Origin of the sequence: Stieleria neptunia (genome assembly GCF_007754155.1) — a bacterium.
Taxonomy (GTDB): Bacteria; Planctomycetota; Planctomycetia; order Pirellulales; family Pirellulaceae; genus Stieleria; species Stieleria neptunia.
This window is the reverse complement of sequence record NZ_CP037423.1, coordinates 4,728,476-4,786,146: the sequence shown is the minus strand read 5'-3', so window position 1 is coordinate 4,786,146 and position 57,671 is coordinate 4,728,476. Positions and strand designations below refer to the sequence as shown.

At 58.1% G+C, this 57,671-nt stretch carries 37 protein-coding genes and 1 pseudogene (2 of these 38 running past the window's edge); 21 read left to right on the top strand and 17 right to left on the bottom strand.

Annotated elements, in window-relative coordinates:
- Together Enr13x_RS16610 and Enr13x_RS16605 are read left to right on the top strand one after the other, a co-directional pair.
- Positions 1 to 273, top strand: partial view of a pectate lyase gene (locus Enr13x_RS16610; RefSeq protein WP_145387893.1) — the 3' end only. The gene continues 1,167 nt to the left of window position 1, outside the view; 273 of the gene's 1,440 nt are visible here — the last part of the coding sequence; its start codon lies off the left edge, out of view; its stop codon occupies positions 271 to 273.
- Between the two features lie 356 nt (positions 274 to 629).
- A complete protein-coding gene (locus tag Enr13x_RS16605; protein ID WP_197456079.1) occupies positions 630 to 1,970 on the top strand; it encodes a PQQ-binding-like beta-propeller repeat protein in 1,341 nt (446 codons plus the stop codon).
- Between the two features lie 102 nt (positions 1,971 to 2,072).
- Here the strand turns inward: Enr13x_RS16605 and Enr13x_RS16600 are convergent, their stop codons facing one another.
- Entirely contained in the window at positions 2,073 to 3,647 is a 1,575-nt protein-coding gene (locus Enr13x_RS16600; protein ID WP_145387889.1) for a BBP7 family outer membrane beta-barrel protein, read from the bottom strand.
- 545 nt (positions 3,648 to 4,192) lie between these two features.
- Between Enr13x_RS16600 and Enr13x_RS16595 the strand changes: the two genes are divergently transcribed.
- Both Enr13x_RS16595 and Enr13x_RS16590 read left to right on the top strand, forming a co-directional pair.
- Positions 4,193 to 6,406, top strand: coding sequence for a hypothetical protein (locus Enr13x_RS16595; protein WP_145387887.1), 2,214 nt, complete (start codon positions 4,193 to 4,195; stop codon positions 6,404 to 6,406).
- Between the two features lie 614 nt (positions 6,407 to 7,020).
- The gene (locus Enr13x_RS16590) at positions 7,021 to 7,269 is read left to right on the top strand and encodes a hypothetical protein (protein ID WP_231744336.1); all 249 of its coding nucleotides are present in this window, start codon (positions 7,021 to 7,023) and stop codon (positions 7,267 to 7,269) included.
- A gap of 318 nt (positions 7,270 to 7,587) precedes the next feature.
- On the opposite strand, the gene Enr13x_RS16585 is transcribed toward Enr13x_RS16590, so the two are convergent.
- The gene (locus tag Enr13x_RS16585) at positions 7,588 to 7,842 is read right to left on the bottom strand and encodes a hypothetical protein (protein ID WP_145387885.1); all 255 of its coding nucleotides are present in this window, start codon (positions 7,840 to 7,842) and stop codon (positions 7,588 to 7,590) included.
- 240 nt (positions 7,843 to 8,082) lie between these two features.
- Here Enr13x_RS16585 and aroH point away from each other — a divergent pair, with 240 nt between their 5' ends.
- Complete coding sequence (gene aroH / locus Enr13x_RS16580; protein WP_145208548.1) at positions 8,083 to 8,511, top strand: chorismate mutase; 429 nt, start codon at positions 8,083 to 8,085, stop codon at positions 8,509 to 8,511.
- 23 nt (positions 8,512 to 8,534) lie between these two features.
- Complete coding sequence (locus Enr13x_RS16575) at positions 8,535 to 9,542, top strand: hypothetical protein (RefSeq protein WP_145387883.1); 1,008 nt, start codon at positions 8,535 to 8,537, stop codon at positions 9,540 to 9,542.
- 150 nt (positions 9,543 to 9,692) lie between these two features.
- Here Enr13x_RS16575 and Enr13x_RS16570 read toward each other — a convergent pair whose 3' ends face one another.
- Positions 9,693 to 10,475 carry a hypothetical protein gene (locus tag Enr13x_RS16570; protein ID WP_197456078.1) on the bottom strand — a complete coding sequence of 261 codons (783 nt, stop codon included), beginning with the start codon at positions 10,473 to 10,475 and terminating at the stop codon, positions 9,693 to 9,695.
- Between the two features lie 325 nt (positions 10,476 to 10,800).
- Here Enr13x_RS16570 and ndk point away from each other — a divergent pair, with 325 nt between their 5' ends.
- Positions 10,801 to 11,259 carry a nucleoside-diphosphate kinase gene (gene ndk / locus Enr13x_RS16565; protein WP_145392405.1) on the top strand — a complete coding sequence of 153 codons (459 nt, stop codon included), beginning with the start codon at positions 10,801 to 10,803 and terminating at the stop codon, positions 11,257 to 11,259.
- 208 nt (positions 11,260 to 11,467) lie between these two features.
- Here ndk and lexA read toward each other — a convergent pair whose 3' ends face one another.
- The gene (gene lexA, locus Enr13x_RS16560; protein ID WP_095736484.1) at positions 11,468 to 12,070 is read right to left on the bottom strand and encodes a transcriptional repressor LexA; all 603 of its coding nucleotides are present in this window, start codon (positions 12,068 to 12,070) and stop codon (positions 11,468 to 11,470) included.
- A gap of 899 nt (positions 12,071 to 12,969) precedes the next feature.
- On the opposite strand from lexA, the gene Enr13x_RS16555 reads away from it, so the two are divergent.
- Entirely contained in the window at positions 12,970 to 14,649 is a 1,680-nt protein-coding gene (locus Enr13x_RS16555; RefSeq protein WP_197456077.1) for a DnaA ATPase domain-containing protein, read from the top strand.
- A 295-nt stretch (positions 14,650 to 14,944) separates the two neighbouring features.
- A complete protein-coding gene (gene dnaB / locus Enr13x_RS16550; RefSeq protein ID WP_145387879.1) occupies positions 14,945 to 16,390 on the top strand; it encodes a replicative DNA helicase in 1,446 nt (481 codons plus the stop codon).
- A 272-nt stretch (positions 16,391 to 16,662) separates the two neighbouring features.
- Here dnaB and Enr13x_RS16545 read toward each other — a convergent pair whose 3' ends face one another.
- Positions 16,663 to 18,591, bottom strand: coding sequence for a DUF3352 domain-containing protein (locus Enr13x_RS16545; protein ID WP_145387877.1), 1,929 nt, complete (start codon positions 18,589 to 18,591; stop codon positions 16,663 to 16,665).
- 300 nt (positions 18,592 to 18,891) lie between these two features.
- Here Enr13x_RS16545 and Enr13x_RS16540 point away from each other — a divergent pair, with 300 nt between their 5' ends.
- Positions 18,892 to 19,518 carry a BON domain-containing protein gene (locus Enr13x_RS16540; protein ID WP_145387875.1) on the top strand — a complete coding sequence of 209 codons (627 nt, stop codon included), beginning with the start codon at positions 18,892 to 18,894 and terminating at the stop codon, positions 19,516 to 19,518.
- Between the two features lie 342 nt (positions 19,519 to 19,860).
- Here the strand turns inward: Enr13x_RS16540 and arsB are convergent, their stop codons facing one another.
- The 4 genes from arsB to Enr13x_RS16520 all read right to left on the bottom strand — a co-directional run bounded on the left by arsB (position 19,861) and on the right by Enr13x_RS16520 (position 24,687).
- Entirely contained in the window at positions 19,861 to 21,048 is a 1,188-nt protein-coding gene (gene arsB, locus Enr13x_RS16535; RefSeq protein WP_145387873.1) for an ACR3 family arsenite efflux transporter, read from the bottom strand.
- A gap of 372 nt (positions 21,049 to 21,420) precedes the next feature.
- Positions 21,421 to 21,879, bottom strand: coding sequence for a hypothetical protein (locus Enr13x_RS16530; protein WP_145387871.1), 459 nt, complete (start codon positions 21,877 to 21,879; stop codon positions 21,421 to 21,423).
- Between the two features lie 8 nt (positions 21,880 to 21,887).
- Complete coding sequence (locus Enr13x_RS16525) at positions 21,888 to 23,198, bottom strand: ABC transporter permease (RefSeq protein WP_145387869.1); 1,311 nt, start codon at positions 23,196 to 23,198, stop codon at positions 21,888 to 21,890.
- Between the two features lie 16 nt (positions 23,199 to 23,214).
- Positions 23,215 to 24,687, bottom strand: a complete 1,473-nt coding sequence (locus tag Enr13x_RS16520; RefSeq protein ID WP_197456076.1) for an efflux RND transporter periplasmic adaptor subunit — start codon at positions 24,685 to 24,687, stop codon at positions 23,215 to 23,217.
- Between the two features lie 232 nt (positions 24,688 to 24,919).
- Between Enr13x_RS16520 and Enr13x_RS16515 the strand changes: the two genes are divergently transcribed.
- The gene (locus Enr13x_RS16515; RefSeq protein WP_197456075.1) at positions 24,920 to 27,361 is read left to right on the top strand and encodes a CehA/McbA family metallohydrolase; all 2,442 of its coding nucleotides are present in this window, start codon (positions 24,920 to 24,922) and stop codon (positions 27,359 to 27,361) included.
- A 326-nt stretch (positions 27,362 to 27,687) separates the two neighbouring features.
- On the opposite strand, the gene Enr13x_RS16510 is transcribed toward Enr13x_RS16515, so the two are convergent.
- Positions 27,688 to 29,175: a leucine-rich repeat domain-containing protein gene (locus Enr13x_RS16510; protein ID WP_145387865.1), complete on the bottom strand. Its 1,488-nt coding sequence runs from the start codon at positions 29,173 to 29,175 to the stop codon at positions 27,688 to 27,690.
- A gap of 167 nt (positions 29,176 to 29,342) precedes the next feature.
- Between Enr13x_RS16510 and Enr13x_RS16505 the strand changes: the two genes are divergently transcribed.
- From Enr13x_RS16505 to Enr13x_RS16495, 3 genes are all read left to right on the top strand, one after another.
- Positions 29,343 to 30,011 carry a hypothetical protein gene (locus Enr13x_RS16505; RefSeq protein ID WP_145387863.1) on the top strand — a complete coding sequence of 223 codons (669 nt, stop codon included), beginning with the start codon at positions 29,343 to 29,345 and terminating at the stop codon, positions 30,009 to 30,011.
- Between the two features lie 97 nt (positions 30,012 to 30,108).
- Entirely contained in the window at positions 30,109 to 31,455 is a 1,347-nt protein-coding gene (locus Enr13x_RS16500) for an ADP-ribosylglycohydrolase family protein (protein WP_145387861.1), read from the top strand.
- Positions 31,456 to 31,560: 105 nt separating this feature from the next.
- On the top strand, positions 31,561 to 32,529 hold the full coding sequence (locus tag Enr13x_RS16495; RefSeq protein WP_197456074.1) for a phosphotransferase: 969 nt from the start codon (positions 31,561 to 31,563) through the stop codon (positions 32,527 to 32,529).
- Here Enr13x_RS16495 and Enr13x_RS16490 read toward each other — a convergent pair.
- On the bottom strand, positions 32,526 to 35,792 hold the full coding sequence (locus Enr13x_RS16490; protein WP_231744335.1) for an efflux RND transporter permease subunit: 3,267 nt from the start codon (positions 35,790 to 35,792) through the stop codon (positions 32,526 to 32,528). The genes Enr13x_RS16495 and Enr13x_RS16490 overlap by 4 nt on opposite strands.
- The gene (locus Enr13x_RS16485) at positions 35,789 to 37,312 is read right to left on the bottom strand and encodes an efflux RND transporter periplasmic adaptor subunit (RefSeq protein WP_197456073.1); all 1,524 of its coding nucleotides are present in this window, start codon (positions 37,310 to 37,312) and stop codon (positions 35,789 to 35,791) included. The genes Enr13x_RS16490 and Enr13x_RS16485 overlap by 4 nt, the downstream gene beginning before the upstream one ends.
- Positions 37,313 to 37,818: 506 nt before the next feature.
- On the opposite strand from Enr13x_RS16485, the gene Enr13x_RS16480 reads away from it, so the two are divergent.
- Together Enr13x_RS16480 and Enr13x_RS16475 are read left to right on the top strand one after the other, a co-directional pair.
- Positions 37,819 to 38,949 carry a c-type cytochrome gene (locus tag Enr13x_RS16480; RefSeq protein WP_197456072.1) on the top strand — a complete coding sequence of 377 codons (1,131 nt, stop codon included), beginning with the start codon at positions 37,819 to 37,821 and terminating at the stop codon, positions 38,947 to 38,949.
- Positions 38,946 to 41,318, top strand: coding sequence for a PVC-type heme-binding CxxCH protein (locus tag Enr13x_RS16475; protein WP_145387853.1), 2,373 nt, complete (start codon positions 38,946 to 38,948; stop codon positions 41,316 to 41,318). The genes Enr13x_RS16480 and Enr13x_RS16475 overlap by 4 nt, the downstream gene beginning before the upstream one ends.
- 260 nt (positions 41,319 to 41,578) lie before the next feature.
- On the opposite strand, the gene Enr13x_RS16470 is transcribed toward Enr13x_RS16475, so the two are convergent.
- The 4 genes and pseudogenes from Enr13x_RS16470 to Enr13x_RS16455 all read right to left on the bottom strand — a co-directional run bounded on the left by Enr13x_RS16470 (position 41,579) and on the right by Enr13x_RS16455 (position 45,298).
- Positions 41,579 to 42,466, bottom strand: coding sequence for an SPFH domain-containing protein (locus tag Enr13x_RS16470; RefSeq protein ID WP_145387851.1), 888 nt, complete (start codon positions 42,464 to 42,466; stop codon positions 41,579 to 41,581).
- A 64-nt stretch (positions 42,467 to 42,530) separates the two neighbouring features.
- Entirely contained in the window at positions 42,531 to 43,553 is a 1,023-nt protein-coding gene (locus Enr13x_RS16465; RefSeq protein WP_145387849.1) for an SPFH domain-containing protein, read from the bottom strand.
- 362 nt (positions 43,554 to 43,915) lie between these two features.
- Positions 43,916 to 44,131: pseudogene (locus Enr13x_RS16460) on the bottom strand (hypothetical protein); the annotation flags it as partial.
- A 273-nt stretch (positions 44,132 to 44,404) separates the two neighbouring features.
- Positions 44,405 to 45,298, bottom strand: a complete 894-nt coding sequence (locus Enr13x_RS16455) for an Rpn family recombination-promoting nuclease/putative transposase (protein ID WP_145387845.1) — start codon at positions 45,296 to 45,298, stop codon at positions 44,405 to 44,407.
- A 790-nt stretch (positions 45,299 to 46,088) separates the two neighbouring features.
- On the opposite strand from Enr13x_RS16455, the gene Enr13x_RS16450 reads away from it, so the two are divergent.
- Together Enr13x_RS16450 and Enr13x_RS16445 are read left to right on the top strand one after the other, a co-directional pair.
- A complete protein-coding gene (locus Enr13x_RS16450) occupies positions 46,089 to 50,750 on the top strand; it encodes a CARDB domain-containing protein (protein ID WP_145387843.1) in 4,662 nt (1,553 codons plus the stop codon).
- A 54-nt stretch (positions 50,751 to 50,804) separates the two neighbouring features.
- Positions 50,805 to 51,548 (top strand): serine/threonine-protein kinase, encoded by a 744-nt coding sequence (locus Enr13x_RS16445; RefSeq protein WP_145387841.1) that lies wholly within the window; start codon positions 50,805 to 50,807, stop codon positions 51,546 to 51,548.
- A 14-nt stretch (positions 51,549 to 51,562) separates the two neighbouring features.
- Here Enr13x_RS16445 and Enr13x_RS16440 read toward each other — a convergent pair whose 3' ends face one another.
- On the bottom strand, positions 51,563 to 52,483 hold the full coding sequence (locus tag Enr13x_RS16440; protein ID WP_231743739.1) for an ISAzo13 family transposase: 921 nt from the start codon (positions 52,481 to 52,483) through the stop codon (positions 51,563 to 51,565).
- A 394-nt stretch (positions 52,484 to 52,877) separates the two neighbouring features.
- Here Enr13x_RS16440 and Enr13x_RS16430 point away from each other — a divergent pair, with 394 nt between their 5' ends.
- The 3 genes from Enr13x_RS16430 to Enr13x_RS16415 all read left to right on the top strand — a co-directional run.
- Positions 52,878 to 55,976 carry a hypothetical protein gene (locus Enr13x_RS16430; protein ID WP_145387839.1) on the top strand — a complete coding sequence of 1,033 codons (3,099 nt, stop codon included), beginning with the start codon at positions 52,878 to 52,880 and terminating at the stop codon, positions 55,974 to 55,976.
- 343 nt (positions 55,977 to 56,319) lie between these two features.
- Complete coding sequence (locus Enr13x_RS16420) at positions 56,320 to 57,240, top strand: ISAzo13 family transposase (RefSeq protein WP_231743739.1); 921 nt, start codon at positions 56,320 to 56,322, stop codon at positions 57,238 to 57,240.
- A gap of 71 nt (positions 57,241 to 57,311) precedes the next feature.
- Positions 57,312 to 57,671: the 5' portion of a WD40 repeat domain-containing protein gene (locus Enr13x_RS16415; protein WP_145387837.1), read on the top strand. The gene runs 630 nt beyond the window's last position; only the first 360 of its 990 coding nucleotides appear in the window; it begins with the start codon at positions 57,312 to 57,314; the stop codon falls past the right edge of the window.

Below are 57,671 nucleotides of genomic sequence, written 5' to 3'. Positions count from 1 at the left end.
TTCCAACTACAAAGCAAGGTCCCACAGTTGCGCAAACAATACGAACGGATCGCCCGACTGACGCCGAAACAGCTCGCCGAATCTGCGCAGAAGCGTCGCCAGCCCAAGGCATCGGTGGTGCAAGCGATCATCGATCGTCAAGACGAACGCGGCGCGTGGCTGAGCGACGAGCCGATGCGTTACAACCGAGTCGCCGGACCGACGATCAAAATGGACGTCGCGGTCGAACACTTGACGACGTTGGCGGATTATCTGGCCGCCGCGGACCGCTGACCTCCTTTCCGCCCGACAATCCCCAAAATTGGGACAGGGGATAACAATTGTGGAACGGCAGCTCTTGGCATCCCATTTAGTTTCTCTCCCCCTGGGAGAGACGGCGTTTGCGCAGCAAGCAAACGCCAGAGAGGGCACACGCTGCAAAAGTCTTGGCGTCTTGCCCGACGATCGAATCCGTCCCTTATACAATGGACGGCCCCTAAAGCACTCGCGAGGGAAGCGGTCATGAAACATTCACAATGAAACACGGCAAGATCGCCTCGGCCGGACGGTATAGATCCGTAAGAATGGCTGACCAGACCCTTTCCGAACGGCAAATCAGCCCGCTGACTTCCTCAATGAGAAACCCATTCATGGCAAAACACGTTTTTTTGATCGCCTGCTTGTGTGTCACCGGACCGATGTTGACCGCTCCCCACCGCGTCGCCGGCGAGGACTGGCCGGGCTGGCTCGGTTCCTCCCGCGACGGCGTTTATCGCGAGCCAGGCGTCATCGATCAAATCCCCGCTGCGGGGTTGCCGATCAAATGGAGAACCCCGATCGCCGGAGGGTACGCCGGCCCCGCCGTCGCCGACGGCAAGGTGTTTGTGTTTGATTACCAACGCAGCGGCGGCGAAGTGGTGAACGATCCCGGCCAACGCGCCACGCTGACCGGCAAAGAGCGGCTGTCGGTGTTGGACGCGAAAACCGGCAAAACCATTTGGGAATACGCGTATGACCGTCCCTACGAAATCAGCTACCCCGCCGGCCCCCGTGCGACCCCGACGGTTGACCAGGACAAGGTCTACTTGCTGGGCGCCGAAGGCGATCTGACCTGTCTGGCGGTCGCCGACGGCTCGCTGATTTGGACGCGCAATTTGCCTGACGACTTCGGAGCGGAAGTGCCCATCTGGGGCTTCGCGTCGCATCCGTTGGTCGACGGCGATTTGCTGTACACGATGGTCGGCGGCAAGGGGCAAGGCGTGGTCGCGTTTGACAAATCAACCGGAGAGGTGCGTTGGAAATCGTTGGACGCCAAAGCCGGTTATTGTGCGACCCGCATCATCGAAGCCGGCGGGACACGTCAGTTGATCGTGTATCACCCCGAAGCCGTGGAGGGCTTGGATCCGGCCAGCGGAAAATCACTGTGGGACATGCCGATCACGCCCGCCTATGAGATGTCGATTGCCCAACCGATGATCGAAGGTGACTTGATGTACGCCAGCGGGATTCACGCCGAAGCGGTGCTGTTTCGACTGGGCACCGAATCGCCCACCGCCGAAGAACTCTGGCGCGGTGGCCCCAAGAACGCCGTCCATTGCAGCAACGCGCCGCCGATGATTGTCGATGGCGTGATCTATGGAACCGATTGCGTCAAAGGTAATCTGATCGCCGTCGATGCAACCAACGGCGATCGACTTTGGGAAACGTTCCAGCCCACCGTGCCCGGCGAAAAACGATTTGCCCGACACGGCACCGCGTTTCTGACACGCTTGGGACAATCCGATCGCTACTTGTTGATGAGCGAAACCGGTGATTTGATCGTCGCCGAGTTGACCGCGTCAGGCTACACCGAGCATGGCCGGATGCACGTGTTGGAACCGACCAATGAATCGTTTGGTCGCGCGGTGCTCTGGAGCCATCCGGCCTACGCCGACCAAACCGCGTTCATCCGCAACGACAAAGAAATCGTCGCCGTCGATCTGAGCCGCTAGCGCTTCGTCAACGTTTCATCGTGAGGGTGCTTACGCCACAAAAAAACCCCGCTCGGTATTCGAGCGGGGTTTTTGTCGCGACAGGTCGATCGCTTTCGCGTGCTACCACATGTATTCCGCACCGACGGTGAAACCTTGCAGTGTCAGACGGTCGAAGCTGAGGTTGCCCGACGTCAGCCCCGTCGTCGTTTGATTGACCTGAAAGTCCATGCTGCTGAAGGCAATGTCGTCGACCGCCAGGACGTAGTAGGAACCGCGGAGGGTCAGCGAGTGCGAGAGTCGATAAACTCCCTTCAGTTCCAGGTCCGTCAGGATCGTGCCGCGTTGATCGCCGTCGAATACGTTTTGGGTTGCCAGGGAGTTGGCCGAGACCTGAATCGCTCGGTTGACATCGTTTTGCACCCAAGCCCCTTTCGCCCCTAGACCGAGCGAAATTCCCGGAGCCACGTTCCACCAGAAATCGAATCCGGTTTGCGGCCCGAACAATCGGTTTTCGGTGTCGGAGTCGGCATTGAAGAATCGATTCTGAACCACCGTCGTGGCGCCGACGGTCGTACGGGTTTGTCCTTGCGTCGAGTAGTTGAGCCCGTCGTCGTACCGCATGAACCGCAGACCGACGAGCCAAGAGCTTTGGAATCGGCAGTACGGGAACATCGTTCGTCGGCGATAGTTGAATTCGGCCGAGTGGAATCGGCTGCGGGCTTCGATCGATTGGGTGGTCGAACGGTCGGTGTCGTCAAAACCACCGGCGCCAGGGATGGTGCCGAAATCGCTGAGGAAGGAGTACAGATTGCCTTCCAGGTTGGCGGCGATCACATCAGCCTGGGCCGATGCACCCTCCTTCCATTCATTCCCACCCATGTAAGTCAATTCGACGTTGCCGCCCACGCCCCAGATGAAGGCGACCGACGCTCGAACACCGGCTTCAAGTTCATCCAAGCCGTCGTCGTTGAGACTCAAAACGGGCGTCCCGGTCGGACCACTGCCACGCTGGGTGATGACCGAGGAACTGGTGCCCTTGATTTGCCGATCCAAGAACAACGCTTCCAGGCTGACATCGTACCAACGTTGGTTGCAGATGCCCGCCTCTTCGTAGGGACGTAACAAGCTGACGGCCGATGCCAGGCACGATCCCGCATAACCGAAGGGCAACTCTTTACACGCCGTGCATCCGGCGCCGCGACAGAACAGGCAGCCCGTGCCGCCGCTGCGGAGTTTGCCCAGGATGCCGCCGTTGCCGAGCATGCCGTTGCACGAGCAACCGCCGCCGCCGCCACAGGTTCCACAGACCATCCGGTCCATGCAAGCCTGCATCGGCAGCGTGTCGCAGCCGCCGGTGTCGCAGCCATAGCTGTTGTAGCCGACCGGCATCACCGGTGAACCACTCCTACCCATCATGCCAGGAGCGCCGATCGGCGGCATTCCGGCGGGAGTGACAAAGCCGCTGGCGGCCAAGTCATAATTGGCAAGCGATACGCCCGATGAGGGATAGCCCTGTGCCGAAGCCTCGCCGGAGAGTAGACCGGCGGCGAATATCGCCGCGGCCACTGCTAGGCCGGTCCCCACCAGTGCCGAACCGGCACGGTAAAAACCGAGGAGAGGTTTGGCAGCGGGCAGACGGGAGTTTCCCGCTTCGCTGGTTGTGTTTGTCAAACGGTTGACCATGTTTCGAATCATTCGGTGCATCGCAAACGTCTCCGCGGTCGCAGCCGCCTCGCTGTTGGGGCTCGTTCGCCCGAGCCATGCGTACACACCTGTGCCACGCTGGGATCCCGAGCCGCAATTTGGAGAGAGGAAATGACCGGGGCGTTGATGCAATGCATCCACGCCCGCCGCATCGATGTGCGGCGATCACCCAGTTCCCCCCTGGTAATTCAATGTTGAAACGAATCCCGCTCCGCAGTCCGTGCTCCCGAAACCGGTTAAACTGCCAGTCTCAATCGGTGCATCGGATGCGTCCTGAGAATCGCTTCAAGCGGAGTTATCGGCAGAGACCACCCCGGTGGTTTGGTTAATTCCGGTAGAACCACTCAGGAAATCTGTATCAGTCAATACGGATACGCCAAAAGTTCCATTTTTTTTGACATCCGTCGGGGGAGCATCACGGTGTTGGGTTTGCTTGATCGCCATCTGCTACCGACAATAGCGAGACGTCGGAATCGGGGTCGGTTTGCCCTCACCGATCCCGCGTCCCCTCCCAAAACCCGGTACAAGCATCGGTAATGTCCCCTTCCTCGCCCGACGCATCGAATCGCAGTGGATCGGTCAACGTTCCCGCGGCAATGTCGTCGCCAGGAAAACGACACCGACGGCCCGGCGACGCTCTGCCCCCGCAAACCGCTGCCGACGCCGGCGATGAATCGGTCGCGTCGCTGGTCAGACGCTTGGGCACGCCGCCGCCGGATCTTGCGGCACAACTCGCCCGGCGCTTCCACGACGCCTGTCGCCAGCGCTTGGCCGACGGCGAACCGATCGCCGCGATCGACCTGGAAGACTGGACGATCAACCGCCATGGCGATCTTGTGTATACCGGAAACCCACCCGCGGCCGATCAAGCCACCCGCGATCTCGAGGCGCTCACCGCACAGTTCCAACAACAGCTTTCCGTCCCACGCCCCGCGATCGCGCGTCGCCGCAGCTCTAACCGCTCCCGAATTCGCGTCGATCGAGTCCCCTTCGAATCCGACAATCACGTTGATCAACAGGCCGCCGTCGCCAAGCAATCCCTCGCGCTGTCCAGCATCGAACAAGCCCGACGCGAAAAACTGATCGAACGATTCACCGCGTCACTGGCAGACCGCTTCGGTGAAGCATCCCTCGCCCCGCCCGAGGTGAACGAGGAGAGAATTCGCCACAGCAAACCCCAGCCGATCGCGCGCGATCGACGATTCAATTGGAACCTGGTCCTGGGCGTCGGATCCGCCGCAATCGCAATCGCACTGATCGGCACCGCCATCCGAATCAATCAGATCCGCTCGCAGCGTGCCGAAAACCGGGCCAGACAAACCCCGACGGTGAAGCAACCGGTGACGTCCTCCGACGGCCAACGCCCCGGCCCTGCAGAACCCGCCCATGTGTTCGAGGCGACAACGCCCCCAACCGCCCAAGTTGCTGAACCCGAAACGTCTCGAACACCTCACGTCGTCCCTTCCCCATCAATCGATCGTCAAGACGGGCAAGCCAACGAAGCGGCGAAGTTGCTGTTCACCGCCGACTCGATCATCGAACGTCAACGGCATCGCGGCGGATTCGATGTCATGGACGACCTGGATGACCTGGTCGCCAGCAGCGTTGCAGGCGATCCCATGGACAAGCCGGATTCAGCGGTCGCGATCGCCATCGATCCCCTGAAAACGCCGGAAATCGAACGTCCAAGCCGATCGAGCTCCTTCACGTTCTCCAAAGACGAGACGGCCGGCGAGACACTCGAATCAGTGCTCAGTGCGGAAACCTCCGAGCAAGACGTCGCCGAAGTCTCCCAACAGACCCGGCCCTCGAATGATCGATTCGTCCAGTTACCACGCAGCGGCGACAGTGAATCGGAAACCGTCATCGCCCCGTCGACACCCCCGATCGAACGCATCGAGTTTCCCAGCCCGGTCTCCATCGCACTTTCCGGCGCCCAAACCGACGACACCCGGGATCTGATCAATCAAACGAACGGAAATCCGATCGCACAACTGATCCGGACCGGCCCCGACACGCTGTTCCGCTGGTCAGACGATGCCGCGCGGGACGGACTGTCACAGAAACTGTTGCACGGGCGGATGGCGCTCTCCGGCGGTGATTCCGTCTATCTGCGACCTTCGATCGAGACCGATCCCTACCCGATCTCGCTGGCCCCCAGCCAGTGGCGCCCCAGTTGGCCGCTCGGCGCGCCGCTCTTGCCCAGCGTTTCGCGTTTGGAAATCGACCTGTCCGTCCCCGACTCGATCGACTTGGCCTGGCACACGCCCTTTGATCCGGCACGCCCCCACCATGGCTCGGCGATCGCGATCTTGACGCCGACCGACGGAGAGACGGTCGCAATTGCCGTCAGACTGGATATCGATTGCTCGCGCAGACTCTCCTGCCGATTGATCCTCGGCCGCCGATTAGATCCTGCGCTAGACTGGATGAAGCTCAGCCAGGCGAGTTTTGCTGCTGAACAAGCGTCGCTGACCGAACATCACCGAAAACTACAGATGCAACGCGGGTTGTTCGAGCAACGATACAGTTCCGCGAATCAGATGGAGCGCAGGATGATGCGGAAAAGTCGGGACAGCCTCGATGCCGCGATCGAGCGTTCGGAGGTGATTCTGGAGCGGTTGAAACTGCTTGAGGAACTGGCGAGTGCGACCCAGCAGCACGTCAAATTGCATCTGCACGCGTTCGTTCAATGGCCCGATGCGGCCCAGACGCTGCTCCGCACGACCAACCCCGACGCGGTTCCGTAGTGCTTGGTTCCAATTGGAAGCAAGGAAAACAGACGCGAAACGCTGTACGACGTCCTTTCCAGGTCGTCGGGGCAAGCCCTCCGGACGACGGCCCGGAAGGGCCGTCGTACCAGTGAAACGCTGTACGACGTCCATTCCAGGTCGTCGGGCGAGCCCGACGGACGACGGCCCGGAAGGGCCGTCGTACCAGTGAAACGCGGTACGACGTCCTTTCCAGGTCGTCGGGGCGAGCCCGACGGACGACAGCCCGGAAGGGCCATCGTACCAGTGAAACGCGGTACGACGTCCTTTCCAGGGCGTCGGGCGAGCCCTCCGGACGACGGCCCGGAAGGGCCGTCGTACCAGTGAAACGCTGTACGACGTCCATTCCAGGGCGTCGGGGCAAGCCCTCCGGACGACGGCCCGGAAGGGCCGTCGTACCTGCGAAAAGCGGTCGCCTGAAGCTGGGCGGTCCCTTCTGGCGGCTCGTGGGCAGTTTTCCCTCGCGTGCCACGCCCACGATTTCGACAAATTCTGCAGCCCCGGTTAATCTTTGCGGGTTATTCATCCGATACCGGTTGTGACGGGATTCGAATTCATTCGACGGCCCCGGTACGTGACGATTCAAACAAGGCATGGAAGCCATGATCCGCAAATCGACATCTGGACGCATCACTCGAGCTACCGCTATCGCCCTTTTTGCGGGCACCTGCCTTGTCGGCGTAGGCGGTTGCCAGGTAGGCATCAACGGGCAGACACTGCCGAGTCCTTATTACCTGCAGGACGACGTGCAGTATTACCCGAGCGGGCCGGAGTTCAAACTCTCCCGTGAAGCTGCCGCTCTCAAGGCCGCCCGCGCTCAAGAGAAACAAAACCGCAACTGAGCCCGCCTCGGCGGTCTCGGCTGACCATCGATTGAGATCAGCCGGATCGCGCCAGTCGTCCCGCGCTGCTCGATTCTCAGATCCCCGGCGCGACACCCGAGGGTGCCGCCGATGGCACGGGCAGAAGCAACAAGGGATGCAGCAACCGTTGGTGTTTAGCCTTTAGGCGATTCCCGTTCGCTGCGACGCAGCGACAGTGAGCGGCTACAGCCTGCACACCACACGTCTGCCGGTGCCACTTGCACCTGCCCCCTTTTCCGCTCGGCAAACACAGCCCGATCGACCGGTCGTCGTCGATGGTCTCGTCCAATGGCGGGCTCAGGCGAGCTTTCCGATGGCCTCGGCGACCAACGCGGGATCATCTTTTTCGCGCAGATGTTCGATCTGCTCGGCCGGCAATCCGGCCTTCTCCAAATGGCTGACGAGACGTTTCCAGACGGTTTCTCGCTTCTTGCCCTGGCTCAGATACAGCTCGGTGACCGCTTCCTGGGCCTTTTGGATCCCAATCGAATCCCGGTTTTGGTAGTAATTCTTAATAATTCGTTCTTGATAGGGCGAACGGTGGTCGCTCATATTCTGTTTCCGAACGGGAAAGGTGTGGTCGAATGTCATGGGCCGGTCAAGACGGTTATCGGCCGGGCGGCAGGGGCCCTATAGTAGGCGTTTCCGAGTAAGCTTTATACGGCTAAATCGGCGTCAGGAAACCCGTCAATTCTGACCACCGTCGAAATCGGGCGATGAGCAAAAGACGCCCTCGGGCGGCTCACGCCGGTCGCACGGAGAATGGTCCATTGCCCTAAGGAATCAGAAAGTATGTTGGCTTGCCGAGGCGTCCGCGGTGCGACAACGGTCCAAGCGGATGATCGTGACGAAATTTTGCTCGCAACGCGACAGTTGCTGGCGCTGATGATTCGCCAAAACGGGATCGACACGGCGGATTTGGCCAGTGCCTACTTCACCGTGACCAAAGACCTGTCGGCGGAGTTCCCGGCGTTGGCCGCGCGGCAGCTCGGTTGGCTCGAAGTCCCGCTGTTGTGCGGCTACGAAATCACCGTCGAAAAATCGCTGCCACGCTGCATTCGCGTGTTGCTGCACTGGAACACCGAAAAATCACAGTCCGAAATCCAGCACTTCTACCTACATGACGCGGTAAAATTGCGACCCGATTTGTCGGAGCTTCCGCCCGTGGATTTTGACGAACTGGAACAATGGATCCAGTCCCAACTGTCGTCCACCCCCTAGATCGCCGCACGAGTTCCAGAACCTTGGCCAAGAAATCAAACGTCCGATTTCATCCCGCGGTCGACTTGAGCGTGATTCACGCCTCGTTCGTGGTGGCAACCGGTGGCGTCTGCAGCGACCAGCGGACCGAATCGGCACTGCTCGGCCCGACCAGCGAAATCAACACACGGCTCGTTTCGGCGCTGGCCGACGTCCGAGCGTTTTGGTCGGCGCTGTTCGCTTCGGTTGCCGCCGGGCAGACGGCTCGGCAGTCCTGTCCGCCGGCGCTTGCCGCGGCCGGCTGCAGCGAACTCCAGATCGACCAGACCGCCGCGGCACTGGGAACCCAACTTGACCAATGCCGAATCGCCTACCAACAACGCTTCCCAAAGCTGGAACAACAACTCGGGCTGCGTGCCGGTCCCCTCAAAGATCGCTGGCAAACCTATGGTCCGGGCCTGTTGATCGAAACGGCGCGACAGATCTGGGGTTCCACGCCGCCGGAAAAATGGTGGCCCGAAAACGTCGATTGCCTGTTGGTTCAACCGATCCGCGGCGGTGATGGAGGGTTTGACTCGGGCCAATGCCGCGTCTGGATCGAAGCGATGTTGACCGACGCCGATCCCGCCGTGGGCGAACTCTTTCGGTTGGCGTTCTGGGTCACCCAAGTCGCCGTCGGACGTCACCTGGCGGCAACGCTGGGACAGGTCGAATCCCCCAGCCACCCAGAGGACTTTGGCTCGGGAACGCACCGCCGAACGTCCTTGCCCTGGGACCTCGGCTGCGTGCCGGTCGTGTTGACCGCCGGGGCGAACCTGGAATTGTTCCGCGCCGATCCGCTGCCGATCCAGACCGCCGTCGCGTTATGGCGACTCGGCGACGAATCGGTCGGCAAAATCGTCGCCAACTGGTGGGACCAATGGAAAGACGCCGGGGCGGCGATGCCGGTCGCCCTGAAGGCCCTCGACCGCATGCTCGCCCCGCTTCGCAAACGGTCCGAAACCGCACGGTCAACGGGAAATGACGACTTCGCCGATCACGAAATCGATTAGCCATCTCAGCAGCAAACTTGTGTTGAAATCGCCTGCCCCAAACGCGGGGACGGCCGTGCAATTTTCAGTCGTTAAAAACACAGGGGTTCTTCGTGGATTTGAGTGGCTAATCGCTCAGGACCCATGCGGGTATCGATCGACGCGACGTGCTCAGTGCGTGCTGCTGTCGTCGCCGATCTTGACCTTGATCGATCCCAGCATCCTCGTCATCTGCTCCTCCTTCTTTCCGACGAACAGAATGTTGTCCAGCACGATGGCGCGTTTCTCCGTCGTCGGGTGCAGAATCAAACGCCCCGCGCCGAGCAACATGAACTCAAACACGTCGTTGATCTCCTTGTCGACACGCAAATTCGGAGCCGGATAGCGTTTTAAATCGCTCAGCAAACCGTGGTGATGCAGCAGTTCGTTGTTGGACAGTTCCCAATAATTGAATTTGGTGCTGACAAAAACCGCGACATACATCAACGACATCCCGATCGTCGTGCAGAGATAGAACGTCGTGTTGGCGACCGGACGGATCCCCTTGATCCAATGGCCGACCGCGGGCAGCAAATCGGGGCGGGTGAGAAATAACATCCACAGCCCCATCGCGACCGTGGTCACGATGAACACCAGCGTCAACGACGTCGCCCGCGGAAAATCAAACACAATGATGAACAAGTTCGCCATCATGACGCACAGAAACAACCCCGTCATCACCACCGGCACGGTCTCGGCCGGATCGGCAATCGAATGGCCGCCGATCCACAACACCAACGTCGCAATGATCGAGACGATCAACGTCGGATACATGAAAATGAACTTGGGATACGGTACCAACAAGATCCGCTTTTTCTGCGAGCCGCCCGAACCATGCGAATGCACATGCGCATGCCCGTGCTGCTCGTTCCCCTGGGCTTCGTCCCCGTCATGCTGCTCAGCTTCTGTCATCATGTCGCCTTTTTGAGATTCTTATCTTCCGATGTCGATCCGACCACTGGCCCGGGCACCAATCGATGCCCCGTTCGGGCGCGCGACACGCTGACAATCCATGCTCTCGGTCACGCCATTGCCACGGTCGGGCCATTCCCCCGGTCGGGCTGGGGACGCTGAAATCTATCAGGTCCGAACCGAACACTTAATACCCGCTTCGCGCCAGCCCCACAGAAGCTGATAATTCGCGCCGAAATCGTTTCGACACGGCCCCGCACAAAGTCCTCGGCGGTTGCCGCAAACATCCGAAAGGCTTGAGTGGAGTTTATTTTTGATGAGTGATCTGATGCAACGCACCCTGGTTCTTCTCAAACCCGACGCGGTCCAGCGGCGATTGATGGGACAATTGATCGCGCGATTCGAAGCCAAAGGCTTGAACATCGTTGCAATGAAGATGCTGAAGGTGACGCCGGAAATGGCGAAACAGCACTACGCCGAACACGTCGACAAGCCGTTTTACCCGAGCCTGGAAGCGTTCATCACCTCGGCCCCGATCGTCGCCATGGCAATCGACGGGCTGGACGTCATCAAAGTCGTTCGCGATATGCTGGGTGCCACCAGCGGACTCAATGCCGCCGCCGGAACCATCCGCGGCGATTTCAGCAGCAGCCGCCAGATGAACCTGGTCCACGCCAGTGACGGTGCCGAAGCCGCCAAACGAGAGCTGGGCATCTACTTTGAAGACAGCGAGATCTGCCGCTACGAACCCGTGCTGACGCCCTTCATGCGCGCCGGCGACGAGTAACGAACGCCCCAGGCGTTGATTGCCGCAGCAACTCTCACGCCCGGCGTCACGATCCGCTTTTGGGGGCTGAAGCTGTTAGCGGAACGGTGCGAGCGGGCTGTCGATTTAGTGAGCCGCGACGCGTAAGCGGCCGGGCATTTCGACGCCCGCCCGAGGCCTTACGGCCAGCGGCTCACCACTGACTCAGCAGATCCACCCCGACCGCTGCTTACAACACGTTCCGCACCACGCCGACGGCGACGCCGACGACCTTGGCGTCGTCGACATACAACGGCGACATCTCGGCGTTGGCGGGCTGCAGCCGAATCCGGCCCTCTTCCGGGAACCAAAACTTGAGCGTCGAGTCTCCACTGGGGAGCTCCGCCACCACCATCTGACCCGGTTCGGCCGACTCCTGCTTTTGAATGACGACGAAGTCGCCGTCCTGGATGTGCGCCTCGATCATCGAATCACCCGACACCTGCAGGATGAAACGGTCGTTCTGGCAAAACATCCCGCTGAAATCCATCGTGTCGCTCTGCTCGAACGCCAACGCCGTCGTTCCGGCGGCGACCATCCCGGCCATCGGCAGACTGTGATTCTGGCGGTCAATCTTCTCCGTCAACTCGATCGCACGCGACTTGTTGGGGCTGCGATGAATCAGGCCCTTTCGCTCCAGCGCGCGCAAGTGACACATCACCCCATTGGGGCTCTTGATGCCAAATGCCTCGCCGATCTCACGAACCGTTGGTCCATAGCCCCGGTTGAGAATTAACTCTCGAATCAACTCGTATACCCGCCGTTGGCGGTCGGTGAGTTGCTTGGTCCCCATTAGCCTTCTCAGTAAACGGTGTGATGTCGTCGCAGTGACAACATGAACAGTGTAGGTGGCCCCTTCGCCAAAGTCCATGAAACCCCAACACGAGCCACATGGAGTATAGCAAGACCCCCGAACATTACATCGTGCGGAATTGAACTGGTGCCGAAATGATTAGGAGCACATCTGTCCAATACCGTAGTGCTAATCGGCAGGCCGTTCGTTTTCCCGACGCTTCGTCGCGGCCGCAGACAGATTTTCGTCGACCGGGCAGGATCGATGCGTCACCGTTGGTGCGGCCGGTTTTCGACTCCGCTCTCCATCCAGACGACACAAACCACTGCACAGTAAGACTTTGCATACACACCACGGAGCGCAAGCGGGATGCGGTCCCGTCGCGGGCGACACTTTTTCCACCCCTCGGAAAACTCTCACAAAGCGGGCAGGTTTGACAACGGTGATGGCCGGAGTCGGGCATGCGACCGGGAATTATTGCCCCAGTCGAATGATCGTCCGGGTCGAAAAAAAAAGCATCCACAACTTGCTAGCAATCGGTTTGACTTGCGTGCTAGCAAACATAGAATCTCGCCCACTTGATGAACGCGACGTGAAGAAATCGCGCCCCACTACCCACGTGTCCGCAAAACGCTGCGGCCACACCACCGGGGGGCTCGATTTTCAACCTCGACGATTCAAGACCCTCGTCGATCCGGGAGGCTGAGATGCCACCCAGCGGAGCTAGGTTGGCTGCTTTTCTTGCCAACGCTTTGGCTGCTTTTCCGGCTCGATGGATTCCCTAAGAACTCACCAACCAGATCGACACAGCACAACGATGCGTGGCCGCATGTCCGTGTCGTCCGGTTGGCTCCCGACTGATCCCGCGAACATCCATGATGGAGGACTGCGCTCCCGGTATGTCCACACCGCACGGCTGCACCGATGACTCGGACGTCATCGCGACATTCAAGGAGGCGTTGAAGCAACGTGTGGGGCACGAGCGTTTCCAGATTTGGTTCTCGGGCGTTCGCTTTGTTCTGGAAACCGCGGATCGGGTTGCCAGTCCCGCTGAACCGTCGCGAGCGATCGTCGCCGTGGCTGCCGGACAGTTCGCCGCCGACCGATTGAGCAACCACTATCTGGCTGCGATGCGTGGTGCCGCCGCATCGGCCTGTGGAGCGTCGACCACTGTCCGGGTCCACTTCGAGGACCGCCCCAACCGTCAAGCCGAATTGCCGTTTGCCGAAGCGGGCGCGAGCGATGCCGCCGACGGCAGCGGTCAGGACGACGCCCCGGTCCCGGCACCATCGAAGCGACCCAACCGCCGCGCCGCAACGAAAGCGGGCGGAGCCTCCGTGGTGCGGTCCCCCCGTGGCGCCCAGTCGCTGCGATCGATTCTGCGAGACGGCACCGATTCACGAAAATCGCCGCAGCCCAAACGAGCCGCGCCGGCGCCTAGATCGGCCGTCTCCCCTGGCGGCGATCTCGCCAGCAGGATGCCATCGCCGGCCGCAACCCAACCGCCGACCGCCGACAAGGCCCACCACGGGTCGAACACGCGAAACGATTGCAGTTGGGAGAACTTCGTCGGTGGACAGTGCAACGAGTTGGCGCGGACCGCCTGCAAAATGGCCATTGAAAGCCCCGGCCTGGCTTCGCCATTGGTCCTGTGGGGGCCGCCGGGGTCCGGAAAAACGCACTTGCTGAGCGCCGTCGCTGGAAAACTCCGCGGTCTGCATCGGATGCGGCGGGTCGTTTATCTGTCGGCTGAGGAATTCACCAACGACTTCATCAAGGCGCTCAACGGCAACTGCTTGCCCGCCTTTCGGTCTCGCTTTCGTGATGCCGACGCGCTGTTGATCGACGACATCCAATTCTTCGTCGAAAAGAAAGCGACCATTCGCGAACTCCACCACACCATCGAGATGCTGGCCGAAGTCGGCAAACCCCTGGTGTTTGCCGGCACCAAGTCGCCCAACGAGATCAACGGGTTGGGCGGCGAACTTTCCGGACGATTGGCTTCGGGGCTGGTTTGCCAAGTCGAATCCCTGGACGCCCAGACGCGAACCGAGCTGCTCGCACGTTATGCCCAAGAGCGTTGTTTGATCCCCTGGCCCGACGCGACGCTTCAGGAGATCGCGTCGGTCGCCGGCGGTGACGGTCGTCTGCTCAGCGGCATCGTCAATCTGGTCGCCCTGCTGCAACGGATGCACGGCCAGATGCCAACGATGGACCAGATTCGCCAACACGGCGCCCACCTGCTCCGCTCCTCCGGTGTCCCGATCACGCTCAGCGCCATCGAACGCGCGGTGGAAAAAGTCTTCCAATTGGATTCCAAGTCACTCCAGTCCGGCTCACAAACCAAGTCCATCACCGAACCGCGGATGCTGGCGATGTACCTGGCCCGCGAAATGACCAGCAGTGCCTACTCCGAAATCGGCGGGCACTTCGGGGGACGCAGCCACAGCACTGCAATCCTGGCCAATCAGCGAGTCCGCCAATGGCTCGACGCCGGACGCAGCCTCGGCAGGGGGCAGGCCGCCGTCTCGACCGACGAAGCGATCCGCCGCATCGAATCCATGCTGAAAACGGGGTAGGGTGGAAGGTTCCAGGTTTCAGGTTCCAGGTTCCAGGTTCCAGGTTCCAGGTTCCATGAAACCACCCGATATTTTCTTGTCACCGATTTTCTTGTCTGATTCTCGTTTTCCACCATCCATTTTTCTGCCAACTGCCAACTGCCAACTGCCAACTGCCAACTCACTTGAAACTTGAAACTCAAAACTTTACGCCCGCAACTTGAAACTTTTGGCGAAGCACCAGACACTGACCTAGTCTCTCATTCGGCAGACCTTTCCGCCGCTTCTCCAAAACCTTCCAAGGATCGGAATCTTCATGGCTGACCAGAACGAACGTCCCTGGGACAAGAAGAAGAAAAAGAAACCGCTCTCGGCCGCCGAAATCCTGCAGCGTCAGCCGCCCTACGATCTCGAAGCCGAAATGGGTGTGCTGGGCAGTATTCTGCTGTTGCCCGAGGTCTGTGATGACACCGCGTCGTTGAAAGCGGACGATTTCTACGACGATGCCAACCGGATCTTGTACACGCATTTGCGTGAGATGTACGACGACGGCGAAAAAATCGATGTGATGCTGCTCGTTTCCCGGCTGAAAAAGTCAGACGAGTTTGAGAAGATCGGCGGAGCGGCGTACCTGGCCAAGCTCTCCAACTCCGTCCCCAACGCCGCACACGCGGTCTACTATGCCGGCATCGTTTCCGAAAAAGCCGTCTACCGGAACCTGATCAACGCCAGCACCGAGATCCTACGCGACGCCTACGACCAGTCCAGTGAAGCGCGGGAGCTGTGTGCCCAGGCCGAACAGAAAGTCTTCTCGATCATGGACGGACGGTCGTCCAACTCCCTGCACTCGATGAACGACGTGCTGCACGCCGCGATGGACCGCATGGAAGCACGCTTGCGCGGTGAAGTCACCGACGGGACCGTCGAAACCGGCTTGGCCGACTATGACACCATGACCGGCGGGCTGCACAACGGCGAACTGATCATTCTCGCCGCCCGACCCTCGATGGGAAAAACGGCGCTGGCGATGAACATCGCCGAACACGGCGCGATCGAAATGCGACAACCCGTGCTATTCGTCAGCCTGGAAATGTCAGGCATCGAATTGGCCGACCGAATGCTCTGCTCCCTGGCCCGTGTCAACGGACACCGCCTGCGAAACGGAACGATCAGTGCCGAAGATCAAACCCGCTTGATCAACAAGGCCAACGAAATCAGCACCGCGCCGTTCTTCGTCGATGACTCCCCCAGCCGAACGGTCAGCGAAATCGCCGCCGCCGCACGACGGATCAAACGGCGGCACGGCGGTCTCGGTTTGATCGTGATCGACTACCTGCAACTGATCGAACCGGATAACTCGCGAGATCCTCGCCAAGAACAGGTCGCAAAAATCGCCCGACGACTGAAAGGGATGGCACGTGAATTGGGCGTCCCGATGCTGTGCCTGTCGCAATTGAATCGCCAAGCCGAAGACAGCAAAGACCATCGCCCCAAACTGAGCCACTTGCGCGAATCCGGGGCCATCGAGCAAGATGCCGACGTCGTGATGTTCGTCCACCGCGAGGAGTACTACCACCGCGGCGAAGATCGCGCCCAATTCGCCGGCCAAGCCGAAATCATCATCGCCAAACAGCGGAACGGCCCGGTCGGCGACGTGCAATTGACCTGGGAATCCGACTTCACCCGGTTCAGCAACCGCGCCCCCGAACACCACGACGAATTCAGCGATTACGCCGAATTCACCGCGCCCGGCGGATTCTGATTGGACTGCGGCATCACCGGATCACCCATTGCTGATTGAAGCCCGCGCTGATGGGGTGCAACGCGTGCCCCGTCACTGGCGTGGATTCGTGTCTCCGGCAAGGCCGAGACTTTTTGCTGCGAGAAATGGTCAAAAAATGAGGTGGTCAAAAAATCTCAGCAACGGTGCTCCGCAAGCCGTGTGCCATCCACGGAGCCCCAATCTTTTGACCAATCAATCTTTCCGCTGACGCTTCGCACGGGAACCACAACGCTTGCCCCCGCGGAAACGTGTCAATCGTCGATCGGATCGGCCCGCAGGGTGAAGAACCCGAAGTGAATCCCGTCGGGCTCGTCGTATCCGAAAAAGCCGGTCGGTGCGAAGTACTTTTCGAACTCCGAAAACGGCGGCAACTCGTTTTGATCAAGCAGTTCGGAGAATTTTCGTGCGACAACGTTGGTCTCTCCCGCCCGGCGAATCATGTTGCGTGAATTCTCGTCTTTGGCCAAGTCATAGATCACTCGGATCCCTTGGGCCCCGTCGATGAACGACAACAGAAACGGTGATTCACCGTCCAGCTTGCCGCCCAATTCACTCGCCACCAAGTCATACTCCGGCAGTTCAACCAGACGCGGCAAGTTGCCGGCATCCGCCAGTGCGGCTTTTTCCATGAACTGGGTGCTGTCGGCATAGATCAACCATTTGCCCAAGATCATGAAACTCGGTTCGGGACGGCGCATGTTCTGGGGGAAATTTTCGCCGGGACCACGAAGACGATAAACGACATGCCCGCTGATCGAATCGACCTTCATTTGATTCGGCATACGGTCGCGGATCTGCGCCAGGTTGGATTTCGTTTTGGTCGCGTCTTTCATCTCGATCGCCAGCACGTTGACTCCGCTGTTGAAACGAATCGGTTTTTCCATCCAAGTCACTCTCACCAGCCGGCCGGTCATGTTCTGCAGCAGATCTTCGCGAAGTTTCACGCCCAGGCGTTTCTCGATCGGCGCCTCGGCGATTTCCTTCAAGGCGTCGGTCCGTTGTTGCAATTTGTCGATCACCTTACCGACGTTCTCGTACGCCTTTTCGAAATCCCAATTGATCGAGGTGTAACCGGCCACGGAATCCGGGACCCATTTGGGCGGAGTCGTGTCGCCGGTTTCGGGCCGCAACACGCCCAGCACGCCGTCGCGCGGCGGATCGATTTTGATGTGGTAGTGCGCGATCCCCTCAAACACGTCGCCGCCGGAAAAGGAACTGCCGCCGATCCCGCCGATCCGATTGGCCCCCAAGTCTTGGATCACCGGCCAAATGAATCCGGCCGTCAACGATCCGCTGCGTTTGATGATTCGATCGACGATCGCGTGCGGATCGACGAAGAACGTCAGTTGGGGACGCGTCTCTTCGGCACCAATGCATCGTGAAATGATCGTTCCGAATTTCGCGTTGTCCGCCAACGTCGGCTCGTCGTTCTTGTCCAACCAGTGATTCAGCACATCTTGTGCGGTCGAATGCCCGACCCCGATCACCAAGGTCCCGTCTTTCTCAAAGAACTCGATCGGCTGCTGACCGAAACGCCCGGGCAACAGCCGGGTGACTTCGGTCGATTCGATTTCACGTATCCGTCGGACGTACCGGCCTTGCAAGACCTGCTCTTCGAATCGCTCGATGATCGACATCAGTTGGTCGATATTCTTGTCCGCATCGATGATCAACGTTCCGCCGAACGAATATTGTTCTCGTCGCCGTTGACGCTCCCGCCGTTGCTCGACCGCGTCTTGGTCTTCGTTTTCTCGGGCCTGAATCTCCGGTTTTTCGTCCTCCTCCAGCGGCTTGACCGGGTGGATCGCGAACGCAACTTGACCGTGCGGAATCGCCAGCAACTCATCCAGATTGACGCCGACCCGATCGCTGATTTGATCGAACAGATCACGCGCGGTCGCGTAAAACTGATCCGCAAACGGCCTCATCTTGGGATCGTTGATCATCCTGCCGATCGACGTCTTGTCCATCTGCTTCCGCAGGTCGTCGGCACTGTCCAGCCGGATGTAGACGAGTGTATCACTTGGTAACAAACGCGGTGCGCCGGGGGCGTCGTCCGCGCCCGACTTGCTGTCCTCGGCCGCTGAAACCGGTCCGGCAGCCAACATCAAACAAACACATGCCGATGCGAACACCGGCAAGCTGGCCCGAAAAACAGAAACGGGAGAAGAGAGCGACATCGATTTCGTCATGGGTAGAAGGGAGAAAAACGCCCGTGAAGTCGTTCGGTGCGGGGAATAACGGTTCCGGGGCAAACTGTGGCGGCACTGTCCGGACGGCTCGATCGGCACCGAGCCCGACCGCGTCGACGCGCACCTGCGGGCGGGACGTGACGGCTGATTCGATTGTCCGGGCTCGATCTTGGCGGGCCACCCACGAAGTGTACTCGGCAGAAACCGAAACGTTTCGAGGCGCCGAGGGTTAGACTAACGTAACAGATCAAGAAATCTGGTTGCCCATCTTTTGTCCAAGGTTCCGTCATGGTCTCACCGAATCGAATCACTCGGTTTTGTCGTTCGTTTTCGATTGTCTTGTTGGCCGCTGTGTTCGCCGCCAACTCGCCATCCGCTCAGGCACAGGAGACCCCAGAGGCCACCGGCGGGACCCAGTTCCAAGGCGCCGAGCCGGACTTGAGTGTTTTCGAAGGAGTCGAGCAGGGCGATTCGATCGGCACGGCCGCCACCCAGGGGTTTGGAATCGCAGCCGAAGGCGGTGCGGGAACCGCCGGACGGACGACCGGTGGAGCCGGCGGCGGTGGGTTTGGCGGCGGTGGCCTGGGTGGATTGTTCGGCGCCCTGGGCGGTGCCTTCGGCGGCCATGGGACCTCGAGCCAAAAACCGATCATCCGTGTTCGATTACGCTCCGCCATCGAGGTACCACCGCGGGCCGCCAGCGAAGTCCAACAATCCGCGCGGCGGGCGTTGAACAGCCTCCCGCCGAACCGTCGCATTCGCGGCGTCAACGTCACCATGAACGGCCCCACCGCAATCCTCAGCGGGACCGTCGCCAGCGAGAAAGATCGCCGCATGAGCGAACTGCTGATGCGACTCGAACCCGGCGTCAAGCAAGTCGACAATCAAGTCGTCGTGGATGCGGCCGGGAATTGAAGTCCCCCTTCCGCAGAGCGTTGGTGGTAAAATATCTCAACACACCCTCCTCGGTGGATATCGGAAGAATAAGTGGCGGGGATTGATTGTGGGATAGGCTACCAGCCTGTCGTTTTCGCCATCCTACCGAACAGAACCATCGGACATCGCAGTCATCCCTCAAAAAACCTTCCCCGAGTCTTCGAGAGCACCCACTAAAATCCGCGAAGCCCCCCCTGGGAGAGACGGCGTTTGCGCAGCAAGCAAACCCCAGAGAGGGCCGGCGCTGCAAAAGTCTTGGCGCCTTCCGCTACGATCACATCCGTCACTTAGACAATTGACGTCCCTGGCTGCACAGCAGTTTTAACTGGCCGGGAACCAGCCTTTCGTCTTGACGCAGAACTTGACCAGCCCCAGCATCAAAGGCACTTCGATCAACACACCCACAACGGTCGCAAGCGCTGCCCCGGAGGACAACCCGTACAACATCGTGGCCGTCGCGATCGCGACTTCAAAGTGATTCGACGCGCCGATCATCGCGGTCGGCGCAGCGGACTCGTACGTGAATCCCATCGCTTTACTGATGCCATAGCCCAGTGCAAAGATCACCAGCGTCTGGATCGTCAGCGGAATGGCAATCCAAAGAATCGTCAGCGGGTTCTCAACAATCGTTTGTCCCTTGAAGGAAAACAACAGCACCAGCGTCGCCAGCAATGCCGTGATCGTGATCGGCGTCAAAAAGTGCAAAAACTTGTCGCGAAACCAGGCTTCTCCCCGGGTCGCGATCAGCCATTTGCGTGAGAGGTAGCCGGCCCCCAACGGTAGCGCGACATAAACGCCGATCGACAACAACAACGCTTGCCAGGGAACCGGAAGCTGTCCGACGCCGAGCAAAAATCCGCCCAACACGCCGTACAGCACAAGCATTGTCAGTGAATTGATCGCGACCATCACCAGCGTGTGTCCGTCGTTGCCCTTCGCCAGGAATCCCCAAACCAAAACCATCGCCGTACACGGTGCGATGCCCAGCAGAATGCAGCCCGCCAAGTAGCTGCGCCACAGCGGAACCTCTAACATCGTCACGCCGTCGACCAACACCGCTTCACCGGCACCATACGTTGCGCCGACCTCAAGCTCGCTCCCCAAGGGGGCTTTCACGTAATCGACCGCGTCGGGACCGATGAAGCCGAGGAACAAGGTGCCGAGAAAGAAACTGGCGATCGCGTACATCGTGAACGGCTTGATCGCCCAGTTGAGAAACAGCGTCAAACCCACCGGGCGAATCGCTTTGCCCGCTTTCACAACTTCGCCGAAGTCAATCTTGACCATGATCGGGTACATCATGAAGAACAGGCAGACCGCGATGGGAATCGAAATCACCGGGGCACCATTGACATCAATCGCCATCCCATCGAGTGACTTGGCGATCCCGGGAGCGATCTTGCCGAGTCCGATTCCGGCCACGATGCACAGCCCCACCCAGACGGTCAGGTAGCGTTCAAAGAAGCTGATGCCCTGTTTTTCCGTGGGGCAGGTTTCAGGATCGTTCATTTCCAAGTCTTCCATCAAGGGACCTACTATCGTGTATCTGCGATTAACGATAGAGCCGTGTTGGGACCTTGTCAATGACGGAATGTCCTTCGAAACCAATGGGTCAACGGCGCCAGCCCGATGCCACCACGTTTGGCCCTGCCGCTAAATCGAGGAGGGAACATGAATCACCCTGGCTCCCCTCTCCCCCGATTCCTGGCGAGCCTAAGCGAGTCAGGAATTGGGGGAGAGGGGCTGGGGGTGAGGGGCTCAGCATTGAGACGCTTCACATCGATTGACGTGCTAATTCGCCGATCATTTTGCGGCGCGATTGTTGGGGGTTCACCGCTTGGGTATCCAGTATCGCCTTCGGGTCTTCTCTGCTCGTCTGCGTCACTGTGGATTGGAATCCCCCTCACCCAAACCCTTCCCGCGTTCCCAGACGCTCCGCACCATGACCCAGCCCGCCTGGATCACAATTGCAAACACGACCGACGCTGCTCCGATCGGAACCTGCGCATCTCCGGGGGACCACTCTCCCAAAAAGATCGTCAAGAAACATCCGATCGACATCGCGACCGTCGCTGCACTGAGGATCCAAAATCCGCGCAGATCAGATCGAATCGACAGGACCGCAAGCACGAGCGCAAACAGCGACAACAGTGGACCGCTGACCACGATGGACTCGATGTCGTAAATCGCAAATGCCGACGCGAGCAGCGATCCGATCATCAACAACGCGGCAAACCCGACGGCAAATCGCATCCGTCGCTGCCCAAAATCGACGGTGATTGGTACCGGTCGCGCCGGTGCACTCTGCGGCGCCGCGTAGGGGTTGATTTCCGATCCCATCCAATTCGCTACTCATGACGAAGGGCTTCGATCGGGCTCATGTAGGCCGCGCGTCGCGCCGGATAGACTCCAAAAATCAATCCGACGCCGAGCGAGATAAACAGCGACAACAGCACCGACCACAACGCAATCCGAGGTTCCAGAGTATAAACGATCTCGGGCAAGATGTCCGGCGAAACGGTTGCCACGATCGATCGTAGGCTGCGAAAGATCGGCCCGCACAGTAACCCGCACAGCACGCCCAACAACCCACCGCTTCCGGTCAACACCAGCGTCTCGGTCAAGAACTGTTGAATGATGTCGATGCGTCTGGCCCCCAAGGCACGGCGGATCCCGATCTCACGGGTCCGTTCGGTCACCGTCGCCAACATGATGTTCATGATCCCGATCCCTCCGACCAGCAGCGAGATCCCCGCGATGACCACCAACAAGACATTGAACATCGTCCGTGTCCGTTCGGCCTGCCGCAACAACTCCTTCGGGACGACAACCGCAAAGTCTTCTTGCTCGTGATAGGATTCCAACAAGTGTTTGACGATCGAGGCGGTGACGTCGACGTCCTGGATGTCGCGCACCGACAACGTGATCTGCGTCAATTCGACGATCTCACCCTTGAAATTAAACCCCTCACCGGTCCGCGTCATGATTTGATCTCCCACCCGATGCTGGAACGTTTTCAGGGGGATGTAGGCGTCGCTGCTGTACTCACGCGCATCGAGCGACCCACCGACCGCGGCGGACGCTTCGCGCGGTTTGGTTTGCCCGATCACCCGGTACACGTCGCTTTCCACGCGAACTTTCTGGCCGATCGGATCTTCTTGGGGAAACAACCGCCTGGCCGTTCCGTCGGCCAGGACGACCACGTTTTCTCGATCATCCCGCTCGTTGATCCAACGCCCACGGGCGATTTCCAACCGGTTTAATTCCAAGTGCTCCGGCGTGCATCCGATCAACTTGGCATCCATCCGCCGCCCTTTGACCATAAATTCACGACGCAGTTCGCGGATCGGCACTGAGGTTTCGATCGTCGGCACGTTGGACAAAATGCGGCGATAGTCGGCCCGGGTGACGCCATAGGTCTTGACGCGTTCGTCGGCATCTTCGCTCGATCGCGGCTCGATGGTGCGGACGATGATGTTCTTCGCACCCAATTGCAAAATCTGTTGCTGGGCGTCATAGCTGACACCCTCGCCCATTGCGACCAACCAGATCACGGTGGTGGTACCGATAAAAATCCCCAATGCCGCGAGCGCCGATCGCAGCTTCTGGACCATCAGACTTTTAAAGCCCAGCTTCAACGTTTGCGTGAACTTGCCCATCTCGTTTTGGCCTCGCTCACGTTCCAGGGACGGGCTCGGACGACGAAGCGTTGTCCGATTGGGAATCCTCCTTCACGACGCCGGCCAACTCCTCGGCGTCTTTCTCCCCGGCACTCGCCGGACGCAAGGCCTGTTGTTGGGCTTCATCCACGTAGGCCAACGGATCCAACACCACTTTCTCGCCCTCGGCCAGTCCTGCCGTGACGATGGTGAACTCGTCGTTGGTGTCGCCCAATTGGATCAGCCGCCGAGTCACCTTGCCGCGTTCTTCCACCCAGCAGAAAAACTGTCCGTCGCTTTCCAAGATACTCGCGACGGGAACGGTCAGTACGTCATCGTGCTCGGCCAGCACGACGTCGACGATCGCGCTCATGCCCGGCTTCAGCCCCTCGCGTTGTTGCAATTGGATGATCGTGTCGTATTTGACCAGGTTGCCCGTCCACCAACCGGCCGGCTTGGTCACTTCGGCGATCTCGCTGACTTCACCGACCAGCTGGACGTCCTGCAATTCGATTTGCGCCGGCATACCGACTTTCAATCGATCCACTTTGGATTCATGGATCCCGACCTTGACCTGCATTTGACTGACATCGGGGATCACCAACAACGTCTGCTGCTCACGCACAACGGCCCCTTCTTCGATATCCGGCGTGGATTTCCAATCCGCCATCGACGGAAAAATCACCATCCCACCGATCTCCGCGGTGATGGTGCAGTTCTTCAACTGTTCTTGTTCGCGTTCCAAGCGGGCTTGTTCGAGTCGCAGTGACGCATCAAAGGACGCCAGTCGCGCCTTGGCCGCCCGCAGGTTACTCTCCAACGTCTGCACCTCCTTCTGCTTCTTGTACTTCTCCAACGCCATCAACTGGGTCTGTTTCAATTCCAACGCTTTGCGAGCCGATTCGACGGCAAACTTTTCGCCCTGCAATTGAAGCGTCTTGATCAACCCCTTGGCCGCCATCCGAATGCTGGACTCGTAGCTCAGTTCGGCCTGCTTGAGCGCTTGCTCGGCATCAAAGATCTCTTTCTCGATCGTGCTCCGTTCTTCGATGAAGGTCCCTTCCAGGTATTCCGTAATACTCTTCTCCGCGACCGCCACGTCGCTTTCGGCAGTGATTTTGTTGGCCAACGCGTTCTCGTAAATGATCTCCTGGGCCAAAATGTTGTCTTCGATCTGTGACGTGTCCAACCGCACCAACTCATCACCGGGCTTGACGATCGTCCCAGTCTCGATCACCCACAGGACCGTGCTGCCCCCTTTGACCATGCACTTGATTTCTTCGTTGTTGCTGCTCTCGACGGTTCCGTTTTCCGTCACCGTGACCGCCAGTTTGCCGAGTGAGACGCGATGCGTCAGAATCGACGACTCGACGTCGCGATCCAGTGCACTGGTCGCAAACGTGGTGACGGCGCCGACTGCCCCTAGCAACACGAGAGCGATCAATGTTCGTCGCCCCCAGATCGAAACAGATGAAATCGGATGAGCCATTGGACTGTCGCGGGGAGTAGGTACGGATTCCAGGAAACAGAAGACGAATGGCACGGGCATGATTGCTGAATCCATGATCCTCTCTTCTAGTCTACCCGCTGAAGGCATTTTTTTGAGAACGAATTTGAAATCCACGATTCTCGAAAATGCCCCTCGTGCACGCTCCAGAGATGGATACGATACAAAATGATACCCCACATTCCCTTCCATCCCCTGCCCTAAGGAACGTTCGATGAACATGGCACGCTACGTCTCCAGCTCCAACCTTCTGGCGATCGGCATCGCAATTTGTTTGCTGCACCCGGGTCGTCTGGCCAGCGGACAAGACGACTTGGCGATCGTTCATCATGTTCCCAAACAACCCCTGCTGGCCGCGACAGCACGGTTGGCCGAAGCGATGGAGTTTGCCGGATCGCCGCTCAACGAGGCGACACGGGCCGCGATTCTGTTGGCCCGAGAACTCGACACACCGGCCGACGTGTCCCGCGCCATTCAATCGACGTTGGACCCACTGTGTTTGGCGTCGGTGCACATCAATGCCGAAAGCCGAGTCAAGGTCGCCGAAGGCCCTGTCAAAAAACAGCTGATGCAACAAGGCTGGCGAGCCTTCTTGGTCAAAGTCCACAACGAAGCCGGCATCACGGCGGAATTGGTCGCCGACAGCCCCAACGCCGCACCGGTTTACCAAAAGGGACGCGGCGCGAGACAACAGCCTCGAACCGACGAAGACTTGGTCGATCCGAGTGAAACCGAAGACCGTTGGCTGGATCTGTCCATGCTCAACCGTGCTCCGATGAAAAAACAACTCAGCGGCCTGAACCTTGAATACCGAATCGTGATGCTCGGCAGCCGCGATGCCGGCAAACGCGAAGCCAACATCGCCTTCAATGTCGGCCAGGGAACACAGGACATCGGGTTTCGAAACAGCGTTCCGATCCTGTTCGATTGCCAAAAAGCCGTGGACGTGCAACTGGGGATTAGCGATGTCGATGGCAAGCCGACAACGGCCTCGCTGTTGATCACCGACGACCGCGGACGCGTGTACCCCAACCCCGCCAAGCGGCTGGCGCCCGATTTCTTCTTTCACCATCAGGTCTACCGTGCCGATGGCGAATCGGTCTTGTTGCCGCCAGGTGACTACAACGTTTCGGTCACGCGTGGGCCGGAGTACGTACCGATCCGGCGACGTCTTCAAATCCCTGAAACCGCCCAGCACCGTGAATCGTTTCAACTGAAACGTTGGATCCATCTGGCCAAACGTCACTGGTACTCCGGCGACCACCATGTCCACGCCGCCGGCTGTGCCCACTATGACAGCCCCACCGAAGGCGTCGGCCCCGAAGACATGATGCGACACCTGCTGGGCGAAGACGTCAACGTCGGCTGCGTGCTCAGTTGGGGCCCCTGCTGGTACACCCAAAAGGAATTCTTCAACGGCCAAACGTCGGCGCTTTCAACCGAGGACCATCTGATGCGTTACGACGTCGAAGTCAGCGGATTCCCCAGTTCCCACGCCGGTCATCTGTGCCTGCTGAATTTATCCGAAGACGACTATCCGGGCACACAGGTTCTCGAGGACTGGCCCAGTTGGACCTTGCCGGTGCTGAAATGGGGCAAGCAGCAAGGCGGTGTCGTCGGTTACAGCCACAGCGGATGGGGATTGGCGCTGCCGGACAAGATGCCCGACGGATCACGCAAGTTTGTCGGTCGGCCCTGGGGCGGAGCCGCGGGGGATTGGCGCGGCCGAGCCGCCGATACGCTGCCCGATTACGAGATGCCTCCATTCGATGGAATCGGAGCCAACGAATACATCGTCACCGTGACCGACGGTGTTTGTGATTTCATCTCCGCCGTCGACACGCCGGCGATCTGGGAATTGAACATCTGGTACCACACACTCAACTGCGGCATGACCGCCCGGATCAGCGGCGAAACCGATTTCCCCTGTATCTATGGCGACCGCGTCGGCTTGGGCCGGATCTATGTGCAACTCGACGACGATCAACCTCTCAACTACGAAAATTGGATCGCGGGACTGAAAGACGGCCGCAGCTATTGCGGGGACGGACTGAGTCACATCATCGACTACGCCGTCGACGGGCTGCGCGTAGGACAAAAACGATCGGCATCCGCCCCGGCGAGCCGCTTGGATTTGGCCCAACCCCAAACCGTCAACGTCACCTTCGACGTCGCGGCGTTGTTGAAAGAGACGCCGACCGACGAAACCGAGCGGATTCGAAAACTGCGTCTGGATGAAAAACCCTACTGGCACATCGAGCGCTGTCGACTCGGTGATTCACGCCGCGTTCCGGTGGAAGTCATCGTCAACGGTCGTGTCGCCGCAACACGCGAAATCGTCGCCGACGGATCGCTGACCTCTCATTCAATCCCCGTCCAGATCGACGCGTCGTCTTGGATCGCAGTCCGCATCCTGCCGTCGGTCCACACCAATCCGGTCTTCGTCCACGTCGACGACGAACCGATCCGGGCCAGTAAGAAGAGTGCCCAATGGTGCATCGATGCGGTCCAGACGTGTTGGAACTCCAAGCGAGGTCAAATCCGCGAATCTGAACGCGCCGAAGCCAAAGCCGCCTACGACCGCGCCGCGGAGCGCTATCGAACGATTCTCGCGGAAGCAACTACGATGATCGCTAACCGGTCGATCGATGAGTGATCGGTTGGCTTGGAATAGAGGATCGGAATCCGTTCGTTCGGGCTGGCGATTTGGAACCGCTCCAGGATGCGAGGCAGCAAACGTGTAGGGGGACCGCGACCATCGGCGCCCCGCGCGACGTCGCGCGGGCCCTGCAACGTAACGCTGTGAAGCATTTTCCCCCTGCGTTTGTTGAGGTTTTAGCGGCAGGGCGCGAGCCCTCCGGTTCTTCCTCTCTGCCACAACACCGGAGGGCTCGCGCCCTACCGCTAAAAGAATGCTCCACAGCGTTGCCTGCAACGCCGATTCACAATCCGCTCGCTTCATCACCGAGCAGGCATTGCAACTCAATCCGATCGTGAAGGCACCGAGTCCGAAACGCCTGTTTCATTCTCCGCACAAACCCGATCCAGATACGCCTCGGCCTCCGGCGTCAGCTTGCTGATCCGGACGGTCGTCAAATGTTGCAAATCACCAAGCGGCTGAACGTCTTCTAAAGTCACCAGGTTGCGGTTGCGTATCTGCAGCCACGACAATTGCTGTAACTTGGCGATCTGCTGAAACGTTCCCTTGTTTGGATAGAACCTGCCGTACAGCGAAAGTGATCGCAGTGAGAGTCCATCGACAAATCGAATCGGAGTTGGCACATCGTTGTACAACGTCAGTCCCTGCAATTGATCCATCCGCGACAGGAAGGGCCAAACGAACAGGTGGTTACGTATCTGCAGGTCGATGGGCGGGTTGATCGCTGCGACAATCTCAAGATCATGGGCGAGGTTGTCTTCGACGTTCAGATCCAATGTATTCAGACCCATGTCGATCCATTGATGAAGCAATCCTTGTCTGAGTGGTTGAGATGGAATCGTCAAACGATACTTCCAACGCGTGCTAGGCTCGTCAATAAACTCAACGTACCCGTCGTACAGGCCGACGGTTCGCAATCCCGTCGGCAACCAGGCAGTGATTCCGTCAAGCGTGATGTCGGGTCTTTCAGTTCCCTTTCGGTTGGCGATATCGATCCGGCCAAAACGCGTTGGATCGATCCGTTGCAATCGACGGTCATCGAGATCGCACAATTGCAAATCCAATTCCCTCGCCCGCAGCAAGCTGATCGCCCTGCACGCCTGAGCGGTGAGTTCACACTGGCGCAATAGCAACTTATCCATCCGTGACGTGTCCGTCTGGCAGAACATCTGTATCTCGTCGGCGTCAAAGTCCCACAAGAAACACGAACCGACCGGTTGCAACTGATCAATCGGTGCGAGTTGACGCATCACGCTCCCACTCATCCGACGACTTTCTTCATGGTAGAATTCCGTAGAAAACACCAACCGGCTCAGATGCGGTAAATCACCCAAGCGACCGAGTGTTGACGGAGCGATCCGAGTGTCGTGAACATCCAACGCCTCCAGCATCGGGCACGTGGTCAGATGATCGATCGCGCCGCTGGTGATGTTGTGGTTGCCCCACAACGACAATCGTTTCAGTCGCTTGCACTTGGCCAATTCGGCAACGTCATCGACAGCGATCCCGGTACGATTGAGATACAGTCTCTCCAACGATTCAAGATGCTCGATTCCCACCAGACCGCCACGGCGAATCCGACTGTGCGACAGCTGGACCTCAATCGGCGTGGCCCAGAAGTGTCCCGTCCAAGCATGAAACCCATCCAGGAAAGACGCACGGTACCTGACCGTCCCGCCAAGCGACTCAAATCGCTTGACGGTGCCGTAAATCCGCGCATGACGCTGATAAAGAACGATGCCCACCGCCGTGACGACTGCCAGCAGCAGGAGTGTTCGAATCGAGAACCGAATGCGTTTCAAGCGGGACATCAAAACATGGTTTTCTCAGAAAAACAGCCAAATCGAGCCCGCTGTGGCGCCAAGGCTCCGATCGCACCTCAACTTTCGGTTAGTTTAACAGCTCGCTCAAAGCCCGCTTGCCCGCCGCGGCACAGAATCATTCACCATGTTGTCCCCCCCCTGAGATGTCTGGCGCTATGAAGACCGCAACCCAGCTCTGGACGTTATTGCTTCTCAGTTCCATCGTGCTGGAGCATCCCAGCGCCTCCGCAGCCATCGTCGGGTACACGGACTACGCGTCGTTCCAATCTGCCGCGTTCGGCAGCGAAAGTGTCATCGATTTTGACTCACTCCCCGGCGGCAATACGATCAACAGGATTGACGACGTCACGTTTTCGAGCGGCGGATCCATGCGTGTTTATGTGACCGACGGTATCAGCGATGGCACCATCAGTCCGGATAATTTCATCGGCAACGGAATCCTTGCTTTCCCTGAGTTCGAGAATGAAGTGATCACCATGAGCTTCGACACTGGTCGTTCAGCCGCAGGCATCTTCGTTGTCTACCAAGGCTCCTTGTCGACCGCGTTCTCGCTCACGTCGGCAGGCGGCAGTCAGTCGCTCGAAGCAACAAGTACCGTGATCGATTTGCCAGGCCCCGCAAATGGCTACTTTCTCGGCTTGGTCGACGATACGGGGGCGAACAGCATCAACAGCATTTCGCTCCAAAACCCGACCTCAGATCGCCCTTACTATTTTGACAGCCAAACAAGCTTTATCTCCCCCCCCGTTGCGATCCCTGAACCCAATTCCTTCGCGATGCTGGCTCTAATCGGCAGCATTGCGAGTTGCCGACGCCGACGCTGAACCGAGCACAGCCGCACCAGGTGCAGATGATTCAGCCATCGTCGGATGGTCCGAACGAACGCGGCCAATCGGTGGGATATCCGATCGAGCAGGAAAGATGAAACGTCGCAGAATCCTCTCGTCAATCGCAATCAGCTTGGCCGCCTCGGCCGTCAGGGGGATCGCCCAGACGGCGGCAGGCCATTCCAAGAATGCCGACACAACCGAAGACCTCGCCCATCGGCTTGGCATTTCGCTCGACCGCTTGCGTGGTTTTCTGATCGGGTCGCTTTTGGGAGACGCACTTGGCGGACCGATCGAGTTTTCCGATCCCGATCGTTTGCCCGACGACATGCCGCACGTCCGTCATTGGAAAGCCGGAACCAAACTGACAGCGACGCACTGTAAAACACTTGCCCGATCGCTTCGGCTGCGTGGCTACGAAACGCTACGCCCGGAAACGGCGCCCTTTGGACCGTGGCGAAAACGTGCACCGGCAGGCACCATCACGGACGATTCGCGTCACAAGATCATTCTGTTGCGTGCAATCAAGCGAACGCTGGACCACGCCCAGAGAGGCCCCGTCACGCTCGACCGCTCGCGTTTGGCAGCCGAGTATTTGCGTCCGCTGCGACACAAGGATGAAACCGCCGAATCGACGGCAGCGCTGGATCATGACGGATTCAAACCCTACCGTGACGCCGCCCGTTGGTGGACGGCCAGGTCACAGCATGCGCCGGCCAACCTTGCTTCCGATCCGGCGTACCCTCCCGAGCGACTTTGGGCAGGCGTGGCCAATTGCTCCGGCCAGATGGCGTTGCTTCCCCTGGCCGCCGTCTTTCCCGGAAAACCTGTCGCGGCATACGAAGCGACCTACGCCATCGACTTTTTGGATTCCGACCATGCGGTCGACTTCTGTGCCGCAATCAACTCGGGAATCGCGGAAGTGCTTTCGGATCGCCACAACGACTCGGATCCGAACACGCGAATACAAACGCTGATCCAGACGATGATCCAGACGGATCCCTACCACTACGCCGACATCCCGTTCACCGAAAGGCCGTTTGCCCAGTGGCTCCGCCGAGGGCGGCAATGGGCCGAGTCGGCCGATCGGGATCCGCGTCAACTGTTTGAAAAATTGGAGCAAGATGGAAAGCCCCATTATTGGTGGGATGCCCATTTCACGTTCGTGGTGCCGCTGGCAATCATGCACCTCTGTCGCGACGCCCCGATGGCGGCGATGAACCTGTGTCTCGACTTTGGTCACGACACCGATTCCTACGCACAGCTGCTGGGCGCGTGGATTGGTGCGATTCATGGACACGAAGCGTTTCCCGAATCCATGGTCCGCCAAGTCGAAGAACGCTTAGAAGTCGACTTCGGCGAGTCGGTCGATGATTGGTGCCAGACCCTTCTACAAGCGGCCGACCGCGTTCACACCCGACAATTGCGATTCAGTAGGTAACCCCAGGTGGATGACGACGCTGCCCAGTCCGCTCCCATGCACTATGATCCGATTTCCAGGATTGACCCTGCGTCGGTCGCCAGATCGCTTGGGCGAAACGGATGGATGCGAGACGACGAAATTCTAGTCGGTGTCGAATCGGCCGGCGAAGGCAACATGAATTGCACGCTGCGCGCAACGCTTCAAGACCAAGCTCGTCGCGCACGAACGTTGATCCTGAAGCAATCGCGTCCCTGGGTCGAAAAGTATCCCACCATCCCCGCGCCCGTCGAGCGTTCCTGGTCGGAAGCACGTTTCTACGAACGCGTCCGTCCGTTCGCGAATGTCGCCGCACAGATGCCAGCGCTGGTCGGCAAAGACGCCGCCAACTACACCCTCTGCCTACAAGATCTTTCCGGCGCCGTCGACATGACCGACGCCTACGGGCAAGCTTCGCTACCGCTGGAATCCGCCGCTCGCTGGCTCGGCCACTTGCATTCGATCGAATTGCAAACCGATGAACGCTCCTCATTTCAAAACTTGGAACTTCGAACACTCAATCACCAGCATCTATTTGAGATCCCGTTTCAAACCGATCTTCCGATCGACCTGGAACAGATCACGCCGGGGTTGGAAACCGAACGCCAAAAAGTCATTGCCGATGACAACTTGCTCGTGATCGCCAAACAAATGGGCGAACTGTACATCGACCCCGCATCCTGGAACGATCCCAACGCGCGACTCTTGCACGGCGACTACTACCCGGGCTCCTTCATGCGACGCCTGTCGACGACGCGGCAGGAAGATCCGACCTTTTTTGTGATCGACCCGGAGTTCAGCTTCGTCGGACCGCCGGAGTTCGACTTGGCAGTCTTGCTCGCACACGCGGTGTTCTGCGGCATCGACTGCGAGACAGCGAAGCAGCTGATCCTGGCCGACTACCACGATTCCGGATCGATCTCGCACGATCGCTGGCAACGCTTTGCCGGATTGGAGATTTTGCGGCGTTTACTGGGCGTCGCCCAACTGCCGCTCACCGCGACCCTGGAAACCAAACGCCAATGGATCGACGTCGCCCGGGCGTGGATGGGCTAGGTCGCGACCGGCATTGGCACCGCCGGTTCATCACTCTGATACGTTTCATTCTCGTCTTCTGATTCGTGCACCAATCGCCCTCCGGCGCTCCAGTACAACGAGTACGTGACCGGAACCAGATACAGCACGATCACGGTCGCGAACAATTCTCCGAACGCGATGCTGGTCGCCATCGGAATCAAAATCTGGGCTTGGATCGACGACTCCATCAAGATCGGAACCAGCCCTCCGATCGTCGTGATCGTGGTCAGCAAGACGGGGCGAAACCGGCGCACGCCGGATTCAGACAGCGCTTGACCGATCGGCATCCCGCCCCTGACGCGGGAATTGATAAAGTCGATCAACACGATCGAATCGTTCACCACGATCCCGGTCAAGGCGATGATGCCATAGAAACTGAACAACGTCAGCGGCAATCCCATCAACAAATGCCCGGCCACGGCGCCGAGGGCTCCGAAGGGGATGATCAACATCACCAATAACGGTTGAGCCGCGGACTTGAATTCGATCGCCAACAAGATGTACATCACGAACAACGCCACGCCGAATCCGCTGAACAAGCTGCCCATCGACTCCGCACGCCGCTCCTGTTGTCCCTCCCATCGGACGCGCACGTCGGGATACTTGGCCAACAATCCCGGTAAGAACTCGGCTTGCAGATCCGCCACAATCTCCTCCGCATTGCCGGTCTCCTCGTCCAGGTTGCTCGACACGGTGATCGATCTGGCTTGATCGATCCGATTGATTTCGGAATAACTTCGCACGACGTCGATCTCAGCGAGTTCCGTGATCGGGCGTTCCACCCCATCATTCAGCCGCACGCGGACCTCGTCAAAATTGGCCAACAACCGGCGATCGTCACGCGGGTAGGTGACCATGATCTTGACTTCATGACGCCCCCGCTGGACCCGCATGACTTCTTCACCATAGTATGCCGCGCGGACGGTCTCGGCCAAATCCGCGGTCCGCACGCCCATCGCAAACGCTTCGGGTTTGACTCGAAAACGGTACTCCCACTTGCCCGGCACAGAATCGTCCTTGATGTCGTACACGCCGGGATAAGTGGCCAGTTTTTCCTTGCACTCATCTACGGCCGCATCCAAATCGTCGACTTTGCGCGACGGCCCGAGCAATTTGAATTCGATCGGCGTCCCGCCGGGACCGAACGACCGAGTGCCCAACGTCAGTTCTTCGGTGCCCACGATCGTTCCGACCGCTTCGCGCCACTGCGCGACGATCGCGCGACTGTGCACCCCGCGGCTCTCGGCATTGACCAGTTCCACTTCCACACTGCCCTTGTGGCCACCGCCACCGGACGGCATGGGAGATCCACCGGGTCCGCCGCCTTGCACCGAGGCACCGACGACACGGTAGGACGTCTTTGCGATCGGCTGCCCCTTCTTTTCATAGCGATCTGCGATCCGCCAGAACGCGTCCTCGACCTTCTTGGTCGCCGCGATCGTCACGCTTTCCGGTGTCCCATCAGGAAACACCACGTTCGCACTGAGCGTATTGCCGTCGACCCTGGGAAAGAAGTTGAACTGGATGATCCCTGATCGGTACAAACCGCCGGTCAAGATCAACGCCGCAAAACAAATTGCCACCGCGATCGAGCGGTTGCCCAACGACCACGCCAGCGTCGGTTTGTAAACGCGCTGGATGTAGCGGTCCAACAACGACGTTGCGGCCATGTTCAGTTTTTGCGCGACGAACAACAGTGGTCGCAAAACATACAGAACGACCTTGAAGATCCGGAAAAGGATGCTGTCTTCGTGGGCCAGGTGACAGGGCAGAATCGTGATGCATTCGATCAGCGACACCAGCAGGATCGCGATGATCGCCGCCGGCATCACCGCCGTGAACTTCCCCATCGTCCCGCTGACGAACAGCAGCGGTGCGAACGCGACCACTGTCGTCAACACCGCCGTGGTGACCGAAGGAATCACTTCCACCGTTCCGTCAATCGCCGCCCGCATGTGAGACTTGCCCATTTGCCGATGGGCGAACACGTTTTCGCCCACGACGATCGCGTCATCGACCACGATCCCCAACGCCATCACAAACGCAAACATCGAAATCAAATTCAACGTTTGCCCGGTCCAATACAAAAAGATCCCCGAGGCGAGGATGGCAAACGGGATGCCCAACGCCACCCAGAACGCCAGCTTCGGGTCCAAGAACAACAGCAACAACGTGAACACGATCAACAGACCTTGTGCCCCGTTGTTGAGCAACAGATCTAAACGACCACGGACCTCGACCGATTCGTCGCTCCAGGTCATCAGCTGATATCCGGTCGGCAATTCGGCCTGCTCGACATAACCTTTCACCGCATCGATCATCACGAACAGATCTTCCGAAGTGCTGCGTTCGACCGACAGCGCCAACGCGGGTTGTCCGTTGATGACGTTGATCGCCGTCGCGTCAGTGAAGTCATCACGAACCGTCCCCAGGTCCGCGACGGTCAACACCGCACCGCTGGGCTCGGTGACCAATGGCAATTCGGCCAGCTCGTCGCCGCGGGTACGACGATTGTTCCCACGCAGCAACACTTCTTGCGATTGGCTGCGAATCGAACCGGCAGGCAGCTCGCGGTTTTCCCGACGAATGATCTCCGCCGTCTGACGCAGCGTCAGCCCGTGTGCCCGCAGCGTCTGTTCGGGGATTTCGATGTCGATCTGGTAATTGCGCGCCGCCAGAAAGTCGACTTGTGAAACCGAATCAATCGCCAGCAGATCGTCTCGGACCCGTTCGGCGACTTCTCGCAAATCCAACTCCGCTTGCGAAGAGAGCGATTCATCTTCATTTCGAGGTGCCCATTGGGGCGCTATCACGCCGACGCGAATCGATGGGCGCCGGTTGGTGACCAGCGTGACGACCGGGTCTTCGGCTTCGAGTGGGAAACTGGGGATTCGATCGACGCCCGAACGGACTTCGTCCAAGATCCGATCCGGCGAACGTGCCCCGGGAGTCAACTCCATCAACACGGTACAGGAACCTTCCATTGCCACCGTCGTGACTTTTTTGATGCCTTCGATCGAACGAACGGCTTCTTCCACCTTCTGCCCGATCCCCTGCTCCGCTTCCTGCGGCGCCGCCCCGGGATACGGCACGGTCACCGTGATCCGATCGAGTTCGAATTCGGGAAACGACTCGCGGTGCATCGCCCGCAAGCAGAACCAACCCACGATCATGATCGCGGCCATGCATAAATTCAGTGCGGCGCGATTGTTGATCGAGGCGTGAACGATGGACTTCATCATTGTGGCCGCCCTCCCCGGGCCGGGCCGCCGGTCTTCGGTTTTCCGCCCGGTGGACCGCGACGTCCCGGCCCGGCCGGTGCATCAGCCGACGTGCTGACCGGCATCCCTTCGACAGGTGTCGCCAAGGGTGACGTCACGATCAAATCGCCGGCGCTCAAACCGCCGCTGCGCTGGTACGCAACGACATACTGCTGCGACGAATTGGCGATCGCGATCGATTTCTTGTGGAGCTTGCCAGCTTCAACCGTCCACACCGTGTTGCCGGGCTGGATTGCCCGGTGGGGCAATCGGACCAGCGGGATCGGCGGCGTCGCATGAATCCGAATTTTCACGAACATGCCCGTCATCAACGTGGGCGGCTGCAGATTCAAGCTGCCGGCGGTGATTTCCGCGCCAAGACTCGGCGAATCGTCCCCCGAACCGTCGTCCAAATCCGACTGCGTCGCCACCAATGCTTCGGCGCGTCTGATCGTCTCCAGGTCGCTCAGCTTCATCACCGAGGTCGGATCATCGACGTGCACGCGACACGGCACCATGCGTGTTTGCGCATCCACGCCGGCCCCGTCATAACGATCGACGACACCCCGCCACGCGTAGTCTTCTTCACCGAGCGGGTAGATCACGGTGGCCGGGGTTTCGGGAAAATCGTATCCGCGTTCATAACCCTCGGCCGATCCGTCTGCCGCATCGCTCTGCCATAGCCAATGCATCTGATGCATGTACAGTTTGCAGCTGACGTCTAACCGTGACGTGTCTTGCAGCACGACGACCGGCCCCCCGGCTTGAACGTATCCGTCTTGCTCAACACTTTCGCTGACCACCACACCGTCGATCGGCGAAACGATCTCGGTGCGTGTCAGATTCAACTTGGCCTTATCCAGATTCGCCTGCACGAGCGCCTTGGCGCTTTCCATTCGCAAGCGGCGTTGGACCAGCAGATTCCGCTGGTCGATCTGCGATTGCAGGGTGTTTCGAGTCGTCAATTCCGCCTTGCGTGCGCTGTCGACTTCCGAATCGGACGCGGCACTGCGCCGCATCAGATCTTCGCTGCGTTTCAATTGTCGCACGTCGATCGCCAGTTGCTGACGCGACGATTCGATCTGGTTGTCCGACGATGTGATTTCTGCGTCCAATTCCAAAATCATCGCGTCGGCTTGCGCCAGCTCTTCGGTCAGACGCCGAACCTCAAGCTCATAGTCGTCCGGTTCGATGCGCAACAGCAGATCGCCCTTCTGGACCGTCCGGCCACTGCGGCACGCTTCGGACTTGTACTGAACCCTGCCCGAAATCTGGGCGGTCAGGTCGATCTCGCGATACGGAACGACAACTCCGTCGACGTCAAACGCAATGCCCTCGGTGTGCGCGACCGCGGGTTCGGCGACGACCAGTGCGGGTGGCGACCGCACCGGTTCCTGGACCGGAACCTCGGGCGTCCCCATCAGAATAAAACCGCCCAAACCGACGGCCAAAATTGCGATCGACAGGAGCGTCTGTCCGACAACCGGAATCCATTTCTTCATCAACGACACCCGTAGATTATGCAAGCTGTGAACGCGGCGGTGCAATCGTGCTCGATTGAAACACCACATGATAGCTCAAGTAGCGGACGGTCACGAATTTCACGGTTTTAGCTCGCCACACCCATCCTCCTCCCACCCATCCTCCTCCCACCCATCATTCTGCCCCCATCATTCTGCCCCCATCATTCTGCCACCCATCATTCTGCCACCCATCGTCCTGCCCCCATCGTCCTGCCCCCATCGTCCTGCCCCCATCGTCCTGCCCCCATCGTTCTGCCCCCATCGTTCTGCCCCCATCGTCTTGCCCCCATCGTCTTGCCCCCATCGTCCTGCCCCCATCCCCAATCGGGATCTACTACAATCAGTCTCCCATCACCCGATGCCCCGCCCCTGACTGCTTCCAGATGAAACCGATTCCCCACCCACCTTGCCACGCGTCGCTCGCTCGATCCGGACGACTGGTACTGCTGCCCCTACTGCTTCTGTTCACCTCCCAGCCCGTCGCGATGGCGCTTGACGAAGCCGCGACACTCGCCCTGCTCGTTCGAACGATTCGCCAAACCGATCAAGACACCGTGCGGGCTGCGTTGATGAAAGGCATGCTGCGGGGACTCGAAGGACGACGTAACGTCCAGGCCCCGGACGATTGGAGTGTGCTGGCGGAGGCTTTGTCGCGCAGTGACAACGCGTCGATACGTGAATCCGCCGACCGCCTGTCGCAGATTTTTGGCGACGCCGCGGCAACCGAACGCGCACTCGCGACACTCCGAGACTCCAGCGCCCCCGGCGCCGAACGTCAGGCCGCCCTCGGCTCACTGGTGACGCAGCGTTACGAAGGTCTGGCCGACGAACTGGAAGGGCTGTTGGAGATCGAAGCGCTTCACCTTGATGCGATTCGCGCCTACGGAATCATCGCAAAACAGGACGCTCCCAACATCCTGCTCGCCCGCTACGCCGATGCAGCCCCCCAATCCCAACGGGCAATCATCGAAACGCTCGCGACGCGAAAAGCCTACGCGAAAGCGTTGGTCCGCGGCATCAAAACCAACATCGTCCCACGCGAACACATTCCGTCCTACATCGCCCGATCCCTCCGTGACGTTCTCGGAAAAGAGTTCACGGAAGTCTACGGCGAGATTCCTGAACTGCAGAAAAACACGCGTGAAATGATCGACAAATACAAGCGTTTGATCACCGATGAAGTGCTGGCCAGTGCCGATGCAAGACGAGGACGCGTGGTGTTTCAAAAGACCTGTGGTGCCTGTCACTTGATGTACGCAGCAGGCGGCAAAGTCGGGCCTGATTTGACCGGATCCAACCGAGCCAATCTGGACTACCTGCTGTTAAACAGTGTCGACCCCAGCGGCGACGTCCCCGAAGGCTACCGAACCCAGTTGATCCAAACCGTGGACGGAAGGGTGCTGACCGGAGTGCTGGCCGAAGAGGACAATCGACGCGTCGTCCTCAAGACGGTTGATCAACCCCGGGTGGTGATCGCCAAAGAGGATATCGAAGCCAGGAAGGTGTCCGAAAAGTCCATGATGCCCGAAGGCCAGCTCGATCAGCTCAGCCGCAAGGACCTGTTCGACCTGGTCAAATACATGCAAACGAAATCGCAAGTGGAGGCGGCCAAATGAAGATCCAAGAAACACAACCAGTCGAATCCGGTCAGCCGTCCGACGTCAGCCTACGGGCCCACGACCGAACGACGCGGCTGACCGGCATCTGCCTGACGTTGGCATGGCTCGTCAGTTTCCCATCCGCCGCCACCGCACAACAACTGCTGCCCAAACAACAACATCGGACCAGCGACGCGCCATTTTTGACACCCGAGGAAGCGGTCAAAAAAATGTCGATCCCAAAAGGGTTTGACGTTTCGATCTTTGCCGCCGAACCCGACTTGGCCGAACCGATCGCGTTCTGCTTTGACGATCGTGGCCGGATGTGGGTGGTCGAAAATTTGAATTACCGCACCCGTCGCGAACACACCGACGACAAGGTCAGCCGGATTCAGATCCTGGAAGACACCGACAGCGACGGAGTGTTTGACAAGAAGACAACCTTTGCCGACGACCTGACCTTTACCTCCGGAATCGCGGTGGGCTTCGGAGGCGTCTATGTGGGCTCGCCGCCGAACTTCAGTTTCATTCCCGACGCCGATGGTGATGATCGGCCCGACGGACCACCCCAAGTGCTGCTGGACGGCTGGGGCATCAACGACCGCCACGAAACGCTGAACAGTTTCATCTGGGGTCCCGACGGATGGCTGTATGGCTGCCACGGCGTGTTCACCCAGTCGCGCGTGGGACGGCCCGGCGAAAGCGATTCGAGGCGTCAATTCATCGACGGCGGAATTTGGCGGTTCCACCCGGTGACGAAGAAGTATGAGGTGTTTGCCCGCGGCCTGTCGAACCCGTGGGGATTTGATTTTGACAAACACGGCCAAGGTTTTGCCACGTGCTGCGTCATCCCGCACTTGTTCCATGTCGTTCAAGGCGGCGTCTACACCAAGCAAAGTCGCCCGCACATCAACCCGTATATCTACGACGACATCAAAACCATCCGCGATCACGCGCACTTGTCCGCCCACGGCGGGGCGAGGTTTTATCTGGCCGATGCCTTTCCCGAGGAATATCACGACCGCCTGTTCATGTGCAACATCCACGAGCACTGCGTGCTGACCGACGTGATGGTGCCCAATGGTTCCAGCTTCATCGGTCAACACGGCGATGATTTCCTACCGACCAACGATCTGGCCTGGGTCGGATTCAGCGTCGAAATCGGCCCCGAAGGCGGTGTCTACATTTTGGATTGGCACGACACCGATATTTGCGGCAACGCGATTAACTTTCCTCAAAGCGGACGGATCTATCGCATTATGCCCGAAGGGGCGGCCCCCATCGCTCGTCCTCATCTGCGATCACTATCGGACCGGGAATTGATCGCCATGCAGTGGCATGCCAACGATTGGTACGTTCGCCAAGCACGCGTGTTGCTGCATGCTCGGGCCGCCGCTGGGACGCTCGATCGATCAGCAGCCAAGACGCAACTGGTTCAGATGTTTCATCAGGCCGACACCTCGCCGAAACGATTGCGTGCCTTGTGGGCGGCGCACGTGACGGGCTCGGTGGCACCGGAGGAAATGACGATGTTGCTCGATCACGACGATCCGTATGTTCGTGCCTGGACGGTCCAATTGTTGAGCGAACAAACGACGGTCGACGCCTTCTTTTTGGCGGACGTCGATTCGTCACAGGCCGGGTTGGACGCAAATGTCTTGAACAAATTCGCGTCGATGGCCCAGCAGGATGAATCGCCCGTGGTACGGCTCTACCTGGCGTCTGCCGTCCAGCGTCTGCCCTACGCCGATCGTTGGCCGATCCTGCAGGCCTTGGCGATGCACGCCGAAGATGCGACGGACAACAACCTGGCCCGAATGTATTGGTTCGCGCTCGAACCGATGGTGCCAGAGTTCCCCGAAAAAGCACTGAGCTTGGCCGTCAAGGGAAAGCTTTCCAGCTTGCAAGAATCTGTGGCCAGGCGTTTGGCGACGGGTGATGTCGCGGAAGCGTCGGATCCCGATTGGCAACGCGTGGTGGCACGAGTCGCGCCGGGATTTGACGTCCGCAACGTCGGCGAGGGTGGCATCGTTCACCACAAAGTCTTCCGCAATCGGTCGGCGATGCAGACTCATCCGAAAGACCGCCATCAGCCCTGTCGAATGATTCGTGACGTGAAGATTCCCGAGGGCAAAAAAACGAGCTTGCAGATGCGCGTCAGCCATCACCCGCACGGCGATTGGCAACTGCGCGTCCTGGTCGGAAAAGACGTCCTCGCGGATCAGACGATCAGCACCAGCACGGTCTCGAAAAACGAATGGCTGGACGTCCACGTCGACTTGTCCAAGTACGCCGGCCGGCAAGTCCGTCTGACGCTGGAAAACCGGGCCAACGACTGGCAAAACGAATGGGCTTACTGGAACGAAGTCAAACTGGTCAGCCGATAGCCGTGCAGCCACCGGTCATCGCTGGGGTACCAATGCTGCGATAGGACGCAGAGGCCATAGGGCCCCATCTGTCTCATTGCTCCCATCATTCTGCCACCCCATCATTCTGCCACCCCATCATTCTGCCACCCCATCATTCTGCCACCCCATCGTCTTGCCCCCATCGTCTTGCCCCCATCATTCTGCCCCGTATCGTTCTGCCATTTCTCTGCCGGGCAAAATCGATCCATTGACACAATGATCAAGCATTCCCCCCCCGCCTATTGATCACGTCCGCCGCCCTGGCCAACCTGAATCAGCACGTTACTCGAATCGGGCAGCAAGTCGACTTCGGCGTTCGACTCGATCAACGTGTCAACTTCCATCACCGACAAAACGGTGTCCAAAATTTCCGAGTCGGCGGCGGCGATTTCGTTGAGCGCCTTGCCGACGATCTTGGGACGTGATGCGGACGCTTCGGCCATTTTCTGTGACACTCGGAATGCCGTTTCGCTCTTGATCAGACCGACTCGGTTTTCACCGTCTTGTTTCATCGCACTGGTCACTTGAACTAGTCGCTTGACGACTTTTTCGGTGATGTTGTCGACCATCAGACGATCGGTGAACGCGACTTTACGAATGTAAACCGATCCCAGCGTGTAGCCCCACTTCTCTGACAACGGCGAGACCGTTCGGCGAACCGTTCGGCTGAGCGAGTGTCGGTCTTCGAGCATCTTTTCCATTTCCAAGTTACTGAGTGTGGAAATGGTCGAACTGGTCACGTTGGCTTGCAGCGAACCATCGGGATTGGCGTTGGTGAACAGATACGAAACCGGATCCGTCACCCGCATCTCATACCAGATCCCGACGCCCATCGGCGTGCCTTCTTCCGAGTTGACCATCTGGCTTCGCAAGTAGTGTTGGCGAAGCGACGTGTCGACGACGTAAGATTTTCCGAAGAACGGGACCAGCAGGGCCCGGGGGCCGAACTTCAGCACCGGGATCTGCAACCCCGGTTGATCAAGCGTCCCGATCACCTTGCCGAACAAGGTAAAGACGTGTGCCTTGCATTCGCCGACACAGGCATAGAGCCCGAAGAACCGTGCAAATCCAAGCAGAATTGGAATCAACATCAAGCCGAAAATAAATCCGCCGCCGAACCATCCCATCGTATCACCCTATCAAGAATCGTTGTATTTTCAGTTTCGAATGCCAGCCGTTACCCATCGTGTCTCAACCGCCGCTGTCCGCCTTGGTGGTCTGGATCACCCGTCGGGCCACGGAATAAAGCGGAATCCGGGCGTTCCGCAGATAGGCGTGCAGACAGGACGAGCCGCCTTCGTTTTTGATCTCGGTGAGCGTCTGGGCGAGTTCACGAAGTGGTGCGACTTCCGCTTGCGCGTTGTTCGTCGCGATCTCCACGGCCCTGGCACTCATCGTGATCTGCTGCTCGCTGTCGGCACGGGCGGTGCTGAGGTCGGCGGCGACTTGGTTTCGTGTGCTGTTGATCGCCGACAATGCCCGATCGACTTCACCCGGCGGGTCAATCTCGGTGATCAGTGCCGCGTCGAGTTCGATGCCATAGCGACCGGTCGTCGATCGGCACTGCTCTTCCATGTATTGATTCAGCAGGGGTAGATTTTTGCGCAAGTCATTGATCGAAACGCCTTCGGAAAGATCGATCGCCGGAGAGGTTTGCTCGCCTTCCTCCCCTTCCACGTCCGCATCGACCAACAGCGTTTGGCCCTTGGGGTCGACAAAGTTGGCGACTCGCTCGCGAAGCACGCTGACGAAGTAACCCATCACGTGCTCAAGCGGGCTGGCGACGCCGAACAGATACGGATACAGATTGCTCTCGCTGATTCGATAGCGGAGTTGGCCGTTGATCCCGGTCGTCAGGTTATCCTTCGTGACCGCTTCGATCGTGTCCTGCGCCTTCGAGGGGTCCCAAGAAAGATCGACCGCCTGAGTCGCGACGGAAACCTTGTGCACGTCTTGCCATGGCATCTTGAAATAGGGACCACCGGGGCCAACGACACGGACTTGAGGGTATTCATACCGTTGATGCTCTTCGTCACTCAAACCGTCAGCATCGGTGTCACCATCGGTGACCTGCATCCCTTCCAGACGCTGAGCTTTACCGAAACTCGTCACAATCGCCCGTTGATCGGGGCTGACCGTGTAGAAACCGCCGACAATGCAGCGGAAGAAGCTGTAGATGATGATGCCCATCATCAGTCCGAGGATAAATGACATAGCCGTGCTTGGTGTGATTGGGCGAAAACTGGAAGCGGTACCTAGAATCTAAAGATACCGCACGCTTAAGTCCGGGCGGGGCATTCCTCCCCGCAACACCCAAAATGGGCCTCAACCGACGCCTTCAAGGGCGAAGTTTTTCAGAGAAGCCGTCAAATTCTCGCACTCGCGACCCTCAGCTCACACGAAGGAGTAGACCAGGACCACGATCAGCAACAGGGGATACAACGCCTGCGACCAACGACCGACCCGTTCGGCCGCCTTCGGCTTGTGCTTCCCAATCATGACGGTATTCCAAGCGGAATGGATTAAGCCGGCAAAAACGATCAGGGATTGTTCTAATTGGTGCCACCCACCGAACAATTATTGGACATCACGGCATAGGAGAGGACATCGATGCCGAGCACAGACGCCAGCGCTTCCATCCGCCGCCGAATCCACTCGCGCCTGAATCCGTAGTCCTTGCCGGTCGCCTGATCGACCCCGGCTAAAAAAGCGCGCCGGACACACCGCTGCACGGCATGCACGATCGACACTTCGTCACTAGCAACCTGTTCCGAACGCAGCGGACGTCCCATCTTAAATCCCTCCTCGCGAGTGAGTAGTGGTGTGATCCCACCCCGGTGGACAAGGCGAGTCAAATACTGGTGGGTGGCACCATTTGTCCATTTGTCCGTCAAAATTACTTTTTGCCGGTCACCACTACACTTATGATCTGATTTCAGAATCGGAGGCATGCATCCTTGAATCCGATGCCGTCCGCTGCACCCACTGGCACGGTACGAGGGAATGGTGGAAGGGCAGCGCATGAGACGGATTACGTTTGCCGAAGCGAAGCTCAAAATGCCGCACTAAACTCCACGCTCGCGCAGTTGACGCTTTAGGTCGCCTTCGAGTGCGGCAAGTTGCTCGATCGACAGATCTGCAATTGATGTCTGGTCGACACCCAGAAGCTCGCGGAGGAGTTCGATCCGTCCACGTCCTGCACCGCGTGCTTCACCAAGTGCTTCTCCCTCTTGACGAGCCTGGTCGACCGCGTACTGCATTCTGGCACGTTCATCACGCTGTGCTTTAAGGCGTAGTTCATATTGGTTACGCTGCTCGGGAGTACGTTGGATCATTTCGAGGACCTCGGCGGCTTCGTTGAAGGCGGATGAACTGAAGCGTTGTCGGATTTCAGCGGCGGTCATTTCGTCGGCCCGGCGGAAGAAGTAACACCAAGCTTCCACCGGGTCGGTAACCACTCTATTATCGCTCGGGAGCATGTATTTTGGCAACTCGAGAAGGTGAATTTGAAGCCCTTCGGTCAGTTCAATGGTGCCATCTCGATTGCGAAGCCGGAAATCGCTGTGGATTTGGAGAGATTGGCGGAGCAGGATCGCGTCAAGGACGCAGATGCTGATGGCTGGCCGCAGCAGCGAGTAATCGTCGCCTTCGCCGATTTGGCTGACGTAAAGCGAGGCGGTGTAGTACGCGAGTCTCTGGGACAGGCCGGCCGGAAGCGTCGTCTGCATTTCGATGTCGTACAGGCGGCCGGTTGAATCCCGCGCCGCGACGTCCAAAATCGACAGTTTGTCGATATCGTCGTCTTTGCCAAGGATCGGATTGAGAATCTCGACCTCCGTGATCTGGATTTCATCACCGAGGATCGCGTTGAGAAAGTGCAGTGTGATCGCAGGGTGTTCCGGGCTGCCCAAAAGCAACTTGAAGACGTAGTCGACGGTGGGATCGATTCCGATGGCCATGCGCAGATGGTTGACTCAATACGGGAGTGACGGATTCACGATCAATCTACTCCAGTGATGGTTGGGTCGTCGACGCGCAAAGACTGGATTGCCGAAAGCCTCGCCGAAGTATCGCGACGGCGAGGCACTATACAGAATGCAGCAGCGGATGCTGGTTGGATTCTCTGTCAGCTTTCGTGATCTGGCCGATCGGTCGGTTCGCGGTCGTTTGCCCCCGGGTGCGTTTTGTCATGGACTTCGCGGAGGCGTTTGATCGACACGTGCGTGTAGATCTGCGTCGTGTTGAGCTGCTCGTGACCGAGTCATATCACGGCATCCTTCTCGCTCCATACTCGACTGCTTCGTTTTCAGGCTTCACACTTCTTGCTTCAAACTTCCTGCCGACCCTTCCATGGCATGAGCGCGTTCGACTGGCATCCTGCCTCGTCTGTCTCTATCGGGCTCCGCCCTCTGCGTCGGTACTGCTCGCTCGCGCTCGGCGCTACCCTCATCCTTCGGTCGCTGTCACGACCTCCGCGGGCCGTCGGCTCCGCTCGGTCGATCCCTCCCTTTTTCTTGGTCCGGACGCCCAACACTCGGACGTTACCACCCTCGCACGTCCCCGGAGGCCGAAGTGATTGGCTGCATTTGACAGCGTCAATCGGGGCGCAGTTTCCAGAATCCCCAAAAAACGTTTGACAGGACGGCGTCAGAATTCGCCATCGATTTTGACGGGATCAAGCAGTTTGGAAATGCCGGCAGATTCAACCGCGTCACGCGGATCCTGCAGTTCAAAGATGGGAAACACACAATGGACTTTCGAAAAAGTCGCCAACCTGGTCGACTGGAAAAGCTCGAAGATCGGCGTCTGTTTTGTGTCAGTGGCGTTCAATCGGACGTTCGCTTTCTCACCGGAGCTGAGGGGCAGAGCGGACTCTACAGCAAAACCTGGAACTATTCAGAATTCGCGGACACGGCGATTGCCGTCGAGGCGTCTGGCGCTACCGATGCCATTTTCGAGACCTCCGGTTCCTTGAACTTGAACCAAGCCAATCGGTCCAACGCAGTCTTGACGGAAGACGATTCCTACGCGGATTTTCATGCCTCGATCAAACCATTCCGCGAAATCGATCGTCCCGAGGGAGAACATTGGATCATTGGTTCTTGGATGAAAGTGACGGAAAACGTCAAGCCGGAAAACAAACCGCTTTGCACATCGATCGATCAGCATCTGGTCTATCGCTTCATTCCGGGGCAGGAACCAGAGGCGAATTGGGAGACAATCGTGATCCCGCCCGTTGCGGCTGGGGATCAAGTTCGAACGGCTGTGAAGGTTGGGGTGCCCAGCCGCCATCCGGTGCAACTAATGACCAACCAACACCCGACGATCGAAGTGTCGGGGGGAATCAATCAGTTTTGGGTTCAATACGATTCCTTCGACGCTTCGGAGTCGGCGTCACAAGTTGAAGACTATCGATATGAAGAATCGGCCACCATCACGGTCCTGGCCGGCGACCAGTCGATCGGTGAGCTGACCGCACGAGCTACTGTCGTTGTTGCAGATCTTATCGGAACGAACTTCGAAGTGGACCAGCCCGACTCAATTGATTGGGGCAGTGAACTGACCGTCAAATACGAGGTCAAGAATCAAGGTATTGCACGAACCAAGGCGTCACAAGCTGCGATCCTACTGTCGGCCGATGCGTCGGTACAACTCGATTCAGATCAACCATTGGCTTGGGTGCGGGTACCTGCCTTGAATCCAGGTGAATCAAAATCATCGGAAATCACAATCACCCTCCCGACAAACCCTCCCTCGGGATTTGAATCTGCCGATGGATTGCATCTCGGAATCAGTCTTGATAGTGACCAGGACGTCCCCGAATGGGACTGGGAACACAACAATGAGAATCAAGCCATCGGCAAGGACAAAGTCGCACTCAGCGTCGACAGGCCCGATTTGATCGCAAGACGAATCACCAGATACTCTGACGACGCCGGTGGTGGAATCGAGATCGAGTATGACGTCGAATCAGCGGGTCCATTTGAGGGTGAAGTGCCCGTGTCTGTTTTTTGGGCCAGCGGCCGTGGTTGGGATGATCGCGTCGGCCACTCCTTGCTGGACGAGACGATCAAGCTTCAGCCCGGTCAGTCCATTCGGGTGCCGGCAGATCTTCTAAAGAACCCTCACAACGACGTTTGGTATATGCAGCTAGTGGTTGACCCGGACAAGCAGATTTCCGAACTCAATGAATCGAATAACCTGATCACTCTCGATCCCGCCGACGCAATGTATAGTCACGAGCTGTTGGAGTACATTTCTCGTGAAATCATCTATCGAGACGAGTCCAATGGCTGGACGAGCCTGTTGGATCACCAGGGACAACTGCTGTCGCAAGTGCCCCAGCAAACCCGAGTCGTCAATGTCGAAGGATGGAAGGTTGATAAAGTTTGGTCCGCGACCGATGGATTTTTTGCGGCGGCCTTTACCTCGCGCAATTTGGATCCGGTTCTTGTTTTTCGTGGAACGGAACCCTCCGAGCCAACAGACTGGCTCGCCGATGCGCATTTTGTTGGTGTCGGATATGGCCAGTATTCGAGGAGTCGCAACACGGTTCTGAATTGGTTGGCAGGACGAACTGGGGTCGCTTTTGCTGGTCACAGCTTGGGCGGTGCACTGGCGCAATGGTTCGCCGCAGACGCAACGGCACAAGCCACCATTGGAGATGTGATCACGTTCAATTCTCCAGGGATTTCACAAACACATGCCGAAAAATTTTTGGCAGAAAAGGCAGGCGATGTCGTACACCACTATGTCAATGGAGATGTCGTCACCATGGCCGGAGAGGCATTCCTGGAGGGGAACAGTATCCGATACAGTTTTGAAGACACCGCGTTTCGCTTCGACAAGTGGCACTCGCTACCACTTCTCGTGGACCGCGTCGGAACTTCACCAGGCGAGTTCTCATCCCATCGCACCATTGGATCATCCGTTCGAAGTGGTACGGCATGGCTAAACAGCCCCTATTACTTTCACACCGACACAAGCTACCTGCTGGCGTTGACCGCTGCGAACGGACTGATCCTTTCGGGAAAGAACGCGTTCGGATTGGAAAACGCTTCCTTCTTGCTACTCAGATCGACGTTCGAACAAGAACGCCAAAAGATTGGAAAGTTTCTTCAGTCGATAGGGCTGTTCGATCTCCCGTCCGACCCCAACCAAATTGCGGTCCCCTTCCCGAAGCTGGATTTCAAAATCGCCGGCAACCTGGATGTCAAGGCGGAAGGCTTGCAAGTCATCTACGACGGGCCGAGCGACAGTCTGACCATGCAAGGCAACGTGGAACTGGCGGGGTTTTACAAAGATGCAAAGGTCATCGGAGATTTCAGCGGTGACAACTTCATTCGCTACACACCCAAAGTCGACGGCCCCACCGATACCGATCTCAACGACGGATGGGAAGTCGCAGGCCGCCTCTCTTTGGTGGATTTTGAGCTTTCACAAAAGTGGATTCTCAAGGAAGCGTTCTTGAAAATCAACACAATCAGCAACCAGGTCGCTGCGGGCGGCGTGATGCAGATCCCCAGCGGAATTGAGCTGAGCGCCTCCGTCGAAGTCTTGAACGGAAAACTCAATGCAATCGAGCTGAAAGCTGACAAGATTGACAAGCCGATCGGTGTTTCCGGCGCGTACCTGCAATCGATCGGAGGTGAATTGAAGCACCTTGCAGCCTCCGATCCGAATCCGACCGTTTTCAGTGGTTCGGTGGGCGCGACGTATGGTCCCGCCATTGCTATTCCACCGCTGCCTAACTGGCTTGGCGGGTACGAATTTGAAGGATCCATCGTCGAAATCGAAGCAGAAACCATTTGGGATCGAAATCATGCGTCACTTGCGGGAGAGGTGGATGTGATGCTCGGCATGGCAACGGCAGACGCAGAAGCGGAATTGAACTGGTCGGAAGGCTATCTCTCTGCCGAGGGAGTGTTTGATATCCTAGGGATAGCGACTGGGCAGATGACCATTCGCGGTGATAGCCAGCTAAACCTGCATGCCACCGCAGATGTGTCGGTCGATCTGCCCCCGGCCCTGGCGCCTTTTGCATACGTCGAAAATGGACAAGTCCGTCTGCAGTATCTCCACGACGCTACGCACGCAAATGATTACATCTCTGTGTGGGGCAACGTGCGAGTTCCACTGTTTGGCGATACCTATGACTGGGGCATCAAAGTCGCATTGGATGGCAGTGTTTCACAAATCGGATTCGACGAGGTTGACGCGGAAGACTCATCTCGCCTCCGAGTCGTTTCGCCGGGCGAATCAGAGCGGGTTGACCATTTGAGTCACGAGAAAGTGTTCGACCTGCCCGATACAGACGGAGTCGCCATTTTTGAGATCAAGTGGGATGAATCCTCATCGGTTGGCGATTACGAACTTCTGTCGCCCCGAGGAGATCGGATCACCTCACAAGCAATCGTAGAACACTCGGATCTTTCGGTTGTCTCATCGATGGGGACGGACCATTCGATTGTCATCGCGGCACGGAATGTTGATCCCGGGCAGTGGACCTTGCGATCGATGGGATCCGGAAGACCGTCGCTACGATCATGGGTCAGTTTGGACGCTCACGATTTGCATCTCGGACATGTTCGGCAAGACGACGATTTTGTGGTGATCGAATTCGACGCCTCTGATCTTGCGCCGGATAGTCGCATTGCGTTCTATCTTTCTACCAGTCCAGATGATGCGTCTGGCACCTACTTGGGCGAGTCCGCACCGGACCAACCGGCCATCAATCAATTTCAATTCTCCAAACAAGGATTCGCAGACGGAGACTATTTCTTGCACGCGATCGTCAGTAGCAATCACGCCGTGCCAGCGGTACAGACCAGTGGTCGGATCTCCATCTCCGGGTACTCTGATCCGATCAGCCCCTGGCGAAACCGTTTGAGATATGGCGACGTCAATGCCGACGGAAATGTCTCGCCGTTGGACGCGTTGATCGTGATCAATGAACTCGGCCGGCACGGACCGAGCATCAATTTAGATGCCCATCCCTATGATCCGGAAACGCCATTTTATGATGTCTCCGGAGATCGAATCGTTTCCACCCTCGACGCACTTCACGTGATCAATGCGATTGCAATCGACGTGACCGGCCGCAACATCGTCACATCGGAGCAGGCCTCTCCAGCCAAGGTGTCTGACATATTGGTAGCGAATTTGGCCGCCCGTCGGTGTCTTTTGAACGCGGTTCCGAAATCAAAAACCGAAGCGTCAAACGTCGATCTTGCATTTCGCCAACTGGCCGCACCGACGCCTGTATTTCGTCCCAGTAATGTCAACCTGTTGATCAACGCAATTCATCCGCCAGCGGTCCAACAAGCATCGGAACCCTTTTTGCCTGAACAAGTCGACTTCGCATTGGAAACATTTGAAATACAATGTTCAGATCTTGATCCAACCCATTGATCGTACTTCGTCGATCCGAACGTTCCTCTTGGACCTGACACGAAAACACAACCGATGCCGCTCAAGACCCAATGTCCGAATTGCGAGTCGTCCTTGCAGATTTCGCCTGACCTCGCCGGTAAACGCGTGAAGTGCCCTCGCTGCGAAAGTGCCTTTGTGGTCGATAACGTCCAGCGGTCAAACTCGGACTTGTCGCTGGCGAATTTGGAGACCGCTTTGACGAACGCCATCAGTCGCGGTCGCAGTGATTCCAAAACGAAGCCCGGTGAAACAAGGGGCCCCGAAGAAGAAATTCCTACGGAAGTCGGGCGATTTGAGATTCGGCGTCAGCTGGGCGAAGGGGGATTCGGGCGCGTCTACCAAGCCTTTGACCCGCTGCTCGACCGACTACTGGCCCTCAAAGTTCCGCTGGGCAACGATCATCGAATCCATCAAAAAACACTTGATGAGGCCAAGGCGGCTGCGCGGCTTCGACACCCCAACATTGTTGCCGTTTACGAAGTCGGATCCAGTGAACAACCCTATATCGCTTGCGAGCTCATCGATGGCCCATCGCTTGCCTCGTTGTTAAAACAGGAGCGTTTAGAAACAGAGCAAGCCGTCCAGTGGATGATCTCGATTGCCCGGGCGCTTGACTATGCCCACTCGGAAGGGATCGTTCACCGCGATGTCAAACCGCATAACATCTTGATCGATCAGCGGGGCAATGCCTTGCTGACCGATTTCGGATTGGCGCTGCGGCAAGATGTTCAATTGCAGATGCCGGGTGATAAACAACTGATCGGAACACTCGCTTAGGACCGCCGGAACAATTAGTGTCGGTTAATTGGCGAGAATCGATAGTTCCATCTCGGTATTTGTTCGTCAAAAACTGTACGCAGAGCTGCTTTCATTGTTGCGGTCGCGTTCTCACCCGTCTCGTACAACCCTCGCAAGACGTTGACCGTAGTGCGAAGGCCGGTCCGAGTCGATGTGTTCCGCATCAACTTGACAACTGTTTCCAACTTATCGAAAAGCATCCCGGAGCAAGCACGTCCAAGATGCGGAAAAAAACGGCGTTCAATCGGATTGTATTTTGAACAGTAGCTTGGATAGTGGGCTACCCGAATTTCGATGCCGATCGTGTCGACCAACTTTTGAAGGTAGTGCTTGAAGATGTATTTTGAAGCTGAGTTGCTACCGCCGCAATCGCACAATAGCAAAATGGAATTGGTATCCGGATAACAACGTTTCCCTATCCGGTTCCAGTACCATTTGAGGCTATCGGTCGCGAAGCGACTCGTCTCGTGAGAGAGTCCAATGTTGACGTGCCCAGCATTTCGTCCGATGTCGTAGATTCCGTGAGGAATCACAACGCCATCAGCCCAACTCGGAAAGTCGTGGTCGAACGCTTCAATGGGCTCTGTGGTGCGAATGCGACCGGCCCGGTAAAGACGGCCCAGGAATTCTTTGCTTTTTGTGTCGATCGAAAAGACCGGATTGCCGGCAGCCTGATAGCTCTCCACATGTCCTGCGATGAGATCAAACTGCTGCTCGCGATCCGCTGACAAGCCACCGGAAATAGTTTTGATCATTTTTCGAAAACCGATCTTCAAGCTATTCAGCCAAGCGGAGACCGTCTTGTCGCTCACAGGGGTGCCGGCCTCGGCCGCCTTCTCAGCCATTTCAGTGGAGGCCAGGTTTGTGTAAACCACGTCGGGCTCATCAGGATCGCCTCCAACACGAACGCTCAATAGTTCGTTCAGATTGTCTTCGAGGTCGGGATCGGTTTCGATCTTTTTTTTCGTCCAGCACCTGGCCGCCGTATCCTACCTTTCGCCGGATCATTGGAGAGTTGATCGAGCTCAGCGATACCTCGTTCGATGGTGCGAGTCGAGCAGCCCAGTAATTGACTGATGTACGGTACACCTCCTCGCCCGAGACGCTGTGCCTCGACAGCCGCGAACCGACGGCGATCCTTTTCGGACAAGGTTGAATAAAAATCGACTGCTCGCTTGGCAGCCAGATCGTCAAGCTGATTTTCGAATACAAACGCCATCCTTGGCACCCTCGCTGGTGGATTGAGACGCGGAAAGTCTACCCCATCCAGCGAAAACCCGCGACACTAATTGTTCCGGCGGTCCTTACATGTCACCCGAACAAGCGAGAGGGGATTTGTCACAAGTCGGTCCCGCTTCGGATCAATTCAACCTGGGCGTCATGCTGTATGAAATCCTTGCGGGACGAAAGCCGTTCAACGGAGAATCCCATGCGGTCTTGAACCAGATTGCAAAAGGTGACATCACGCCGCCCTCGAAGACCAAAGCCGATTGTGATGTCGCGTTGGAAGCGATCTGCCTGAAGGCACTGTCCCAGAACCCAACCGATCGGTACGAAAGCTGTGACGCAATGGCGGACGATCTTCAGCGATGGTGTGAAGGTGAACTGGTCCAAGCGACCAAGCCGTCGTGGATCACGCAAACGGTTCATTGGGGACGAAAGCGACCGCACTGGGCGGCTTGGATCATCGCCGCCGCGGCCTCCGTTGTGGCGACCAGCGGAATCACTTTTGTGGTCGGTGTCCAAAAGATCGCCGAGGCTTCGGAGATTGAATCCAAGGCGATCGAGCCGCTGGAGTCGATGCAGCGAGAGGTCTTGGCGATCCCGGAGCCAGTGGAGCCAGTTCCCAGCGAGGTCGAAGACGCGCCGCCGCCCGAAGACGAACCAATTGCCGATCCGCCCGCCGAAGCAGAACCGGCAATCGATACGGATCGACCGATTGATCCCGAACTGCTCGACTATGCCGAGAAACTCGAACAAGTTTCTTTGGCGCTGTCCGAAGAGCGAATCGAACGGTCGCATCAGTTGCTTGATCGGATGCCCTGGCGATTTCGCGGTGTCGAACATAGTTTGCTTCGCCGTCGTGCCCTCGGTACGCCGTTTCGCATTCGACATTCAAATTCGCTTCAATCGGTCGCATGGACCCCGGACAGTTCATTGTTGGTGACGGGTGACAGCCTTGGTGTGATCCGTTTTTGGGACAGTGAAACGCTGCAACAAGTCGGCCAGGCCGAAATTTCTCGTTTAATCGAGTTTGCATTTCCAGCCTCTTCCAACTCGCTCCTGTCGGTTCAACAAGACGGACCGGATACCGGAAGCCTCACACTGTGGCAACTGATCAAACAACGGGACCGCTACTCGTTAAAGAAACTGTGGCAGACGAAGATGCCGATGGCTCCGGCGGATATGGCGTTTCATCCGAAACGCCCGGTCGTTGCCGTCGGTGGCAAACCGCGCGGCGACACACCGAGTGTCTCACTTTTCCATTTCTCCGACTCCGACGTTGCGCTCGCGTTTCAGCCGAAAGGTCTGGTTGAGCCGATTGGTCGATTGGCGTTCACCGCCGATGGAAGCCGTTTGGATTGCCAGGGCACGACGTGGGGAAAAAGCGGTCGGCCGATCTTCGGGATCGCGGGTGCCGGGCAAGTACGTCCACTGTCTGAATCAGAAACCCGAGTTGATTACCACAACCAAGATAGATTGGGGAACACAATGATCTTGTCCGGGGCAGGACATGTATCGACCGATTTTGGATCCCCTCCGCGAACCAAAGATGGCTGGACCACTTTTCGAGGCCACGAGTCCCGCGTCAATCTGATCGCCCGGCGACCCGATCAACAAGCGTGGGCCACCGCAGATCAAGCTGGGGATCTACGAATTTGGCCAACATCCGGGCGAAAAGCTGACGGCGTCACCGTACCGCTGAAAGGCCCTGCTCGAATCGATGACAGTCACGACGGACGGCTCGCGGCCTGCAGTGCGCCGAAGCAGGAAATCTTGAAGATTTGGGACACTGCCTCGGGCGAGATCCGGCACAACCTTGTTGGACATGAAGGTGGAATTCAGTGCGTCCGGTTTCATCCCCGCAATGACAGCATCGTGACAGCCGACGGCGTAGGGACCATCCGCCTTTGGGATTTGGCGGACGAATCGATGAAGACTTGGAAGATCCCCGGAGTCGAGATTCGCGATGTGCGTTTTTCTCCATCAGGGACCCAGATTGCGATCTGCGGGTCGGGAGAGCTACCCTGGACGCCGACTGATGCCAAGACGTCGGCTGATGCCAGCGACGCGTCTGGCGGGAATGCCTCCGGCGGCTTTCTTGGCATTTGGGATGCGCGGAACGGAAAACTCGTTCGCACGTTCCAGGGGCATCGCGCCATTGTCAGCCGTTGTCTCTTTTCGCCCGAGGGTGATGAGCTTCTGTCGGCGTCCGAGGACGGGACGGTTCGCCGCTGGCTGGTCAGCGATGCCGCTGAAATCGGATCGCTCGATTCCCCCGGCTACACCCCAGACCAGCTCGATTCCGCGGGAGAACACCTGGCAGTTCTGTGGGTCGAGCGATGCGACAGCCCAGGCAGGGCAGGATGCAGTCGTGGCCGATCACATGTCGACGTACATGATCGCACATCGCTGAAGCGACTCTATCGCAAGCTGCTCTTGCCGCCGCAATCTAGCACAGATCTCCCATCAATCGACCTGAACGATGACGGCTCACGGATTTTGGTTAACAGCGACGCTGGAGCTCAGATTCTTGATACGGCGACCGGACTACACCTGATCGACGTCAAGTCCTCGCCAGTGCTCCGAGAGGCCTCGCGCGAAGTACAGGCACTTAAATACCGGACGGAGACACGAACACGAGAGATCCCAGTGACAAAGTGGATGGAATCGGATCGGGACCAGACCGTGGAAGGAAAGATGGTTGAAAATGAAATCGAAATCCTCGAACGCCAAATTCCCTTCGGCGCTCGAGTCCATCGATTGATTGTCACCTCTGGAGCAACCGACAAAACGATTGAAACGACCTATTATGTCAAGGTCGTCGAACAGAACAGAATTGTCTTGTGCAGTGACGAGCAGTGCCAAATGCCAATTGAGCTAACCGAACTGCGAGCGGACGACGATCGCGTCCGAATGGTCCTGAAGCAAATTTTCCCCGTAACGCAAGCCGTCGAACAGATCTATACGGTTCAAGTTCCGTATTTTGAGACCCTCTTACAGACCTATTCGTATTTTTCAAGCGGGCTTCACTCCCGTGACGTGAAATTTGCGAAGCAAGATCGCGGCATTCTGGCGGTCGCGTATGGTCATGCCAGAGTCATCGACGCGGTTTTACCCGAATCAAGCCTTGAGCTAAGGACCGCCGGAACAATTAGTGTCGCGGGTTTTCGCTGGATGGGGTAGACTTTCCGCGTCTCAATCCACCAGCGAGGGTGCCAAGGATGGCGTTTGTATTCGAAAATCAGCTTGACGATCTGGCTGCCAAGCGAGCAGTCGATTTTTATTCAACCTTGTCCGAAAAGGATCGCCGTCGGTTCGCGGCTGTCGAGGCACAGCGTCTCGGGCGAGGAGGTGTACCGTACATCAGTCAATTACTGGGCTGCTCGACTCGCACCATCGAACGAGGTATCGCTGAGCTCGATCAACTCTCCAATGATCCGGCGAAAGGTAGGATACGGCGGCCAGGTGCTGGACGAAAAAAAAGATCGAAACCGATCCCGACCTCGAAGACAATCTGAACGAACTATTGAGCGTTCGTGTTGGAGGCGATCCTGATGAGCCCGACGTGGTTTACACAAACCTGGCCTCCACTGAAATGGCTGAGAAGGCGGCCGAGGCCGGCACCCCTGTGAGCGACAAGACGGTCTCCGCTTGGCTGAATAGCTTGAAGATCGGTTTTCGAAAAATGATCAAAACTATTTCCGGTGGCTTGTCAGCGGATCGCGAGCAGCAGTTTGATCTCATCGCAGGACATGTGGAGAGCTATCAGGCTGCCGGCAATCCGGTCTTTTCGATCGACACAAAAAGCAAAGAATTCCTGGGCCGTCTTTACCGGGCCGGTCGCATTCGCACCACAGAGCCCATTGAAGCGTTCGACCACGACTTTCCGAGTTGGGCTGATGGCGTTGTGATTCCTCACGGAATCTACGACATCGGACGAAATGCTGGGCACGTCAACATTGGACTCTCTCACGAGACGAGTCGCTTCGCGACCGATAGCCTCAAATGGTACTGGAACCGGATAGGGAAACGTTGTTATCCGGATACCAATTCCATTTTGCTATTGTGCGATTGCGGCGGTAGCAACTCAGCTTCAAAATACATCTTCAAGCACTACCTTCAAAAGTTGGTCGACACGATCGGCATCGAAATTCGGGTAGCCCACTATCCAAGCTACTGTTCAAAATACAATCCGATTGAACGCCGTTTTTTTCCGCATCTTGGACGTGCTTGCTCCGGGATGCTTTTCGATAAGTTGGAAACAGTTGTCAAGTTGATGCGGAACACATCGACTCGGACCGGCCTTCGCACTACGGTCAACGTCTTGCGAGGGTTGTACGAGACGGGTGAGAACGCGACCGCAACAATGAAAGCAGCTCTGCGTACAGTTTTTGACGAACAAATACCGAGATGGAACTATCGATTCTCGCCAATTAACCGACACTAATTGTTCCGGCGGTCCTAACAAGTCTCTCCAAGGGTTGGCTGGATTGGCGTTTTGACGGGGACGCGTCCAAGGTGATCGCGCTCAGCTCCCATCGCGACACCTGTGATCCCAACGGAGGTAGCTGCATTGACGTCTGGGACAACCTGTCTGGCGACCTGTTGCGATCGCTCGAACGCCCTGGTGAAACCATTCACGCGTTCGCCTACGATGCAAGCACCGACACGCTGCTGGTTGCGAGCGGCCCCATGCGGGCCGCGACACGTCGGGCTTCAACACGTGGGGCTGCACCGGTCCCAGTCCCTGACAAGCCGGTCCCAGTCCCTGACAAGCCGGTCCCCGCCGCGCACGACGTGATCCGACGGATCGATCTGGAATCGGGGGAGGTTCTCGCGACCCTTTCGGGTGTTTCCGTCCCCATCGCGAAACTCGCC

Coding starts and splice junctions, on each gene's coding strand:
- Enr13x_RS16520 (WP_197456076.1), bottom strand. CDS start 24,687: ATGGCTCATCCGATTTCATCTGTTTCGATCTGGGGGCGACGAACATTG.
- lexA (WP_095736484.1), bottom strand. CDS start 12,070: ATGGGGACCAAGCAACTCACCGACCGCCAACGGCGGGTATACGAGTTG.
- Enr13x_RS16585 (WP_145387885.1), bottom strand. CDS start 7,842: ATGAGCGACCACCGTTCGCCCTATCAAGAACGAATTATTAAGAATTAC.
- Enr13x_RS16545 (WP_145387877.1), bottom strand. CDS start 18,591: ATGTCGCTCTCTTCTCCCGTTTCTGTTTTTCGGGCCAGCTTGCCGGTG.
- Enr13x_RS16500 (WP_145387861.1), top strand. CDS start 30,109: ATGAAACGTCGCAGAATCCTCTCGTCAATCGCAATCAGCTTGGCCGCC.
- Enr13x_RS16540 (WP_145387875.1), top strand. CDS start 18,892: ATGGTCTCACCGAATCGAATCACTCGGTTTTGTCGTTCGTTTTCGATT.
- ndk (WP_145392405.1), top strand. CDS start 10,801: ATGCAACGCACCCTGGTTCTTCTCAAACCCGACGCGGTCCAGCGGCGA.
- Enr13x_RS16475 (WP_145387853.1), top strand. CDS start 38,946: ATGAAGATCCAAGAAACACAACCAGTCGAATCCGGTCAGCCGTCCGAC.
- Enr13x_RS16505 (WP_145387863.1), top strand. CDS start 29,343: ATGAAGACCGCAACCCAGCTCTGGACGTTATTGCTTCTCAGTTCCATC.
- Enr13x_RS16510 (WP_145387865.1), bottom strand. CDS start 29,175: ATGTCCCGCTTGAAACGCATTCGGTTCTCGATTCGAACACTCCTGCTG.
- Enr13x_RS16515 (WP_197456075.1), top strand. CDS start 24,920: ATGAACATGGCACGCTACGTCTCCAGCTCCAACCTTCTGGCGATCGGC.
- Enr13x_RS16595 (WP_145387887.1), top strand. CDS start 4,193: ATGTCCCCTTCCTCGCCCGACGCATCGAATCGCAGTGGATCGGTCAAC.
- Enr13x_RS16530 (WP_145387871.1), bottom strand. CDS start 21,879: ATGGGATCGGAAATCAACCCCTACGCGGCGCCGCAGAGTGCACCGGCG.
- Enr13x_RS16495 (WP_197456074.1), top strand. CDS start 31,561: ATGCGAGACGACGAAATTCTAGTCGGTGTCGAATCGGCCGGCGAAGGC.
- arsB (WP_145387873.1), bottom strand. CDS start 21,048: ATGAACGATCCTGAAACCTGCCCCACGGAAAAACAGGGCATCAGCTTC.
- Enr13x_RS16490 (WP_231744335.1), bottom strand. CDS start 35,792: ATGATGAAGTCCATCGTTCACGCCTCGATCAACAATCGCGCCGCACTG.
- Enr13x_RS16430 (WP_145387839.1), top strand. CDS start 52,878: ATGTCACCCGAACAAGCGAGAGGGGATTTGTCACAAGTCGGTCCCGCT.
- Enr13x_RS16525 (WP_145387869.1), bottom strand. CDS start 23,198: ATGGGCAAGTTCACGCAAACGTTGAAGCTGGGCTTTAAAAGTCTGATG.
- Enr13x_RS16465 (WP_145387849.1), bottom strand. CDS start 43,553: ATGTCATTTATCCTCGGACTGATGATGGGCATCATCATCTACAGCTTC.
- dnaB (WP_145387879.1), top strand. CDS start 14,945: ATGGCTGACCAGAACGAACGTCCCTGGGACAAGAAGAAGAAAAAGAAA.
- Enr13x_RS16600 (WP_145387889.1), bottom strand. CDS start 3,647: ATGATTCGAAACATGGTCAACCGTTTGACAAACACAACCAGCGAAGCG.
- Enr13x_RS16570 (WP_197456078.1), bottom strand. CDS start 10,475: ATGATGACAGAAGCTGAGCAGCATGACGGGGACGAAGCCCAGGGGAAC.
- Enr13x_RS16485 (WP_197456073.1), bottom strand. CDS start 37,312: ATGAAGAAATGGATTCCGGTTGTCGGACAGACGCTCCTGTCGATCGCA.
- Enr13x_RS16590 (WP_231744336.1), top strand. CDS start 7,021: ATGGAAGCCATGATCCGCAAATCGACATCTGGACGCATCACTCGAGCT.
- Enr13x_RS16450 (WP_145387843.1), top strand. CDS start 46,089: ATGGACTTTCGAAAAAGTCGCCAACCTGGTCGACTGGAAAAGCTCGAA.
- Enr13x_RS16470 (WP_145387851.1), bottom strand. CDS start 42,466: ATGGGATGGTTCGGCGGCGGATTTATTTTCGGCTTGATGTTGATTCCA.
- Enr13x_RS16605 (WP_197456079.1), top strand. CDS start 630: ATGGCAAAACACGTTTTTTTGATCGCCTGCTTGTGTGTCACCGGACCG.
- Enr13x_RS16555 (WP_197456077.1), top strand. CDS start 12,970: ATGTCCACACCGCACGGCTGCACCGATGACTCGGACGTCATCGCGACA.
- Enr13x_RS16480 (WP_197456072.1), top strand. CDS start 37,819: ATGGCGCTTGACGAAGCCGCGACACTCGCCCTGCTCGTTCGAACGATT.
- aroH (WP_145208548.1), top strand. CDS start 8,083: ATGTTGGCTTGCCGAGGCGTCCGCGGTGCGACAACGGTCCAAGCGGAT.
- Enr13x_RS16455 (WP_145387845.1), bottom strand. CDS start 45,298: ATGGCCATCGGAATCGATCCCACCGTCGACTACGTCTTCAAGTTGCTT.
- Enr13x_RS16445 (WP_145387841.1), top strand. CDS start 50,805: ATGCCGCTCAAGACCCAATGTCCGAATTGCGAGTCGTCCTTGCAGATT.